This is a genomic window from Atlanticothrix silvestris CENA357 (assembly GCF_016056295.1).
Classification (GTDB): Bacteria; Cyanobacteriota; Cyanobacteriia; order Cyanobacteriales; family Nostocaceae; genus Atlanticothrix; species Atlanticothrix silvestris.
Genome location: NZ_JAECZB010000067.1, coordinates 57,672 through 115,342 on the forward strand (window position 1 = coordinate 57,672; position 57,671 = coordinate 115,342).

Consider the following 57,671-nt stretch of genomic DNA (forward strand, 5'->3'; position numbering starts at 1 on the left):
CATAAGCTCGACGTGTTGCTACCTTTGCACCTTTTTCATAAGTAGGGAGTTGCAGAGGTTGAGCATTGCCTGTAATCGCGGGTTGGTCTTGTGTTTCGGGTTTATTTACTTGAATTTTAATCTGGCGTTCCCCACCTAAAGAGGCGATCGCCTCTTTTTCTTGATCGGGTTTCAGTGCTTTGCCATGCCAACCACCCAAGTCTTCTAGAGAAGCTACACCTTTACCTTTCTTTGTCCGAGCAATAATTACCGTGGGGCGATCATTAACAGCCAAAGCAGCGCTAAATGCTTGATCAATTTCTGTCAAGTCGTGACCATCAATTTCTATGGCCTGCCAGCCAAAAGCTCTAGCACGGTTGGCATAAGCGCGTGTGTTCCAACCTAGTTCAGTTTGACCACGTTGCCCTAATCGATTGACATCGATAATGGCAATCAGATTATCTAGGGTGTAGTGTGCGGCATGATCAAAAGCCTCCCAGACTGAACCTTCCGCTGTTTCACTATCTCCCAGTAATACCCAGACATAGTAGGGCAATTGATCTAAATACTTACCTGCCAAAGCCACACCCACACCAATAGGTAATCCTTGTCCCAAGGAACCAGTAGCCACATCAACCCAAGGCAAAACAGGCGTAGGATGTCCTTCTAAGGGGCTTTTAAAGTGGCGTAACGACAGCAACTCATCATCAGTAATTACCCCCGCCGCTTTATACATGCTGTAAAGCAGTGGTGCAGCGTGTCCTTTTGAGAGAATAAAGCGATCGTTATTAGGGTTATGTGGATTGTCGAAGTCGTAGCGGAGATATTTGGAGAGTAAAACCGCCATCATATCAGCTGGTGACATAGACGAGGTGGGATGACCCGAACCAGCAACGGTTGTAGCACGAATACTATCGACACGAAACTGTTGTGCCAGTTCATGCCATTGCTGTAGTTGCTCCTGTGTGGTCATAGTCTTTTTCCTGCACAAAAATCAAGGTTATTTATAGCGATAAGTCTTTATTTTTTTGGCTAGGCTTTGCTATTTTTTTCGGAAGACATAGCCAAATATGCTCAAAGCCGAACCAAAGATTTTTTACTTATAATTTTTGACTTTTTTCTGTTTGGTAAATTGTTAAACCATACAAAAGATATAAATTTGACTAAGCTTAACTCAGTAATTTTTTCCTATTACCTGGGTTTACTTTAAAAAGTAAAAATTAAAATTGCTTCTTTCTAATGGAGTAATACCCTTTCTTTCTCCAGGTATATAAAATCAGTTAAGTAAGTCGGTGAAATAAAACCAAACTATGTGAATAAAAGTAAATAAGGCTCAAACTCTTTCTCCCCCTGCTCCCTGCCTCCTGCCTTATCCCAACAATAATTATTGACATCGACCTACTTAATTTGTCTTTAAATAAGTCTGGAGGACTAAATATTTTTTAAATAGATTGGTTCTATTTTGCCAACTTATTTATACTGAATGTAATAAAGATATACATTCAAGTTGTCAAATATTTGTGCAAGAGGCTTATTGTTCAGTTAGACCCGCAAGGAGTCACGGAATTGCGGGTCTAGTTGAAAATTTACTTTATAAATCAGATTCAAAATGGCTGCAAATACATTTGGTGGTAACAGGGTGTTCGAGGAAGACTATCTTTACTTTTATGAAACCTTGTTGACACCAGAACGTACTCAACACGAAGTTGATCTCATTTGCCGATTGTTAGATTTACAAGCAGGGATGAGTATTTTACACTTAGCTTGTGGCCATGGACGAATTGCTAATCAACTAGCAGCTCGTGGCTATGATGTAACTGGACTTGATGCAACAGCTTTCTTCTTAGAACAAGCAAAACAAGATGCGGCTAGTAACGGTGTTAAGGTAGAGTATCTCCAAGGCGATATGCGTTCCTTACCCTTTAGCGATCGCTTTAACTGCATCATCAATTGCTTTACAGCGTTTGGTTACTTCGATGACGATGAAAATAGATCGGTTTTAACCCAAGCGCATCGCGCTCTAAAAGCAGGTGGCAAATTGCTTATTGATATTCAGAATTTTAGCCGCGTCTTGCAAGAATTTACGCCTGAGTTAATTACTGAGCGTGAGGGAAATTATATGCTTGCACGTACACGCTACGATGCGCTTACCAAGCGTACCCATACCGAACGGATTATCATTCGTGATGGACAAGTACGGCGCGGTCAATACTTTATTCGCAATTTTACCTTTCCCGAAATCCGCGATTGGCTCCTGCAAGCGGGGTTTAACCAAGTAGAGGGCTATGGTTACGATGGTGAACCGTTCGCGCTTGATAGCCGCCGAATGATTGTGGTAGCAAGCAAATGAAGAGTCCTAGGGCAGAGGAGTCAGGAGACAAGAGACAGTTTTATAGGTGTGAGTGTTCATTAAGGGGACATATTAAAACGACGTAGGGGATAATGTGTGGGAAAAATAAACAGAATTAAAAATCTTAAATCATAACTGAGTAAGAGTTATAAAACTGTGTTGTTAGAAAGATCACAAATCGCTCTTAAGTCAGAGATATATTAGGTACTGTGATAGAGTGTTTTTGAATTTTCTCTTAGTATGATTGCTATAGTCTTTATATAAGTAAAAATTATAAAAAATCATGATTTTTTCGCGATTTACCCAAACTTCATTTCCATTAAATTAGAGATAAATAATTTTTCACTCCATGTTATTAGTAGATAAATAGTCATAAAATAACAGTACAAAACATGAAGAATGCAAACAAAATTGATAACAATACAAATAACTTGGATAAGCATATAATAGCTACCAAAATTGATATTGATTCTGAATCATCATCTAACGAATTGATACAAACAACTAAAACAATTAATATAGATGGTCAGCGCCCAGTTGATCCAAGTAATATTCAAATTACAGAAATAATTGATATAGATGGTCAACGTCCAATTGTAAAGGATGAAGATTATTGCGACAAAACAATGGATATAGATGGTCAACGCCCGATCGTTAAGAGCGATTTTCAAGAGCATGATATGTTAGACATAGACGGCAAACGCCCAATTGACCCTAATGATTTAGAGGTCGAGGGCATTCTTGACATAGACGGTCAACGTCCAATCGCTAAGAGTAATTTTCAAGTTCAAGATACTGTAGAAATAGATGGTAGCCGTCCCATAGTCTCAGGTAACAATGATGATTCGCAAATGTCAACCGATTATATGGATTAAAATTTAATTGTGAAAGATTATTTATAACGAGTTTATCCCCAGGCTGGGTTTTAATCCGGCAACAGATTTGCCTACAATTGTGAATAATTTTGGTCTGTAAAGTTTTTAAATTCAATAGCATCATGACTACAAAACAAGCGTAGCTCATCATTATGTTCGAGTGATCACTCACGTAACTTTTGTTAGTTATCAAGTCGAGCTTTACAGTCTACTTCCATCATCCCTTGGTTTAGTAGACAGGATGATCGCCTTTACTAAGTGTGCAAACAAAGTTGTAGTTTTAGCACCATGAGCGTTGCATAATATTGACGTGAGTTCGACAAGTCTTATTTCACCACCTATGGCTTTACCATCCGTACTTGATTCTGGTTTCATAGCACAAAGATTTGCTCGTTTCCTCAATGTCCTCTTTCCTAATTTCGCTTACGCGATTGGTTCGGTCACAGGACTGTCATCAACTCACCCGCAATTGATCTCACACTCCCCTGCGGATGAGATATGAGATCAATTGCTGTTTCAACTAACAGTTACATTAAGCCTTGATGTGATTGAAAATATTGTAGAGTCAAGAAAAGTCCTAAGTATTGCTCTACGCAACTCATCCTATGACTACCGCACCCTTAAGCTGGCAAGAACTAGAAACCCTCACGGACTATCAAATAGATACCGTTAATGGTCTCACTAACGCTAGAGCCAGGTTGCGCTTATTTGGGAAACCCGAATCTGATGTGCGGGTAACGCTGTACCGCGATAACCACGCCTGGTGTCCTTACTGTCAAAAAGTTTGGTTATGGCTAGAGGAAAAACAGATTCCCTACCGCATCGAAAAAGTGACAATGTTCTGCTATGGAGAAAAAGAAAGTTGGTACAAACGTAAAGTACCATCAGGAATGCTCCCTGCGATCGAGCTAGATGGACGGATTATTAAGGAAAGCGATGATATTTTGATCGCTTTGGAAAAAGTTTTTGCTCCATTGAGCCAAGGGATGGAAGACCGCAGGGTGCTTCCTCTACGTCGATTAGAACGACTTTTATTTAGAGCCTGGTGCGTTTGGCTGTGTTCTAGAGCAGGTTCTTCTCAACAAGAACAACGCAACCGAGAACAATTTATCGCAGTGGTGGCTAAGGTCGAAGAGGCTCTGGGTAGCACCCCAAGCCCTTACTTTCTAGATAGCTTCGGCATCGTCGATGTTATTTTTACACCATATCTCGAACGGATGAATGCGAGTCTTTACTACTACAAGGGCTACTCTCTGCGGGAGGAAAACCCTCGTTTGAACTTATGGTTTGCGGCAATGGAAAGCCGACCTACCTACTGCGGTACCCAGAGCGACTTTCACACTCACGCACATGATTTGCCGCCCCAGATGGGGGGCTGTTGGGAAAATGGCGAACCCCAGATGCTTATCAATAAAGCGCGGGTGGATAATGGCCCCTGGTTCGGGCTACCAGATGTTGCTTATCCAGAACCCGAAAATTCTCGCATGGAAGCTCTTCAACGAACTATTGAACACCGCATTAATATTATCCGAGTCAATCCCTTAAATGATAAATTGTTTGATCAAGCCCTACGCTGTGCTTTAACACACATGATGACCGGTGAAGACTGTGTACCTCCATCGGGATCTGATGTCGCTCTACGATATTTGCGCGATCGCATTAATGTACCACGAGACATGTCCATCTACGCAGCCAAGCGATTGAGGGAATCCCTGGAGAAAACCGCGGCCCTTGCGGGTGATGGGCAGCCAGCCCCTATTCCCACTCAGCATCGACGAGATCAAGACCCATCTAACTTTGTCATCAAGTAGGATTCAGGAACGCCGGATAGAAATTTATTTCCAAAAATATACTCAGCCTGCGTCAGCTGATTTTTCCATCAGCTGACGCAGGCTGAGTGGTCTCATATCAGTCCACACTTGTTTAATGTAATCTAGACACTCTTGTTTTAAGCCACTTTTACCTGCATCTTGCCAACCGAGAGGGTTTATTTGATCAGCAGGCCAGAGGGAATATTGTTCTTCATGGTTGATCACAACTTTGTAGATTGTGTTATTTTCTTGAGCGTCTTTGTTCATTTTTTTATCCTCTTGATTGTGTTTTTTTGATTACGAAATAATTGGTAATTTTCAATGTATTTATTTACGACAAAGAAAATAAACGAGGCGGTTATATTCTGGTTCTACCAAATTACCTTCTTCATCATAAACACCAACTATTTTAAACCCAATATTATTGAAAATAGCTTCGATTTCTCGTCTTGAATAGCTCTTTAATAGCCAAATAAAATCTGAGCGTTGCCAAGCACCTTCTATCATTTCAAAACTGGTACATTGTAGCTCTGATATTTTGGTTGCTGAATGATAATGAGATGTAATTCCCCAAGCATATTCTTGACGAATGTCTCCATCAATAATTGCACCATTCTGATTATAATGAACTTCAGAATGTCCTGTTAAACGCATAAATGTCAGAAACAAACCATCAGGTAAGAGAGCTTGATATACTCTTTTAAAAACATTAGTTAATTCTTCAATGGTCATTATATAGTCAAGACCGTGAGTAACACAATATGCACCGTCATAGATAGATGGTAATGCAAAAGTACGGATATCATCACAAATTAATTTAGCGTTTGGTGCATTCTGATGAGCGATATTTAACATCGCTTGAAATTCATCAATCCCTGTAACTTGATAACCCTTATTAATCAATTTTTGTACTGTTTGTCCGGTGCTACAACAAAGATTGATAAGATGCGCTTTTTGGGGAAGATGAGGTAATAATAACTTGTCTACAGCAGGCAGGCGATCGCAATATTCTTGATCCCATGCTTTGTTATATATTCTGGCAAATGCTTCGTCATTTACATAAGGATGTGGTGCATACATATAAGTTGTTTCTTTGTTTGTATTCATTTGCTATACTTTGGTTAATTTTTGTGAGGGAATTGGTAATATTTTTGCTGCTTGTAAATCTGTGACACTTTCTTTAATAGCTGCTAAAATTCTCTGAATATCATCATCAGTATGCGCCGTAGATAAGAAATTTCCTCCGCCTCGCAGTAAGATGCCTTTATGTAGCAAGTGATAAGTTAACAAGTCTACACCCATAGAACTTTCTGACGCATTTGATGTGGCTGTACCTCCGATAGATGCAGGTGCAAACAGTGAGCCAAAGTTAGCCATTTGAATTGGTAAATCTTCCGCAGCAAAGTAAGCATTGAGGTGTTGAATAAATAGCGATGTACGTTGATTTAGTTGTTCTTGAAGGACAACACCTTGCTCTTTTAAATATTGCAATACAGCTCGCGCTGCCGCTAAAGATAGTGGATGTTTGCAGTGAGTACCAGCAAAAAAAGTTGTCTCTACTGAGGGGTAAGAATCATCGCCATAATTCCACATACCGCCATCAATTTTATCCATGTAAATTGCTGAACCAGCAATAATTCCAATAGGTATTCCACCGCCAACAATTTTGCCATAGGTAGCAATATCTGCTTTGACATCAAACCAAGCTTGCGCTCCCCCTGGATGAATCCGAAAACCTGTCACCATTTCATCAAAAATAAGGGCTATGTCGGCTGCTTGAGTTACTTGTCTGAGTGCTTGTAAAAACTCTTTGGGTTGTAAGTTGGGACGACTGCTTTGTACAGGTTCAACTAAAATGGCTGCTAATTCATGTTGATGAGTTTTGATAATTTCTAGAGATTGAAAGTTGCCGTATTCCAGAACTAATACATCTGCTACAAAATTTGGTAAAACACCAGATGCACTAGGTAAAGCTTGGAAGTTAGCTGCTGTTTTTGCGTCTACAAGAGTGCCATCAAAATGACCATGATAAGAACCAGAGAAGATGACTATTTTTTGTCGTTTGGTTGCAGCCCTCGCAATCCGGATTGCTGTCATGACAGCTTCTGTACCGGTGTTGCTAATAGCTACTCGCTCCATTCCTGTTAGTTCACAAATCAACTGGGCAACTTCACCAGCAAATTCGGCTTGTGGCCCAATAGGAAATCCTTTTTCTAGTTGTTCTTGCAATGCTACTTGAATAAATGAGGGATTATGACCAAAAAGATTGATACCAAAACCCATCATCAAGTCTATATATTCGTTACCATCAATATCCCAAATTTTTGACCCCAAAGCACGCTGACCAACAATGGGGTAGCACATCTCTTTAAATGTGGGATTAAAGTTATTTACGACTCTGGGATCTGCGAAGACAGAGCGATAATTTTGGGCAATTTGTTTTGATGTCTTTGTCTTTTGGATATAGCTCTCAGCAAAGTTTTGTAAATAATTCAGTTGTTCATTCATAGATATTGTTTGATAATTGGAAGCTTTTGGCGGGGTTCAGATTTTTAACTTCTTTGAAAAGTCGGAGATCCAATTTTTTACGTAGATAAGAAAGGTAGGTATGTAATACAGTTTCATCAATTAATGGACAGATAATTTTACTGTCTATTAGTCCATTAAAAGTATTTTGATAATCAAATGTTAATTGATTGTGATTTGATTCTGAATCATCAACTTTATCTGCTGTGAAAAATGATAGTAAGGGAGATAAAGTATGTCCAGGAGAATTTCCAGCTATTTCTCGCAATTTTGTTTGCCATTGCTTATAAGATATTAGTTGTAGAGGAAATCCCATCGTCCGAATCGATTTAATTAAGACATCATATTTTAGTGGTTGAGGATGGAATAAGTGAAAGGTTTTACCAAGTGATTTTTCCTGCTTAGATAAATAAACTAATGCCTGACTCATAAAATCTACAGGAATTAGATTAAGAGTCATATCACTTTCTGGCGCACTTCCTAATTCGATGCAACCAATGATGAGTTTGTACAAAAAATCATTGCGATTAAAAACACCTGTTTGGCTATGACCTGAGATTCTACCAGGGCGATAAATGCAGGTAGGAATGCCGCGATCGCCGGCAATTTTAACTAGTTTTTCTGCTACCCATTTACTCTGAGCGTAGCCGTTAGCTGGGACGACAATATTATCAATACTGTCGTCTTCATAAATAATTAAATTGTCACCATCTGACTCAACAATACCACTTGTAGAAACAAAATGTACTGGCTTAACTTTAACTTGACTAGCTAAGCGTAAAATTTCTTTTGTTCCTAAAACATTGGCTGTTTTTAATTTGGCATAAGGTGAAGTATGGTGAACCCAAGCTCCATTATGATAAATGACATCTATTTTACTAGCTAATATTTGAAACTCTGAAGTAGAAAGTCCTAAAAGTGATTGAGATAAATCACCCACTACAGGAGTAATTCGAGATCTAAATGATTCATCCCAAATTAAATAAGACTCTAAACAAGTCTTAATTTTTTGCCAACCTACTTGAGTATTGTCAGCCCGCACCAAGCAATAAATATTGGCTGATGTTTGTTGCAGCAATTCATCAAGTAAAAATGCTCCTAAAAATCCAGTAGCTCCAGTTAAGAAAATATGACTTGGCTCATTGATATACTCATAGCAAAGTCCCTTGGTATTGATGTCTTCATCGAGAACAGCTTCTGCTTTTAAATCTATGATTGTGCTTGCCTGAACTATAAACGATCCTGTTTGTTGAGCATTTTCAATATTCTCGGCTAAATCTGCTATTGTTGGAGATTCAAACAAAGTGCGTAAAGGCAAATCTACATAAAAATGTTCTCGGACTTGTATTACTAATTGAGCAATTAATAGAGAATTTCCGCCTATTTCAAAAAAGTCATCGTGAATTCCTATCGGCTCAACTCCCAGAATTTCTGTCCAAATTGACGCAAGTTGCTGTTCTAAGGGTGTTTGAGGTGCGACGTAGACAGTATGAAAATCTGATCGCGGTAACTCTGGTGTTGGTAAAGAGCGTCTATCTACCTTGCCATTGGCTGTTAGCGGGAGTTCTTCTAAAATCACAAAAGCCGAAGGTATCATGTACTCTGGTAGCTTTTGGTGCAAATAGTCGCGTAACTGGGGAATTAGTTGACGAGATAATTTACCTTCTAACGGATTGTTAGCGTAAGTATGCCAAGGTTGACGAGTCGATACTAGATGTCGCGCTAGAAATTCTCCTAGTTGTGGTGTGGTTGTAGTGCGGAAAATCGCATCATAGCTACCATCGGACTGGCTATTAAGCCAACTTAACTCTACGTTATAACCGTAACTGCGACCTAAGTTATACAAATCTTCTGGCTCAACCCCGTATTCTGCGATAGTTGGACTGAGTAGTGTTTGTAATTCCCCAACTGTTGCTGGGGTACTATCTTTTGCTAGTAATGCTAAACTTTGAATTTCCTTTGCTAACCGCGCATTGGGAATCCGACATATAGCCAATAATTCCGACTGGCGTGACTGGAGTAACTTCCCAACAGCAGTCAGGTTTAATTTTTGTTTTTGCCAGTCTAGCCATGATTTAATGGGCGCTGTGGCTGATTGTGTGGTTTCATGAACTATATGCAGCACCACATCATAGCGGAACTTAGTGAGTTCGTTATGGTAATTACCGCGTTTTGGCTGAATTTGTACATGAGTAATTTGGGGTAAGTACTGTTGTAAAGCCGTAAAGAATGCTGGTGCGATCGCTAATTCTTCTTCTTGAGCTAGGCGTTTTTGTACTCGCTGCCATAATTGTCCAATTTCTAGGGAAGCATCCGCTTGATGTAACTGCACCGATAGGTGAAAAGCTTTTAATAACGCCAAGTTACGGACATCACCAATAAAAATCTTACCACCAGGACTGACAGCTTTTACTGCTGCTGACAATACCGATAGCAGATAGTCGATATGAGGAAAATATTGGATGACGGAGTTGATGACAATTAAATCAAAGGACTCTGGCGGAATGTTTTGAAAGTCATCAGCTTGTTGATGCAGTAACTTTACTTGCGGTAAATTATGCTGATGTAATTGCTGTTCAATATATTCTAAAGCTGTTGCTGAGAAATCCGTACCCCAATATTCTTCACAGTGGGGCGCGATTTTAAATAAAAGTAATCCAGTGCCACAGCCAATTTCTAGTACACGTCGGGGTTGCAGTGCCGAAATTCGCTCAATGGTATGTTCTACCCATTCACGCATTTCTGACTCTGGTACGGGTAAGCCTGTATAACTGCTGTTCCAACCAATAATATTAAAGGTGGAATCCTCAGAAACAGTCGTTTGACTATAGGTTTCTTCGTAAAGCGATCGCCAGTTATCTATGCGTTCCTCATCTAAGGCTGCATCAGTACCTTGGTATTGAGGATCGGGTACTAAATAAGCAACTAGTCGCTTATCTGCTGGGATATCTTCACGCACAATCACCGCCGTTGTCATCACTCCAGGATGCGATCGCAGTGTTTCTTCAATTTCCCCTAATTCAATACGGAATCCCCGCACTTTCACTTGATTATCGATGCGTCCCAAATATTCAATTTCACCATTGGGCAAATAACGCGCCAAATCCCCAGTTTTATAAAGACGTTCTCCTGATTTTGCATAAAGATTGGGAATAAACTTTTCTGCTGTTAGTTCTGGCCTATGCAAATAGCCCCTAGCTAAACCAGCACCACCAAGATAAAGTTCTCCCGGTACTCCTATAGGTACTGGTTGCAGATAGTTATCTAATATATATGTTTGTGTATGAGCAATAGCACGACCAATCGGCGGTATTCTGTCTGCACCTGGAGGAATTAAAGCAAAAGTAGAATAGGTAGTATCTTCTGAGGGGCCGTAGAGATTGTAAACTTGGCGGATATGGGGCAATTGATAAAGCTTTTGTACTAACGTATTTGGTAGGGGTTCACCGGCAAGATTGATTGTGCAGACAGTAGGAGGGATACCATCAATTCGCAATAATTCAGCGATCGCACTTGGTACAGTGTTGATCAGTTTGACTTGATTGGCGGCTGGTAATGTCGGCAGATACAAGGGATTTTCTGCCAGAATCACTTTACCCCCCCAACTCAAGGGGACAAAAATCTCGAAAATTGACAAGTCAAAGCAAATAGAAGTCGCAGCTAATACGCCACTCAGTTCTGTAGCAGTAAAAACTGTTTCTGCCCAATATAAAAGAGTTACTGCACTACGATGTTCTATGGCTACACCCTTTGGTTTACCAGTAGAACCAGAAGTATAAATTAGATAAGCTAAATTTTGACTATTAACGAGGCTTTGGGAATTTTTCTTGCTGTTTTGACTAATTTTTTCCCAGTCAGCATCTAAGCAAATAACTGTGCAATTATCCTGACTGACAGCATCAACTAAATGCTTTTGAGTCAGTAGCACCTTTACTTGTGAATCTTCCAAAATATAAGCCAAGCGATGCTGGGGATAATTAGGATCTAGAGGCACATAAGCACCGCCAGCTTTGAGAATGCCTAACATGGCGACAATCATATCTAGCGATCGCTCAACACACAATCCCACCAATACTTCTGCATCAACACCCAAACCACGCAAATAATGAGCGATTTGATTGGCTTTGATATTCAATTCTTGATAGGTTAATTGTTGGTCTTCATAGACAAGTGCGATCGCATCCGGTGTTCTTTCGACTTGCGCTTCAAACAGTTGATGAATACATTCATCGGTGGGATAGTTAGCTGGAGGATTCCACTCAACTAATAATTGCTGCTGTTGTTCCTGTGTCAGTAACGGTAAATTTGATATATGCTGTTGGGGGTTAGCAACGATACCTGCCAGCAAAGTCAAAAAATGCTCAACCATTCTGGTAATAGTTGCCGCCTCAAATAAATTCGTGTTGTACTCTAAAGACCCTGTTAATCCTGATTCCCCTTCTTCCATTGAAAGTAGCAAATCGAACTTAGCTGTTTTGTTATCGGCGTTGAGATAATTTACCGTCAAACCCGACAGATGTAATTGTTTTTTCGGGGCATTTTGCAGTGCAAATAGTACCTGAAATATGGGGTTATAGCTCAAATCTCGCTCGATTTGTAGTGAATCTACTAAATACTCAAAGGGTAAGTCTTGGTGAGTGTATGCTCCTAAAGTACATTCTCTGACTTGTCGTAGCAGTTCGAGAAACGTGGGATTGCTAGCCAAATTAGTCCGCAAAACTAAAGTATTGACAAAAAAGCCAATGAGTCCTTCTATTTCTGTGTAATGACGATTGGCGATCGGCGACCCAACTAAAATATCATTGGCAGAAGTGTATCGGTGTAGTAGAGTTTTGAATGCTGCCAACAGCGTCATAAACAGCGTGGCATCTGCTTGGCGACTGAGTATTTTTAGCTTTGCAGTGATTTCTGGCGGGACGGTGAAAGATTGCGTTGCGCCTTGAAAAGTTTCGACTGCTGGCCGGGGATAATCGGTAGGTAGCTGTAATATGGGAGGATCATTGCCGATTTGTTTTTGCCAATAGGAAACCTGTGATTCTAATACCTCTCCTTGCAGCCATTGACGTTGCCAAATCGCAAAATCAGCATACTGAATCGGTAACTCAGGTAGGGGAGAGGGTAAACCTTGGCTAAACGCTTCGTAAAGTGCGGCAACTTCACGGATGAGGATGCCAATAGTCCATCCGTCAGAAACAATGTGGTGAATTGTAAATAACAGCACATTTTCTGTTTCACTCAACCGCAGCACAGTTGTTCTCAACAATGGCCCAGTAGCCAAATCGAAAGGTTTTTGCGCTTCTTCGGTAGCCAATTCCCAAGCCTTGGCTTGCTGTTCTGGTACAGCTTGCAAATCTACGACAACCAAAGGCAAAGTCAGAGACGATGCAATCACTTGCATTGGTTGTCCCTGAACGGTGACAAAAGTTGTGCGGAGGACTTCATGACGGCGGATAATTTCGTTGATACTGCGTTCGAGAGCAATTAAGTCAAGTTCACCGCTTAAGTGCAGAGCAACTGGGGTATTATAAAATGCACTATCTGGTTCTAATTGATACAGAAACCACAAACGCTGTTGAGCAAAAGAAAGAGGGCAAGGGCTAGTTACTGTGCGGCGAGGAATAATTTGTGTGGGTGCAGTTTTAATGCCTTTTTTTAGGAGTAACTGCTGAAAAAATGCCTGTTTTTGTAAATCACTCATTTTAAATTTTGTTGACTGTTGATTGTTGACTGTTGACTGGGAAATTCTCCCCTGCTCTTCTGCTCCCCTGCCTCATCTGGAGAGCATTGCTGCCATTTCTTCAGGTGAGAGTTGTGCTAGTTCCTGCCAAGTTTGGGCGATTTCTTCGACAATTGCTCTTTCGCCTAACATATTTGCTATCAAGTGAACCATCATTTCTGGTGTGGGCGCGTCAAATAAACCCCGTAAGGGCAGTTCTACTTGGAATATTTGCCGCAATCGTGCAATTACTTGGGTGGCTAATAGTGAATGTCCACCTAAATCAAAGAAATTATCATCAATACCTACTTGGGTAATACCTAAAACTTCTGCCCAAATTCCGGTGACGATTTCCTCAGCCGATGTCCGTGGCGCGACATAAATTTGTGTGCGTATCTGTTCTGGTGCTGGCAATGCTTGACGATTCACTTTGCCATTGGTAGTTAAAGGTAGAGCCTCTAAGATGACAAAGACAGAAGGAATCATGTATTCAGGTAACTGAGTTTGCAGAAAGTTGCGTAAGTCTTTGGGGGTGGGTTTTTCTGTATCTGGTACGATATAAGCTACCAAGCGTTGATCCCCTGGTTGGTCTTCACGGACAATCACAGCCTGCGATCGCACATTAGGATATTGACTCAATAAACTCTCAATTTCGCCCAGTTCAACCCGAAAGCCACGAATCTTGACTTGATTATCAATCCTGCCTAAATACTCAATTGTGCCATCTTCCAAATACCTAGCCAAGTCGCCTGTTTTGTACATCCGGCTTCCTGGTTCTTGGCTAAAGAGATTGGAGATAAATTTCTCTGCTGTCAACTCTGGACGGTTGAGGTAGCCTCTAGCAACACCAGCACCACCAATGTATAGTTCCCCTGATACTCCTATGGGAACTGGTTGGAGATGTTGATTTAAAATATAAAGTTGTGTGTTAGCAATAGGGCGACCGATGGGAACTGCTCCTGGTAAGTAAGTTTCTGCTGAGGCTTCGTAAACACAACAACCAACAACAGTTTCTGTCGGGCCATATTCATTAATCAATCGCGTATCTGGTGCATAAGTCTGCCAAAAAGCTAGAGTTTTCCCCAATAATGCTTCACCACCAATAATCAAAGCTCTAGTTTGTTGTGTAGTTCGCTCTTGAGGTAACAACTGACTGAGTATTTCCAAATGTGCAGGGGTGATTTTTACCAAGCTGAAGTTACTTTGGGAACTCAAAATGGTGCTGAGAGCTTCTATTTCTTGTTCTTCCTCTAACAGCACGACCTTTTGACCGACTAATAAGGGAGAGAATAAGCTGGTGATAGTAGCATCAAAACCAATCGAAGAATTTACTGGTGCGCCACTTCCTTGTGCTACAGCGTAGGCTTGAGTAGACCAACTGAGATAATTAACCAATCCTTGATGGGGAATCATTGTTCCCTTGGGTTTACCTGTCGAACCTGATGTATAAATGACATAAGCCAAGTTAGCGGGGTGTACGCTACTCAGAGGATTCTCTTGACTTTCACTTTGTGGCCACTCGGTATCTATGCAGAGGGTATGGGTAGGATATTGGGGAAGGCGAGATAACAATTTTTGTTGAGTCAACAGCACCGACACCTGCGAGTCTTGGAGCATGAAACTCAGGCGTTCTTGGGGATAGGTGGGATCTAAAGGTACGTAAGCACCGCCAGCTTTTAAAATTGCCAAGATACCAATGAGCATATCAAAAGAGCGATCGCAGCACAAACCCACCAAAACTTCTGCTCCCACTCCTAGTTTTTGTAAGTGGTGTGCTAATTGATTCGCACGAGTATTTAATTCTGCATAAGTTAATTGCTGTTCGCCAAACACCACAGCAATGTTATTTGGTGTCTTCTGTACTTGTTCTGCAAATAACTGATGAACACACTTGTCTTGAGGATAATCAGTTTGGGTTTGATTGAAATCTACTAGTAATAAATGCTTTTCCTCTGCACTGAGAATTTCTAACTTACCAATCAAAGTTTGTGGTTGTGCTAAGACACTTTGCAACAAAGTCTGGAACTGACTGACTAACCGTAAAATATATTGTTCTGATAGTAAATTAGCATCGTAGTGAAACTCCATAACTAGAGAATTTTCCCTACGGATACCAGATAATTTCACATGAAAGCGGTTGCTACAAGTGTAGATTTCATCAATAGCAAAAGATACATGATCTGTCTTAAAATTTGTGCAGATTGAATCAAACTCAAAACAGAAGGGTAAAAAATTTGAAGCGGTACTTCCTTGCCAAGTAAAACTTTCTTGCCATTTATAAATTTCGCGAAGAGAATCTTTTACTTGTTGCCAAACATCGCTGAAGGTGTTGGTTTCATTTAACTGCGAAACTATTGGTAGATATTGAGTTAATAGACCAAGAGCAGAATGTAACTCCTCATATTTTCGCCCATCAACAGCAGTAGCGATCGCAATATTATTTTCTTGAGTCAAATGCCATAACAAAATTTGCCAACAAGCTAACAAAAAACTTGCTTTTTCTGACTGCGCTTGCTTGTTAATTTTAGCTAGTAAAGCATCATCTATTTCCCATCGGCAACATTGAGGATGAAAGTCTAAGTTTTTATCAGACTCTTTTGTGTAAGGTAACTTGTGACCCTCTACAATTTTCTGATTACGCCAATATTCTCTGCCTATTTCTGTAGTTGTTTCTGCTAATAATTCATTTTGCCAAGTTGCAATATCTGCATATTGTAGTGGCTCTTGGGCTATACAGCCAGTATAATAACGGCTAATTTCTGCCAGCAAATTTCTAATTGTAGTCGTATCAGCCAGGATTGCAGGTAAGCCTAAAATTAAAATATATTTTTGTGTTGATAATTTAATTAAGGAAGCATATAAAAAATTGCTCTGAGCGAAATCAAAGGGTATTCTTAACAATTCAGTAAAAATTGCTTTGATTGTGTTTTGTTGCTCTGCAAAAGTCTGAGAGCTTAAATCATGTTCAGGTAGCCATAAGATACTACTTTCAGATTGGATAACCTGCATAGGAATATCCATTTCTGGTAAACATTTGAAATTGGTACGAAATAGTTCGTAGTCTTGAATAATATTTTGTAATGCTGCTTTTAAAACATCAATATCGAGATTACCAGTAATTTTAACATTAACCTGAATACGATAAGTTTGTGGCTGCGATCGCTGCAAATTCCACAAATATTTCTGCTGAGGAGAAAGTTGAAATCCTTCAATGGTTGCTGCTGTCATTTTGCGTTTACTTCCTTAGATAATGATAAATAACAAGAATTATCGCCGACGTATATTTAGTAATTTTTGTTTGATGGAATTTTGATATTCTTGTTCTTGACTAATTCGCCATTGTTCATTTCTAGCAGCTAAAATTTCTGTTAGGGCGTTCAGAGAAATTTCAGGTTGCTGAGATACCTGCCGTAAAACTATTTCAAAATATTCTAAAAGCTTGTTAATTCTCACAGCATCAAACAAGTCTGTGTTGTACTCTACAGCTATACTTAATCCTTGATTGGTATCTGTTAAATTTAGCAGCATATCAAACATAGCTGCTCTTCTATCAAATTCAATGGAACTTAATTTTAATCCTACTAGCTCTAAGGGTGGAGTAGGTGCATTTTGCAGTACAAATTTGACTTGAAATAATGGTGTGCGGTTTTGGTCGCGCTTGGGATTAAGTACCTCTACCAACTTATTAAAAGGTAAGTCTTGATGAGCATAGGCTTCCAGAGTTACTTGCCGTACTCTGGTTAGTAATTCGTTAAAACTGGGATTACCTTTTAAGTTAGTACGTAATACTAATTGATTGACAAAAAAACCAATTAAAGATTCAGTATCCGCCCTGTTTCGGTTCGCAACATCTGTACCGACAACGATATCATCTTGACCGGTGTAATAGTGCAGTACGCATTGAAAACTAGCCAGCAGTGTCATAAATAAAGTACACCCAGAATTGATAGTCAAACTCTTAATAGCTTTAGTTAAATCTTGAGGAATAATTACTCTGGCTGTTGCACCATTAAAAGTTTGTATTTCTGGTCTAGGTCTATCTGTAGGTAAGTTGAGAGTAGTTAGGTTGTTACCTAGCTGTTGCTGCCAATACTTCAATTGAGTTTCTAAAATTTCACCCTGCAACCATTGTCGTTGCCAAACAGCAAAATCTGCATATTGAATTAGCAATTCTGATAATGGAGAGGGTTGTTGTTGGCAAAAAGCTGCATAAAGATTGGTGATTTCTTGAATTAGCACCCCCATCGACCAACTATCAGAAATAATGTGATGGGTAGTAAATAGTAATACGTTTTCTGTTGCACTCAGTTGCAGGATGGTGACACGTAATAAAGGGTCTTTGTCTAAAGCAAATGGCTTATTAGCCTCTGTAAATGCTAGTTTTTGGCTAATTTGTGGTTGTTGGTTTTGTGGGTATAGTGTCAGGTCTACTAATGATATAGCTAAAGTTAAAGAAGAAGCGATCGCCTGCACTGGTTGTCCATTAATCTCAATAAAATTGGTGCGTAAAGCTTCGTGTCTTCTCACAACTTCGTTCAAGCTTTTTTCTAGCGCAATTAAATTTAGTTCACCTGTCAAGCGTACAGCCACAGAAATGTTATAACTAGAATTACCTGGGTCTAGCTGGTCAATAAACCATAACCGTTGTTGAGCAAAAGATAAAGGTAGATTTTCTCTTCTGGATACAGGTAAAATTGGTGTTGCTTCCACTACCTGCCCAGATTTCATTTTCATATCAATTTTTTTAGCTAATTCTGCTATGGTTGGCGATTCAAATAAGTAGCTAAGAGGAATTTCCAATTGAAAAGCTAGGCGCAAGCGAGACATAACTTGAGTCGCTAGTAAAGAATGTCCACCTAACTCAAAGAAGTTGTGATGAATATCGATATTTGTCAAACCCAATATTTGACTCCAAATACCCGCTATCACTTCCTCCACAGGATTTAGAAGATTAGTCGATGCTGGCTCTTGGAGTTTTTTTAATTGTTTAATTTGTGGGATTTCTTCAGTAGAAATTTTATGTATCAGTGTTAATAATTTTGTTTCTAAACCATCAATTACACTATTTAATAGTGTGATAAAATGTTCACCAATTTTGCTGACATTCCCATCATCTAAACGGCGTTTGTCATATATAAATTTTAAACGTAGCTGTGAATCAACAGAAGCTAATATAGTTAAGGCATACTTCGTTTGTGCGCCAATAGAACGATAATTATTTAGATTAAGTTTGAAACCACTAGATTGTAGTAAAGTTGAATCTATAGGATAATTCTCAAACACTAAAATACTTTCGTAAAGTGGTAAAGATCCTGTTACTTCACTCCATTCATGAACTTTACCAGCATTACTATGTTCGTAATTACGTAACTCTAAATTTAAATTTTGAATACTTTCCAGCCAAAAAGACAGTTTTTCTTGGGGATAGATTTTAACTCTTAAAGGTAAAGTATTAATAAACAAACCCACTATTGATTCTGCACCTAGTAAGCTTGCTGGACGACCTGAAACAGTGATACCAAAAATAATATCATCTTGATGACTATAGCGGCTTAAAAGTAATGCCCAGACACCTTGAATTACAGTGTTGAATGTTAAATGATTAGCTTTAATTAAAGATTTAATAGTTGTTGTAGCTGAGGCACTTAGTTCTGTACAGTATTCGCCGTAACCTACTTCTAAATCAGAAAAATCACATTCTTTAACCACACCCAATGGAGTTGGTTGAGTAAAATTTTGTAGAGTTTGCCGCCAGAATTTTTCTAATTTGGATGAGCCTTGCTGTTTTAGCCAAGCTAGGTAATCTCTGTAAGGACGAACAGGTGTTAGTTGTACATTTTCACCTTTGCTCAAAGCTTGATAAAAAGATAAAAATTCTTTCAGTAGTAGTGAACTACACCATCCATCCATCAAAATATGATGATGCGTCCAGACAAATTGATAGGTTTCTTCACTCAGTTGAAAGAGTGCAAATCGCATTAATGGTGGTTTAGATAAATTAAAACCCAAACTGCGATCGCTTTGTAAATAAGCTTCTAGTCGTTGTTGCTGTACACTGGGTGAATATTCTCGCCAGTCTTGCTGTTCAAAGGGAATTTCTACCTGATGTAGTACTACTTGTAGTGGTTGTTCTTGTTCTTTCCAGACAAAACCAGTTCTTAATATTGAGTGTCGTTCAATAATTTTTTGCCAACTGTTTTTAAACGCAAAAATATTCAGATTACCCTGCAAACTACAACTGACTTGCTCAATATGTATTCCTGACTTTGGAGCATATATTGTCTCGAACAACATTCCTTGTTGTGGTGCAGAAAGCAAATAAATTCCTTCAACATTTTTTTTATTCACTGTTTATTTTCCTCCAAATTTGCCTAACTAATTTCCATTTCTGTAAACACGTTTTCTAGTGCTTCTAAACTCAAATCAACATCAGGAAAATCCGTAAGAGTATAGCCACCAGCATCGGGAGATTGACAGTGAGTAATCAGTTGTTGGAGCATTTCCTGAAAATGTTTAGCTAAGGACTCTATTGTTGTGTGGTCATAAAGATTGGTACTGTATGTCCAGTCAAGTTTCAATTGTCCATCGCTGACTAAACTGTTAATTTCTAAAAGATGACTGCGTTGGCTTTGTAAACTACGAGGTTGACCGCTAGACTCTGAAGCCAAGCTAAACAAAGATGATTCAGCAAATGTTTGATCAAATTGACCCAAATAGTTAAATAATACTTCTGGTTGGGCGACAGCAATTTCTCGATCATCAGCCAAATACCGTAAAACTCCATAGCCAATACCTCGTTGAGGAATTTGGCGTAATTTTTCTTTGACGGTCTTTAAGGCTTCACCAGGATGAACAACATTTTCTAAACTTAGATGTACTGGAAATACAGTAGTAAACCAGCCTACAGTCCGCGATAAATCTGCATGATCAAAAATTGCCTCTCGTCCATGACCTTCTAAATCTACTAATAGTGATGTCTTACCTGTCCATTGGGCGAAAGTTTGAATTAATGCTGTGAGTAAAACATCATTAATTTGAGTGTTATAAGCTTTTGGAACTTCTTGTAATAAGGCTTGAGTTAGCTCTTTACTAAGGGTAATAGATACTTTGCTAGCAGAAGCTTCTATATTTTCGCCTTGGGTATAGTCTACTGGTAAGCGAGTTTGTGAATGTTCGTTGATAGCTAACCAATAATTTCTCTCTCGCTGCAAGGCATCTGAATTAACATATTCCTGTAACAAATAAGACCAATGCTTAAAGGAAGTAGTTTTAGCTGGTAACTGTATTGTTTGACCTTGGCTCAACTGTTGATAAGCTGTCTGCAAATCTTCTAATAAAATCCGCCAAGACACACCATCGACAGCTAAGTGATGAATAACAAATAACAGGCGTTGAGATTTACCTGCACCTAAGTCAAACAAAGCTATTTGCACCAACCCAGTTGATAAATTCAAGCTAGTTTGTAATTTCGTAGCTGTTGCTTCTATGGCTGTGCGTTGTTCTGTTTCCGACAACTGAGAAAAATCATAACGTGTGAATGGCACATCATCATCAGGATGAGTTATTATCTGCTGCCATCTGGATGTATTTTGCTCAAAACGCAGACGTAGTGCATCGTGATGTCTGAGAATTTCTTGAAGAGCTTGCTGAAGTAATTTAATATCAAGAGTTTGGCGTACTTCCAGCAAAACAGCTTGATTGAAATGGTGGGGGTTAGGTAAGTACTGTGCAAAAAACCAGTGCTGAATGGGTGTGTGTGGTACTGCACCTGTGATAATTCCTTGTTCAGCTTTGATAGTTGGCTCTGTAATGCACACAACTGCCAAATCTGCAATATTTTGATGTTGGAATAGTTGTTTTGGTGTCAGTACCAGACCTGCTTGGTTAGCTTTGGCGATAATTTGCAAAGAGATAATTGAGTCACCGCCTAATTCAAAAAAGTTGTCATAAATACTTACTTGCTCGACGCGCAGCACTTCCGCCCAGATTTGGGCTAACTGCGCTTCTTGGGGAGTGCGGGGAGCGACGTAAGTTTCTTGATCTGCGAGTCTATTTATATCTGCAATTGGCAATGATTTGCGGTCTATCTTACCGTTTGGCAGTAATGGTAAAGCTCTCAGTGGTACAAACACTGATGGAATCATGTAATCAGGTAGTTTTTGTTGGAGAAAGTGGCGTAAGTCTCTGGGTGTGGGCTGTGAGTCCGTCACTATGTAAGCCACTAAGCGTTTGATTCCGCTACTATCTTCTTGCAGCACCACTACACTTGATTTGATTGTGGGATATTGATTGAGTGCGGCCTCAATTTCGCCTAATTCAATGCGGAAACCTCGCAACTTGACTTGATGGTCGATTCTTTCCAAAAATTCGAGATTACCATCAGGAAGATAGCGGACTAAATCTCCTGTTCTATAAAGCCTTTGTCCTTTTTCTAAGCTAAAGGGGTAAATAATAAACTTTTCGGCTGTTAAGTCTGGACGGTTGAGGTAGCTTCGCGCCAACCCATCACCACCTATGTAAAGTTCGCCTGGTACTCCAACAGGGACTAGGCGCAGATATTGATCTAGGACGTAAGTTTGTACATTCCCAATGGGATGTCCGATTGGTAACTTGGTATGAGATTTGTCTAATTTACAAGCGGTGGCAACTACGGTTGTTTCTGTAGGGCCATAGGTGTTGATTAACACGGGATATTCACCTACAAGTTGTTGCCAAGTTTGTACTGATTGTATAGCTGCTGCCTCTCCGCCAATAATTACTAATCGCAGTGACTCAGGCAGCATTAAATTATATGTATCTAAGTCTGATATAAGCTGTTGCCAGTAGGCAGTGGGCAAATCTAGGACTGTAAGTTGCAGTTCACGGCACTTTTGCAGAAATATGGCACTAGAACTCAACATTTCATCGCTACGCAGAATTAATGTTGCACCACACAGCAAACAAGGATAAATTTCTTCGGCGGCTGCATCAAAACTAATTGAGGCAAATTGTAATATACGATCGCTCTCTATGAAACCATATTCCTTAATAGCAGCCTCAGCAAAATTCACTAAAGACTGATGTTGAATCATCACACCTTTGGGTCGGCCTGTAGAGCCTGAAGTGTAAATTACATAAGCTAAATTTTCTGGTGTGGCAGTATGAAGTAGATTTTCTTGACTGTTTTGTGAAATTACTGACCAGTCGGTATCTAAAGTAATGACAGTTGCCTCATGCTCAGGCAGGTTGTTGACTAATTGCTGCTGCGTTAACAACACGGATACTTGTGCATCTGCCAGCATCCAAGCTATGCGTTCTTGGGGGTAAGCTGGATCTAGTGGTACGTAAGCTCCACCAGCTTTGAGGATAGCTAATAAAGCCACCACCATTTCTAAGGAACGTTCCACGCAAACACCCACCAACGTCTCAGGTTTCACACCCAAAGATTGTAAATGGTGCGCCAATTGATTCGCACGCGCATTCAACTGAGCATAGGTTAATTCTTCCCAGTCCTCATTTTCAAAAGATTCTTCAATTTTAAATTTTGAATTTTGAATTTTGAATTTAAGTGCTACAGCATCCGGTGTCTTCTCTACTTGCTCCTCAAATAATTCATGAATACACTTGTGATATGCATAATTAATCTGGGTTTGATTCCACTCGAATAGCACCTGATTTTGTTCTGCCTCGGTGAGAAACTGCAAATTTTTAAGTCGCTGCTGGGGGTTTGCCACTAAATCTGCTAACCAAGTTTGCATATTTGCTAAAAACCGTTTGACAGTTGTAGTGTCAAAGCGGCATGTATCGTAGGCAATATCTAGTTTTAATTGCGTACTTGGCTCTACTGTTAATGTCAGGGGATAATTTGTTTTCTCAAAAGAACGATAATTACTAAAGCCAATACTTTCACCTAGCTGCCATCTGGCAGCATCTACAGGAAAGTTATTAAAAACTAAAATAGTCTCAAATAATGGCAACCCAGGTGCAATGTCACTCCAACGTTGAATTTGTGACAAAGAGGTGTATTCGTACTGCCGGAGTTCTATTTGTTCTGCTTGTAATTGTTTGAGCCAATGTAAAACTAAGGTATCGCCTGTTAGCTGTACCCGTAAAGGTAAGGTACTCAGAAATAATCCGGCGATCGCCTCTACTCCCAATAATGCAGGTGGTCTACCAGAAGATGTAATCCCAAACATGACATCGGTTTCACCACTGTAACGACTCAACAGCACCGACCACACTCCTTGAATTAACACATTCAAGGTGAGCTGATGTTGACGAGCAAAAGACTGTAAAGTGGCTGTGAAATCCTCTGAAAAGATTAGCTGTTGAGTATCGTCATCTTCTTGATTGCTGGGTAAGCTCTGGGGACTTTGATCTACTGCTAAAGTTGTTGGTGCTTGTAAACCTTTGAGTTTTTCTCGCCAAAATACCTCAGCTTTTGACAAGTCTTGTTGCTGTAGCCAAGCAATGTAGTCACGATAAGGACGAACAGGTGCTAACTGATAAATTTTTTCTTGACACAATGCTTGATATATGCAATTAAAGTCTTGCCACAGCAAAGACCAAGACCAGCCATCAAGTAAGATATGGTGATGGCTACGGACAAAATAATAGGTATCGTCAGTCAGTTTGATTAAGGTAATGCGTAGTAACGGTGCTTGAGACAGATTAAAACCTTGTAGGCGATCGCTACCTAAAAAACTCTCTAATTTACTTTGTTGTTCATGTTGAGATATTTCTCGCCAGTCTAATTCTAAAAACGGCACACATACCTGTTGATAGACAACTTGAAACGGCTGCTCTAACCCTTCCCAGTAGAAAGCAGTACGTAAAATTGGGTGACGATCTACAACTTGCTGCCAAGCTTGGACAAATGCGGAAATATTCAGGTTGCCATTTAAGGTACAGCTTAACTGCTCGAAATACACTCCCGAATTGGGTGCAGCTAGGGTGTGAAACAGCAAGCCTTGCTGCATCGGCGAAAGTTCATATATGTCTTGAATATTCTCTGGGTTCATTGCGACTTCCTCCTGTCAGATAGGCTGATTTGAGTTAGCAATTTACTCAAATCTGTTTGGCTGAGTTTTGCTGCTGAAAAGTCTGAGGGTGTATAGCTGACAGCTTTGGGTGATTGGCAGTGAGTGATAAATTGCTGGATGGCTTTGACAAAATTTTGCGCCAAAACCTCTATCGTGGTGCGTTGATGTAGATTCTCGCTATATGTCCACTTCACCTGCATCTGACCACCACTAACAAAGGCTGTAATCTGGAACAAATGCGGACGAATTCCCTGGGGAGAGCGTTCTATTTGTTTGCTGTCTAGCAGCAGCCGGAATAGTGATGATTCCGGTACGCTGTCTGCAAGTTGACCAAGATAAAGAAAAATGACCTCTGGTTGGGGAAAGCTCTGAAGTTTTGACCCTTCCACGCTCAAGTAACGCAGTACACCATAGCTCAAACCTTGATCGGGAAGGCGACGGACTTGTTCTTTGACCGTCTGCAAAATATCCCCAGGATTTTCGGCTTGGTCTAACTTCAAGAGTAGGGGAGCGATGGTTGTAAACCAGCCAACTGTCCGCGACAAGTCAACATCTTCTAAGAGAACATCCCGCCCATTTCCTTCTAAGTCTAAAAGTAAAGAGCGATCGCCTGTCCATTGAGCAAAGGCTTGTAACAATCCTGCTAATAATACTTCTTCTATCTGGAGGCGATAAGTGCTAGAAACCTGTTGCAACGGTTCTGCATCCAGTGTCACCGTTATAATTTGCGCCGATGCAACTGTATTTACACCTTGTGCATAGTCTCTAGGTAAACGGGTTACGGGGTGAGAAAGTTGTTCTAGCCAATAATCCAAATCAGAATTGAACTTTTGTTGTTGTAGTTGTGTTGTCCATTGTTGAAATGAGGTTGTTTTTGGTGGTAATTTTACCCCTAGACCTTGGCTTAATTGCTGATAGACTGTGTGCAAATCCTCAAGGAAAATTCGCCAGGAAGTCACATCAACTGCTAAATGATGAATGACAATCAACAAGCGGCTAGTTACTTTTGCACCTAAGTTAAATAAACCAACCCGCACTATCGGCCCAAACGATAAATTCAAACTGGCTTGTAATTGGGCAGATGCCTTTTCCATTGCCAAATTTTGCTGTTCTGCTGAGAGTTCAGACAAATCCAGACATGTCAATGGCACAGTTTCATCAACAGGCGCATTCACTTGTTGCCAGCCAGATTCCCCAGCCATAAATCGCAGACGTAAGGCATCGTGATGCGCTAGTAAATGCTGTAACGTCTCTTTTAAGAAGCTCACATCTAGTCCTTGCGAGACTTCTAGTGTGATTGACTGATTCCAGTGGTGTGCTTCCGGCTGATTTTGTGTCCAAAACCACTGTTGAATGGGTGATAAAGGTACTAAACCTGTAACACAACCCTGTTCTGCTTGATTATTTTGATGGGTACTAGCAACTGCTGCTAACTCAGCAATTGTTTGATGTTCAAAAACTTGTTTAGTCGCTAACTTTAAACCAGCTTGATTGGCACGAGCAATCAACTGGATACCTAAAACAGAATCTCCTCCTAGTTCAAAGAAGTTATCGTAGATACCGACAACAGCAACACCAAGTAGCTGTTGCCAAATCTCCACCATGATTTGTTCAATCTGATTTGTAGGTGCAGCATAAGCACTTGATAAATTTGGGCGTGTATGCAGTGATAGCAAGTCTACTTTTTTGGTAGCTACCTGTGTTGTCCATTGATTGAGTCTGGCTTGTAAATCAACTGTGGAGACAATAACCTGACTCACTCCTTGTAGAGATAAAATGCGTCGCCAAGCTGCAATAGCTTCCTGTGGTGTCAACCCTTCTGTAGTGGTGGCGGGTTCAGTCAGCCAGCTATCCCAATTGATACTAATCCAAGGTGTAGAACTGGTGCGGTTGCGATCGCAAGCAAAGACATCAAGAAAAATGTGTGCGGCGGGATAAGCAGCTTTCCCTAATAAGCCTAATACCGATGCTAAAGAAGATATTAAAATGCAAAAATCTACTGATATCGTTTGTAATAATTGTTCTAAGACATACAGCCCTTGAATTTTAGGTGCAAATTGCTGTTGGCATTCCTCACGACTGATTTCTTGGACAGTGTTGACTGCTTTGACACCTGCTGCATGAATTACACCGTTGATTTCTCCAAATTGCTCTAGCCCTAGGGAGATAGCCCTTTGCATTTGTGTCAACGAGGTAACATCAGCAGTAATTACCAACACCTCAGCACCTAATGCTTCTAGTGCTTGTACTTGCTGAATTTTGCTGCTAGTAGGATCTGCTGCGTCGTGAGCTGCTAACCATGTTGCCCATGCTGTTTTCTGAGGTAAGGGAGAACGGCTGATGAGTATGAGTTTGGCTTGTAATGTCTCGGCTAGATGTTCTGCTAGCACTTTACCAATACCACCTAGTCCACCAGTGATCAAATAGACTCCTTTTTGCCGTAACCGGGTCTTGGTTTCAGTAGTCGCTTCTAATTTGAATGATTCAAAGGTTTCTACCCAGCGATGGCTACTACGGTAAGCAACGACTAAATCGGGAGATAGGCTCGTGAGTTCGGCTAGCAGTTGGGGTGTGAGTTGGTTAGTTCCAGTTATATCAATTTGACGGCAGGTAATCTGGGGGTATTCTTGGGGAATGACTTTGCACAGTCCCAATACTGTCGCTTTTTCTGGGCAAAGAAGCTCATCGCCGTTAACTTCATGGGTGCTGTTAGTAACAACTATGATTTGTAACTGCTGTGTTGTTTCTTGTTTGCCTAGTGCTTGCACCAAGAAAAGTAGACTGTAAAAACCGTAGTCTTGACAGGTAGCAAAAAATTCAGGGGTGGAACGATCGCACTCTTGAGGAATCAGACTCCAAAAATGAGCGATCGCTTGCGGAATTTTCTCTTGGTTACGCAGTTGTGTAAATAGGCGATCGTAGTCATCTGGAACTTTGGGGTTAATGGCGTAGGCATTATTCCCCAGTTGAGTAAACTGCTCTCCTACAGTCACAGTAATGACTTCTTCCGCCTCTAGTTGTGCTACCACTGGCTCACTGACACCAAAGGTATCTAAAAATACTAGCCATCGTGATTTAGCAGCAGACTTGCTAGGCAAAAAAGAACGTTTCCAAGAAGGCAGATAAAACCAGTCAGCAATGTCAGATTTTTTACCTAGTTGATGCAGATTAGCAACTTTCGCTTGTGGTTCAATCCAATAACGCTGGCGTTCAAAAGGATAGGTAGGCAAAGGGATACGCTGTCTTTGTTCATCTTTATAAAAGCCAGTCCAGTCTATTTGCACTCCAGCCAGCCATAATCTTGAAACAGTATTGAGGATAAACTCTATGTCTGCAAGTTGCTCTTGTGGATGCCGCAGCGAAGTTAACACTACAGCTTGTGGCGCTTGATGCCGCTTAACTAAGGTGCTAAGTGTTCTACCAGGGCCTACTTCTAATAATACTCGCTCTGGTTGTTGCAATAGCTCCGTCATTCCTTCACTAAACCGCACTGTTTGCCGTAGATGTTTCGCCCAGTAGTGAGGATCGGTGGCTTCAGTCGCAGTAATCCAAGTCCCAGTGACGTTAGAGATAAAAGGAATTTGCGGAGAGTTGAGCTTGATTTTTTGTATTTGTTGTGTGAGCGGTGCTACTATCTCATCCATCATCTGGGAATGGAAGGCATGAGAAGTGTGCAGGCGGCGACAATCTACACCTTGGGCTGTGAGGCGATTTTCTAAGGCTGCTACTGCGGTTATCGAGCCGGAAACTACACACAGTGAAGGCGCATTACTCGCAGCTAAAGATAATTCTGCACTCAACCAAGGTTCTACCTCTTGGGCAGACAGGGAAACAGAAAGCATCGCCCCTGGTTCTAGTTGCTGCATTAGCTTCCCACGAGTTGCCACCAATACCAAAGCCTCTGCTAAGGAAAACACACCAGCTAGAGTTGCTGCCACATATTCCCCGATACTGTTACCAATCATGGCTTGTGGTTGTATGCCCCATGCCATCCACAGTTTTGCTAGGGCATATTCAATCACAAATAAGGCAGGCTGAGTTAAGGCAGTCTGTTGTAGTTGGGCTTGTGTAGAACTGGGATAGAGGATTTCTCTTAAATCTAGTTCTAAATGTGGTTTGAGTATTTCACAACAATCATCAACCTGTTGCTTAAAAATTGGCTCATTTTCGTACAGTTCCTGCCCCATGTTAGTATACTGTGCGCCTTGTCCGGGGAACATGAAAGTAACTGAGCGATCGCCTATTTCTTGATAACTAGTCAAAAGTCGCTGCTGGTCTGATTTGAGCGTCTGTACAGCATCATCTAAATTTTGACAAACCAACGTCCGGCGATGGGGGAACCTTCTTCGACCAATTTGCAGGGTATAGGCAACATCCGCTAGGTTGACATCGGGATGACACTCTAAATAATTAGCGAGATTTGCCGTAGCAGTTTCTAAGGCCGACGCAGTTTTGGCAGAAAGTAGCAATACCTGCCAAGGACGAGAAGCACTGGTGGCGGCTTCGACAATTGGGGCTTCTTCTACAATCAGATGGGCATTAGTACCACCAATTCCAAAGGAACTTACACCCGCACGACGAGGATAGTGATTTGTCTGCCAGGGTGTCAGTTGCGTGTTGACGTAAAAAGGACTGTGAGCGAAATCAATTTGGGGATTCGGCTGCTCAAAATGTAAACTCGGTGGTATTTCCTGGTGTTGCAGGGCGAGGACTGTTTTAATGAAACCTGCCATCCCTGCGGCGGCGTTTAAATGTCCAAAGTTGGTTTTGACAGAACCAATGGCACAGAATCTGTGTTTTTCGGTTTTGGACTGGAAAGCTTGGGTAAGTGCGGCGATTTCAATAGGATCACCCAAGGCAGTACCAGTACCGTGTGCTTCTACATAACTGATAGTTTCTGGCTCAATTCCGGCGACAGCTTGCGCCTCAGCAATGACTTTGGCTTGACCGTCAATACTAGGCGCAGTGTAGCCAACTTTTAAAGCACCATCATTATTAACTGCCGAGCCTTTGATGATAGCGTGAATGCGATCGCCATCTCTCAAAGCATCTGCCAGTCTCTTTAATACGACAATTCCTATACCATTACCGCGTACAGTTCCTTGTGCTTGAGCATCAAAAGCACGACAATGACCGTCAGGAGAAGCAATTCCACCCTCTTGATATAGATATCCAGCTTTCTGGGGCAAAGTTACCGAAACTCCACCAGCCAAAGCCATATCACATTCACCACATAACAAGCTTTGACAAGCTAAATGTACTGCGACTAAAGAGGTAGAACAAGCTGTTTGAATAGTAATTCCTGATCCTTGGAGGTTAAGTTTATATGCTACCCGTGTAGTTAGTAAATCTTGTTGATTACTAAACTTTAATTGTTCTAAACCAACAGATTTCACTAAATCAGGGTTAGAAAAAAGATTGAATAAAAAATAAGTATTTACACTAGCGCCAGCATATATACTAATCCGACCGTCATAATTTTCTGAGTCGTAACCAGCACTTTCTAAAACCTCCCAAGCGCACTCTAAAAATAAACGTGCTTGTGGATCGAGAATTTCCGCTTCTCTAGGTGAATATCCAAAAAAATTTGCATCAAATAGTTCTACATCTGCCAAAACACCATTTGCTTTTACATAATTAGGATGATTCAGTAAATCTCGTTCTGAATCAATTAACTCGGCTTCTTCATTAGAAAAAAAAGAAATAGACTCTACACCATTTCGTATATTTTCCCAATATTCCTGTACATTATTCGCCCCAGGAAATCTGCCAACCATACTAATAATAGCTATATTATTTAAGTTATCAGACTCGCTATAATCACTCATTTTTAGCCTACTTGTTGTTTAAATATTTAGGTATATACTTGCTCTTAAAGATTCGTTTTATTTTTCCCTCTCTGCTTCCTCTGTGCCTCTGCGGTTCGTTTGACAAAATTTTGTCGCATCTGCGCCCGTTCATGACTTTGCTCTAAAGACGATGACTGTTGATTATCTGTTTGACTTAAATACTTAGCTAAAGCATTGATAGTAGGATTTTGAAAAATATCATTAGCGGAAATATTTCGATTAAACTTTTGCTGTAGTTTTACAGAAAGCTGAATAATTAGTAAAGAATGCCCACCTAATTCAAAGAAATTATCATAAATTCCTACCTTTTCTACTGCCAACACTTCTTGCCAAATTTCAGCAATAATTCGCTCTGCCTCATTGCGAGGAGGAATGTAAGCTGCGGCTATTTCCGGGCGAACTTTGTCAGGTGCAGGTAACTCTAGACGATTAACTTTGCCATTAGCGGTTAATGGTAAATTCTTGAGTTGTACAAAATGTGCAGGCAACATATATTCAGGTAGTTTCTGCTTTAAGAAACTCCGTAGTTCATGCACATCAATTGCTGTTTGCTGATGGGTAACAATATATGCCACAAGTTGCTTTTGTCCTGGGTTATCTTCCCGTAATACAACGACTACCTCACGCACACTTGGGTGTTGACTCAGGACGGCGGTAATTTCCCCCAATTCCACACGGAAGCCATGCAATTTCACTTGGTCATCAACACGCCCGACAAATTCCAAGTTGCCATCAGGAAGATACCGTGCCTGGTCTCCTGTTTTGTACAGTCTTGCCCCTGGTGTATGATTGAAGGGGTTTTGAATAAAGCGATCGCTAGTCATCTCTGGCTGATTTAGATAACCACGCGCTACACTATCACCGCCAATGTAAATTTCACCTGTGACACCTATGGGTACAGGTTGCTGATATTTATCGAGGAGATAAATTTGTGTATTAGCTAAAGGACGACCCAGAGGCACTTTTCCTGATTTAGCATTAGTGGGTACAGCATAGGTCAGCACTCCAACGGTGGTTTCTGTAGGGCCATAATGGTTGAATATTTGACAATTTGGCGCATATTTGCGTACTAACTCGATTAACTCCCAATTACAAGCTTCGCCACCAAGAATCAAACGCTGACGGGGCAAAATTTGCTGTGCATATTCGGAGGACAGAAGTGCGGATAGATGAGAAGGCACAATCTTTAAACAGTCAATTTGATATCGGCTGCAATAATCAGCCAGTGCTTGAGGATTGGTAGCACGTTCACTAGAGATAATATGCAGGCATCCGCCTGTACACAAAGCTGCAAAAATGGCTGTATTACCTAAGTCAGCTGCAAAGGTGGAAACAGTGGCAAAGTTGGCACTTATTGGTAAGTTGAGTTTTTCTAAAATGCCGTTGAGGTAGTTCAGCAGGTGGCGATGTTCAACAGCAACACCTTTCGGTTTACCCGTAGAACCAGATGTGTAAATTATATATGCTAAGTTTTTGCTACCAACAGGGTGAAGTTGTGGGTTAGATAACTGAATGTCTGCGTCTAGACATAAGACCTGTACTTGATTTTGGTCAATGAGGTGTACAAAATGTCTTTGAGTCAACAATACTGATACTTGGGCATCATGCAATCTCCAGGCTACGGCTGCTGGCGGTAAACTGGGATCTAGAGGTAGGTATGCCCCACCTGCTTTTAAGATACCGAGAATACCAATTGCCAGTTCTAGAGAACGTTCGATATAAAGCGCGACGACTGTTTCGGGTTTAACTCCCAAGGATACCAATTTTTGCGCTACGACATTGGCTTTGGTATCTAGTTGCTGATAAGTTAATTTTTCATCTTCAAAGACAACAGCGATGTTATTTGGCGTGCTGCGTGCTTGGGCTTCAAACCAATGATGAATACACTGGTAGGGAGGAGCAGCAGATTGAGTTTGATTAAATTCAAATAATAATTGCTGACGTTCTAGAGGGCTAAGAATTTCTAATTTACCTACGTTTGTTTCAGGATTTTTGACTGCATTGCTTAATAAAGTTTGCCATTGCTGTGCTAATCGCTCAATATCTCCTTGACTAAACAAATTAGCATCATAGTGCAGTTCTGTTATTAAAGAATTATCTTTTAGCCAACAGGAGAGTTTAACTTTAAAGCGTTCTATACAAGCGTGTTGTTTTTGAACTGTGAATGTAATATTGTCAGCTAAATATTGATGAGGCTGTGAGTTAAAGTCAAAGGCAAAAGGTAAAAATAATTCTTGGCTATCAATATCTTCCCAACTAAAGGTGTCTTGCCATTGCTCAATTTCGCTAATTTTTGTGTTTAGCTGTTGCCAAATTTCAGCAAATGTAGAGTCTTCTTTAAAGGCACAAGATACAGGGATATATTTAGCTAATAATCCCAGTGCGGGCTTTAATTCTGCATAATTTCTGCCATCAAAACAAGTGGCGATCGCTATTTCTATTTCTCCTGTCAGCCGCGATAATAAAATCTGCCAGCTAGACATGAGTAATGTCGCTATCTTCTCAGCATCTTCATTCGCCAATACTGCCAGATTATTTATAAGATCAGGAGATAAATTAATGTTGATTGCTTGTGGATTGAATGCCAGGGGTTTTGTGGACGATTGTTCACTAGGTAACTTACCTGCAATTAAGTGATAAATATTCTGTTTGTGCCAATAATCTTTACCTATTTCTGCTTCTTTGCCTACTAATAATTCATTCTGCCAAGCCGAAATATCAGCATATTGTATAGGCTCATTAGTTAACTCTTTAACAGTATAAGCCGTGAAAATTTCTTGAACCAGATTATGAAGCGATATTATATCTCCACAAATAGCCGATAATGTAATAATTAATATATATTTATTTTGAAAAAAGTTAGTTAAACTAATATCTAAAACACTCCCATTTTCTAGGTTAAAGATGGTTGGTTTTGAATGGTAGTTTTGAATTTTATTAATTTGAAAATCATTATTTTCTGTGATTACTTGTAAAGGCACAGACATTCCTTTAATTGTGGAAAATTTAGTGCGGAGTATTTCATATCTATTAATAACTTTTTGGATAGATGACTCCAAAGAAGATAAGTTGATATCTCCTGTAATTTCTATCATAAGTTTCACAATATATGCTTGGCGATCGCCTGCTTGTTGCAACTGCCATAAACGCTTTTGTTGTGGTGAAATTTGAAACCCTTCTATAGAAATATTTTGCATATTTTTTACACTATATTTAATCCAAAGAATAAGGTTCAGCCATGCCTACCAAAACTTGTCTTGAACCAACAAAAGGCTGACGACCATGAGCAGTTAGCATATTATCTAACATTAAAATATCACCTGCTTGCCAAGGAAACATCACTGCTTCTTGCCAATAGATTTCATTAATTTCTGCTAACACCGAATTTGCAATTTCTGAACCATCTCCATAATAAGCATTACGAGGTAAATCTTCTGTCTTGACTATTGCAAGTAAAGACTCTCGCACCTCTGTTTTTAAACTAGATACATGAAATAGATGAGCTTGATTAAACCAAACCATATCACCTGTTTGAGGATGAATTGCAACTGCTTGACAAACTTGACGAGTTCTTAACTGATTTCCATCTGCTAACCATGCAAATTCAATCCCCACATTCCGGCAATAGTTTTCTACCTCTGATTTTTGATTAGTTTGAAATACAGTTTCCCAATCTAAATCTAAACCTTGGCCATAATTACGGACATACATTACCTTTTTTTCAATAAATTCCTCTTTAATCTTTGGAGGAATACGTTGCCAAATTTTGCGACTATCAGCAATTGGAGTTTCTCCACCTTTCTCTGCAACCTCGACACAAAAGAAACCAATCTTCATTGGCCAACTGCTAGAATAGGCCATTTCATTGTGTAAAGGAATTGATTCTGCTGGTGGATATTCAGTAGATGTATATATCTTACCGCTAACTTGACTGCGAGGAGTTGAGCGATAAGAATATTCAATTAATTCGCTAGAAATCGCTTGAATACAAACTTGAAAATCTTCAGGATTGATTAAATTAAAGTTGCGAAATAAAATCCCACCATACTGGAATAATTGTGTTTCTAACCATTGACGATTGTTAGCAATCCAGGCTGCCAAATCTATACCATCAACAGCAGGTTGAATGACTAACGGAAGTTTCTGCTCATTAATAAACTCCGTTTTGATGAGTTTTTCTGAAGAAACGATAATTGGTTTGCGTTTAATAGATTTTATATTCATCATAAATATGAACCATAAAAAAGACAAAAAGAAAATTATTGACTGATTCCGGTAATAGTTTTACGAGTAATTTGTCCTAATTTTTTACGACTTACTTGTTTAAATTCTTTATTTTTGAGTATTTGTTGTTGTTTTTCAGATTCATCTAAAATTTGTACTAATTGAGCCAGTTTAATTTCTGGTTGTTGTACAACTGTAGCTAGCAGAGTTTCTAGAAGTTCTGCCATTCGAGCAATAGTTGACGCATTGAACAAATCCTTTTTGTACTCAAAAAAACCTTTAATTCCCTCTGGCGTTTCTGATAAATCCAGTTTTAAATCATGCCGCACTGTGCCACTTTCAGTATCTAATAGTTTCAGATCGAGTTCAGGCAATTGAAAAGTTGACATGGGAGCATTTTGCAAAACAAACCACACCTGGAAAAAGGGTGTATGATTTAAGCTGCGTTCTGGCTGTAGTTCTGCGACTAATTTTTCAAACGGCAAATCTTGGTGAGTGTATGCACCTAAAGCAACTTCCCGCACCCGTCGCAATAACTCTTCAAAACTGGGATTATCTACAAGATTTGTCCGTAGTACTAAAGTATTGACAAAGAAACCAATCAAACCTTCAACTTCGCGCCGATTACGGTTGGCGATGGGTGAACCTACAAGGATGTCTTCCTGCGCTGTGTAGTGATGCAGTAGGACGTTGAACGCTGTTAACAAGGTCATAAACAGGGTGACACCAGTTTTCTGACTCAAGAATTTCAAAGATTGGGAAAGTGTGGGAGAAAGGGTCAATGAATGTTTTGCACCAATGGCGGTTTGCAATGCTGAACGAGGTTGGTCTGTGGGCAATTCGAGTATGCTGTTCGCGCCTGCTAGTTGTTGTTTCCAGTAACTAAGTTGAGTATCGAATAATTCTGTTTGTAGTTGCTGCTGTTGCCACACAGCATAGTCTGCATACTGAATCTCTAACTCTGGCAGACATTGCATACTTGCAGGATGATTTTGTTGGTTTTGTGGGATAGGCATCTTGCCCATCCCACAAGAATCATCTTTTGTTTCAGCAACGCCCTCTGGTAATGTCGTAGGCTGGTTATTGACAAAAGCTTCGTAAAGTACGGACATTTCCCGAATTAACACTCCAGCTGACCAGCCATCAGAAATGATGTGGTGCATTGTTACTAGCAAAAGATGCTCTTGGCTACTGAGGCGTAATAAAACCAGTCGTAGCAAAGGGGTGCGTGTGAGGTCAAAGGGTTGCTGGTCATTTTCCAAGGCTAACTGGCGGATTTGTGCCTCACGTTCGATTGCTGGTATATCTTGTAAATCGACTATGGGCAAGCATAAGGTTAGCTGGGGAAGAATTTTTTGCACTGGTTTCCCATCTGAGAGTGCGAAGCATGTCCGCAAAATTTCATGCCGTCGGATAATTTCATTGATGCAATTTTCCAAAGCTGTAATATTGAGCCGCCCTTGCAACAGTAGGGTATTTGAGCCATTGTAGGCAGTGGAACTGGGGTCTAATTGTTGGAGAAACCAGAGCCGCTGCTGGGAAAATGATAGAGGTAAGTCCTTATCTCTAGGAACGCGGGTGATGGGGACAGACTGCCCAAGTTGCTTGCTAGTCATCGCTGCTTCAATATCAATAGCTAGTGCTGCAACCGTGGGGGATTCAAATAAGCGACGTAAGGGAATATCTATCTGAAAAACTTGGCGGACTCGTAACATTAGACGAGTAGCGAGGAGTGAGTGTCCACCTAGTTCAAAGAAATTGTGATGTAAGCCTACTTGCTGAACAGGAGGCAGGGAGAAAGGGGGAACTTCCTCTGCTCCTTTGCTGTGAATACTTAATATTTCTGTCCAGATACTAGCCAGCATTTCCTCTATGGGGGTGGCAAGACGAGTTGGGGTGCTTTCTGGGGTTAAGTCGGGTGCAGGTAGAGCTTTTCTGTCTATTTTGCCATTGGGTGTGAGTGGTAGTTTCTCTAGGAAAACAACAGCCGTTGGCAGCATATAATGAGGCAATTTTGACTGTAAAAATGCCCTTAGCTCTGATGTGGTGACTATTTGCTGTGGCTGAAGGACTGTGTAAGCAATTAAGTTGTCTTCTCGAAGTACGACTACTGCTTGCTGTACGGCTGGATGTGTAGATAAAACTGCTTCAATTTCCCCTAACTCAATGCGGAAGCCTCGCAGTTTGACTTGATTGTCAATCCGACCAATGTATTCTATATTTGCATCTGGGCGATAGCGTGCTAAGTCTCCTGTTTTGTAAAGCCGTTCACCTCCTTGAAAGGGGTGAGGAATAAACTGAGCATCTGTCAATTCTGGACGGTTGAGATAACCAAGGGCTAATCCCGCACCGCCAATATGTAATTCGCCAGGTACGCCCACAGGGGCTAGCTGCTGATGTGCGTCGAGGATGTAAAATTGAGTGTTAGCGATCGCTTTTCCAATAGGAATAATGCTATCTTGTCGTTCGTTGATATCGCTGTTTTCGACTTTGTGAACTGCTGCCCAAATTGTCGCTTCGGTAGGGCCGTATAAATTCCAAACTTCCTCACCCCGTGTTAATAACTGTTGGGCGAGGGAACAATCTAAAGCTTCACCACCACAGAGGATTTTTAATTGGTCGCTACCTTGCCAACCAGCCGCTAACAATAGTCGCCAAGTTGCTGGTGTGGCCTGCATGACTGTAATTTGCTCATGGGTGAGTTTGGCTAACAGTTGCATCCCATCAGCTGCTTCTTCTCGACTAGCCACTATTAAACAAGCGCCAGTAATTAACGGCAGATATATTTCGAGGGCGGCGATATCAAAAGATAATGTGGTGACTCCTAACAGCACATCTTCTGGAGTTAGTCCCAATGTTGGACGCATTGCACCCAGGAAATTTACTAAGGCGCTGTGTGGTATTTGTACGCCTTTGGGTTTACCTGTGGAGCCGGAAGTATAAATGATATATGCTAAATTCTCACCTGTAATCTCACTTCTGGGATTATCTGTATTGTGTTGAGCAATTTCCTGCCAGTCTGTATCTAAGCAAACGACTTGGGCTTGATGTTGGGGCAAGGTGGCGACTAAATTAGACTGAGTTAACAGCACCGGAACTTGAGCATCTTCTAACATGAATGCCAAGCGGGCTGTGGGATATGCCGGGTCAAGGGGTATGTATGCGCCACCTGCTTTGAGTATGCCCAACAGTCCGACGACCATATCTAAGGAACGCTCAACACAGATACCCACAAGTACTTCTGGCTTGACTCCCACCGATTGCAGATAATGGGCTAGTTGATTGGCTCGCTCGTTCAGTTGTTGGTAGGTTAATTTTTGCTCATCAAATACAACAGCTACAGCATCCGGTGTTTTCTCTACTTGCGCCTCAAATAATTGCTGGATGCACTGACAATCACAGAAGTCTGTTTGAGTGCTGTTCCATAGCAATAGTTGCTGTTGCTCATCTGGGGTAAGCAGTGGTAAATCTGATAAGCGTTGTTGGGGATTGGTGACAATACCTGTTAATAGAGTCTGGAAATGCCCTAACATTCGACTAATGGTAGTGGCATCAAACAAATCGCTGTTATATTCCAATATTCCTGTGAGTCCCTGGTCGGTGTCTTCTAGGGACATGGTTAAATCAAATTTGGCTGTGTTGCTATGAATTTGCAAGCGTTTGAGCATTAACCCAGGCAATACCAAAGCCTGCATCGGGTCAGGTAGCAAGACAAACATTACTTGGAATAACGGACTATGGTTAAGATGTCGCTCTGGTTGCAGTTCTTCTACTAGCACCTCAAAAGGTAATTCTTCGTGAGTGTATGCTTCTAAAGCTACCTGTTGTACTCGCACCAGCAATTCCAAAAAACTGGGATTTCCTGATAAATCGGTACGTAGTGCCAAAGCATTGACAAAAAACCCAATTAGTCCTTGCACTTCGGTGCGGTTACGGTTGGCGATGGGAGAGCCGATGGTGATATCTTCTTGCCCAGTGTAGCGATAGAGCAGAGTTTGCCATGCAGCCAGTAAGGTCATGAATAGCGAGACATTTTGCTGCTGACTAAGAAACTTGAGTTTTTGAGTAAGACTGGCTGACAACTTCACAGACTCGATAGCACCCCGAAAGCTTTGTACAGGAGGACGGGGGTGGTCGGTGGGCAAGTCTAAAACTGCGGCTGCACCTATTAATTTTTGTCGCCAATACGTTAGTTGTTTTTCTCGAATTTCTCCTTGTAGCCACTGATGTTGCCAGAGGGCAAAGTCTGCATACTGAATAGGAAGTTCTGGTAATGGCGATGGTTTACCTTGAGAGTAAGCGTCGTAAAGAGCCGCAAATTCGCGAATCATCACACGCATCGACCAACCATCAGAAACAATGTGGTGCATGACAAGCACCAGCACGTGTTCTTGTTCGCCAAGCTGTAATAATATTGCCCGTAGTAATAAGTCTGTAGTTAAATCAAATGGTTTTTGAGATGTTTGCTCTTGCCATCGCTTGACTTCGCGCCATTGCAATTCTGATGGTAAATGGCTGAGGTTAATCAGGGGAATTTCTAAAGTCAAGTTGGGAGCGATAACTTGCACTGGTTGTTCCCCGTGCATAGTAAAGGTGGTGTGTAGAACTTCGTGGCGGTGAATAATTTCATTGATACTACGGTTTAATGCCTCGACATTTAGCCATCCCGTCAACTGCACGGCTACGGGTTGGTTGTATGTGGCACTTTTGGGGTCTAGCTGATGGAGAAACCATAACCGTTGTTGAGCAAAGGAAAGAGGAACAGATTGATTATGCGGACGTTTGGGAATAGTTTGCTCTGAAGAATCAGCAGCAAATTTACCCTGTAGCCGTTTTTCTAATAGCGCACGTTTGGCAAGTGAAAGTTGCGATCGCCGTTCTGTAATTTCCGCTTTTTTTCCGTCCATAATGCCCCCTACTCAACATTATTCCTAATGTAAAATCTCAACTTTCACGTAATCGGGAAAGGATTGAATGCGAGTTAAATCGTTTTCTAAAATTACTAAATCACCGTCTTTTCCAATTTCTTTAAATCCAGCAAATTTGTACGCAACATACATCATGCGATTGCGATTATTGGGTAAAAATTCTGCACATAAACGAGCATGATTTGTTTTAGCCAAATTCATTATATGGTTGAGCATAATTGTGCCGACACCTCTGGACATAACTCGGCATGACATCAGCAACAGTTTAATTGTCCACAGGCTAGCTTGACATTCTATTAGTGCTAACCCGATTTTGCCGTAACTGCCATATTTGTCATCTAAACTGGCAATTAATAATTTGTGTTGTGCTGATTGACGAAAATAATTGAGTTCATCATAAGAATATGTATAACCAGTTGTATTTAATTGATTGGTTCTTTGGGTTAATTCTTCTGCTCTTTGTAAATCTTCTGTTTGGGCTGTGGATATAGTAAAAGACATTTGCAGCGTGGCTAGAAATTCCTCTGATGTGCCGACAAACTCTGTTTCTGCATTTTGACGCTGAATATCGCTTAGGTACATTAACCTTCTCTGGCGAGAATCTGCTGTTATAAAACGCGGATTCATCGCTGGCATATCTAATAATTTTGCCAATTCTGAGGCATTGATACAGGAAATTTCTGGTAGAGAAAATTTGACTTCTTCTAGTTCAAATAACTGGTCATCAATAAAAGCGATCGCATCCAAACCAATATTGATTATTTTAGCGATTTCTTGCAAAGAACTAGATTTAGAATTCCAGTTAATTTGGGGATATAAAAAATAATCTTGTAAGCCCAATTCTACCAGTTTATTCATTGCTATGTCATAATCATTCTTGCTAGCAATGGATTGTAAGATACCTCTGCTATCTAAAGTATGGATAATATCAATGATATTTCCGCGCAAGTCAACTTGCTTATCTTCTAATAACACACCATGCCATAAGGTATTATCTAAATCCCAGACTACGCATTTAATGATTTGTTTTTCTACTGATTGTTGTCGAACTAATTCATTGGGAATATTAATCATTTTTACATCCTTGCCACTAACTTTGGAGCCATCAGAGACTGAACAGGTTGTGACAAATATTCTTGATAGGCGTAGTCGGCGATCGCAATTTGTTGAATTTGCGTACTACCTTCAATAATTTCCATGATTTTGGCATCGCGGAGATATCTTTCTACAGGATATTCACTACTACAACCATTACCACCGTGAATTTGTACCGCATCATTAGCTATTTTCGTAGCCGTGGTGGATGCGAAATATTTAGCTATAGAAGTTTCAGTAATTGAACGAGGATCACCAATATCTTTGAGATAACCAGCTTGATAACATAGCAATCTGGCTGCTTTGAGATTAGTTAGCATCTCTGTAATCATTTGCCGAATTAATTGATGTTCTTTGAGATAAACACCAAATTGCTGGCGTTGATTTGTATATTGAATGCAGGCTTCTAAAGAAGCTTGAGCAATCCCTATACAACCCCAAGCAACACTGTATCTGCCATAATCTAATGCAGTAGCAGCTACATGAGAAAAACCAAAACCGACGCGTCCCACTAAATTTTCTTGGGGAATGCAGCATTCTTCAAAGTGCAATTCAGCTAACATCGAAGCTTTTACGCCTAGCATTCCAGAAATTGGTTTAATCACCAATCCGGGGGTATTTTTTGCAACTAAAAAAGCTGAAGATTGACCAGCATATTGAGCAAATACTAAAAAAATATCAGCAACTTGTCCGTAGGTAATCCATTTTTTTTGCCCATTCAATATAAAAACATTATCTACTAATTTGGCTGTTGTTTCTACACTTTTAGCATCACTGCCAACATTTGGTTCGCTTAAGGCAAAAGCAGCGATAACTTTACCTGATGCTAATTTGGGTAGCCAATTTTCTTTTTGTGATTTGCTTCCCCATTTATACATTGCCTGGGAAACCATACTATGAACTGTTAACAAACTTCGTAAAGAAGAACAACCACGACCGATTTCTTCGTTCAATAGACCGAAGGTAATCATGTCCATTTCTTTGCCGTTGAATTGTCGAGGTAGTATGGCTGATAAAACGCCTTTTTGGGCTAATTTATCAATTAAATGTTTAGGGGTATGTTCCTGGCGATCGCATCCACTGGCATAAGGAATAATTTCTTGCTCAACGAATTTTCTAAACTCAGCTTGAGCGTTTTTTTGTTGGTCATTTAGTTCTAGTTGCATTGTTTAATTAGAGGCGAATAAGGCTGTTTTACGTTCTACGAGTTTGGTAATAGCATTGATAGTGCGGAAATTTTCAAAATCTAAGTCTTCATTATCGATAGAAATTTGAAATTGTTGTTCAACAAACAACACTAATTGCATGGCAAACATCGAGTTGACGAATCCTAGAGAAAAAATATCTTCATCCGGCTGTAAGTCATGATTGCCGAAAAATTTAGAAAGAAATGCTTTGATTTGGGTTTGAATTTCTGCCATATTTTATCAACTTTTGTTGACTGTTGACTGTTGATTAACTTATTTCATTGATATAGCGGTTTCCGACCTAGTGAAGTACATTTTCAAAGCTATTAACCGTGTTAAACAAGATTTTGATTTACCTTATACTAATTCTCTATGAAGATGCATAGAATATTAAACGAACCGCCAAGTACGCCAAGAGCGCCAAGAATAGAGAGTTACTCATTTAGTGCAGCTTCACATTAAATTGGTATTAGTTACTTAAGAAACGCTATAAGCATAAAATCCCTTACCACTTTTTCTCCCATACAATCCTGCATCCACCATTTTTTTGAGCAGGATACAAGGTCGATATTTACTATCATTGAAGCTTTCATATAAAACTTCAATGGAAAATAAAATCGTGTCTAAACCAATTAAATCTGCTGTTTCTAGCGGCCCCATTTTATGACCAAAGCAACTTTTGAAGATCCGATCAACTTCTTCTGCTGTTGCTACTTGGTCTTGCAAAAGAAAGATGGCTTCGTTGATAGTCAGCATCAACACACGATTGGAAACGAATCCAGGTGCATCATTGACAATGATGCAGTCTTTACCCATTTGCGCTAACATTTGCTTCGTTGTTACAATGGTATCATCCGAAGTGTGATAACCACGAATTACTTCTACCATTGGCTTCATTGGCACTGGATTCATAAAATGTGTGCCAATGACTTTAGTAGCCCGTTTAGTTATTGAAGCAATACGGGTAATAGATATTGCTGATGTGTTAGCTGCAAATATACAATCTGGTGAACAAATAGTATCTATTTGCTGATATACCCTATTTTTAATATCCCACTTTTCGGTGACATTTTCTATAATAAATTCTGCATTTTCCAAAAATTTATAATTTGTAGAAAACTTAATTTTACTCAGGATAGTGTCGGGACTTGTGGGATTCTCGGTTTTTTGAAATAGACTTTGAAATCTGATGTTATTTTTAATTTGCTGTGTAGCTTGATTGAGAATATCTTCTGAGATATCTACGAGAATTACTTGATGACCAGTTTGAGCAAGGTTTTGAGCCATTCCGACCCCCATAACTCCTGCTCCAATAACACCAACTACTTGAATTTCCATAATTTGAATTGTTTTTTGGTATATTGATCAAGTTTGCTCCCCTTCTTGATTTAGAGAAGGGGATAAATGTTTAGCTACGGATAGCGTAAACGTTATAGATATTTGAGCCTTGATACAAATCTTCTTGTTCGGCTACAACTTGATACCCTTGTTTTTTTAACAAATTAGTTATCTGTTCGAGCCTTCCTTCTATGTCGTGTACCTCAATCACAATCTGCCGAATTTTTGACCAATCTTGTGCTTGAATGCCTTCTATTACTTCCATTTCACATTTTTGAACGTCAATTTTGAGTAAGTCTATAGATTTGACGTTTTGTTCGCTAATGATGTCAGACAGGGTTTTTAATTGACAGTTATAATGCTGTTCTTTGAATCTTTCTTCTAATAACTCATCAGCATGTTCCATGACTTTATCCATGCCAGTCATGCCAGTTTCTAGCTGATTGAGCATGATAGCTTTTAAGACTTCCTTTTCTTCTTCTTTGTCAGCATAAAAGGAAGACATCCCAGAACTGTTGGGATAAAACGTAAAGGTAGCTGTTTTTGTTTGGTTGGATACCCCAAAGTTGAAAAGTTTAGCATTTACTTCATACAAATTCGTATTCAGGCGGAGGATTTCAAACAAAGGTGGAGCAGGTTCAAAAGCATAAATTGTGGGATTTTGACAGTGTTGAGCCATAAAAAGTGTAAACATGCCGATGTTTGCTCCCACATCAAAAATACAGGCGCGATCGCCTAACGTAATTCCATGTTTGACATACACCTGATTTTGAAAAATATCTTCGTAGAAATAATCAGCTTCTGCTTTGGTTTGATAGGCAATTTCTAAATTGTTGGGTAATTTATAACGTTGTTGAGTATTGGCTGAAAGTGTTTGTTCTGATTTTGGTGCAACTAAAACAAATTGTTGCACAGTATCTTCTGGTAATTCTTCTAGCTCTGCTATGAGCATTTCTTCAATTACTAAAGCTAATTCACTGACTGTAGGTGCTTCAAACAAAGGACGCAGTGACATCTCTACATCAAAATCTTTGCGGAGTTGAGAAATCAGTTGAATACCTAACAGTGAGTGACCACCTAATTCAAAGAAATTGTCATAAATTCCAACTTGTTCAATACCCAATAATTCTTGATAAAGGGTAGCAATGCGGCTCTCAATTTCGTTAGTAGGTGCAACGTAAGGATTACGAAGATTAGAGCGCGATTGCGGAGAGAAAACAGATTCTAGAGTTTTTGTTGTTTCTGTTTCCTCTGCAATTGACTCCGAATTGAGGGCAACAGATGTTTGTTTAGCTGGTGAAATCCAATAACGTTGTCTTTCAAAAGGATAGGTTGGTAAAGGTAGGCGATCGCGTTTTTCTTCTGCATAAAATCCTGACCAGTCTATCTGCACTCCTGAGAGCCACAGTTGACCTAATGTGTTCAGCAAAAAGCCAACGTCTGATTGTTGTTCGTAAGCATAACGCAACGAAGGTAATACAACTCGATCGCTTTCTAAACATTGCATTGCCAAGCTGCTTAAAGACTGTCCCGGCCCTACTTCTAATAAAACTGGGTTATGTCTTGCCGATAAATGATTGATTCCCGCAGCAAACAGCACGGGCTGACACAAATGCTGCACCCAATATTCTGGGTCTATGGCTGCGGCTGGAGTAATCCAAGTACCAGTGACGTTGGAAATATAGGGAATTTGGGGAGGTTGCAGGTTGAAGGTGGCGACTAAATCTCTAAGAGTAGGCGTGATCGCTTCCATCATGGTGGAATGGAAGGCATGAGAAGTAACCAGCCGCCGGCAAGCCACTCCTTGTTTGGTTAATTTCTGTTCTAGTTCCTCTACAGCTTCTATAGGCCCAGCAACTACACACAAAGAATTTCCATTTACAGCTGATAACGATAGTTGCTCACCTAGTAGGGGATAGACTTCTTTTTCTGTTAGTGGAACAGCTAACATGGCACCACTAGGCAACTCTTGGATCATTTGCGCTCTTTTGGCTACCAATGTGAGCGCATCTTCCAGGGAAAGAACTCCGGCGAGAGTTGCGGCTACATATTCACCCAAACTGTAGCCAATCATCGCCATCGGGCGAATTCCCCACGACATCCACAATTGCGCCACAGCATATTCAATTACGAATACAGCCGGCTGGGTAAGAAAGGTTTGATTGAGTTGTTGTGTGGCTGCATCTGCTGGTTCTACATCCCGACCTAACATTTTTCGCAAATCTAAACCTGTAGTCCCAACCGCGCTTTTTTTAGAGGATTGAGGATACAATACATCCCGTAAATCAAGACCCAAAATCGGTTTGAGGAGTTCACAGCAATTATCAACTTGTTGCCTGAATACTAACTCACCTTCGTATAGTTCCCCAGCCATATCCACATAGTGAGTTCCCAAACCCGGAAACATAAAAGCCACAGGATGTTCTTGAGCCTCTTGAAAGCTGGATTTGACTCGTTGGGGATTTTGCAAAGCCGCGATCGCATCTTCGACATCACGACAGACAACCGCTTGTCTATAGTTGAAAGTCCGTCGCCCTACCTGCAATGTGTAAGCTACATCAGCCAAGTTAATGTCTGGATTTTGCTTGAGGTGATCTGCAAGATTAGCCGCAGCCGTTACCAGTGCTGATTCTGTTTTTGCAGACAGAACTAACAGCTGATATTTTTTCCCCTGCTCCTCTGCTCCTCGGTCACTGAGCGCAGTCGTTCGCGTAGCGTCTCGTAGAGAAGTGCTGCTTTTCTGCTCCCCTAAAACTGGTGCTTCTTCTAGAATCACATGAGCGTTAGTTCCCCCAATTCCAAAAGAACTTACACCTGCGCGTCTAGGAGTGCCGTTTCTTTCCCATGTTGATAGTTTATTGTTGACGTAAAAGGGACTGTTAGCGAAATCAATTTCGGGATTAGGCTGCTCAAAATGCAAACTGGGTGGGATTTGTTTATGTTTAAGTGCCAAAACAGTTTTGATCAAGCTGGCAATTCCCGCCGCCGCATCCAAGTGGCCAATGTTAGTTTTTACAGAACCAATGGCGCAAAATCCCTGCTTTTGAGTATTGGCGCGAAAAGCTTTGGTTAAAGCTTTAATCTCAATCGGGTCTCCTAAAGCTGTACCAGTACCGTGAGTTTCGATATAAGTAACGGTTTCGGGATTGATATCACCCAAAGCTAGGGTTTCTGCAATGACTTTTGCTTGTCCTTCTATACTTGGTGCTGTGTAGCCAACTTTAGCTGCACCGTCGTTATTGACAGCCACACTTTTAATCACCGCATGGATGCAATCTCTATCAGCGATCGCATCTTCTAATCGCTTCAACACTACAACGCCTAAACCACTCCCACCTACTGTTCCTTGGGATTTAGCATCAAAGGCACGACATTGACCAGTAGGAGACAAAACACCCCCTTCTTGATATATGTAACCGGCTTTTTGCAGGACGTTGACACTCACGCCACCTGCTAAAGCCATATCACATTGGTAATTGAGTAAACTTTGACAAGCTAAATAAATAGCAACTAAAGATGTAGAACAATTTGTTTGAACTCCAATACTTGGCCCTTTGAGATTTAACTTATAAGCAACCCGTGTGGCAAGGTTATCTTTTTCATTGCCAATCAGTGTTTGATAATCAATAGCTGTGCCTAAAAAACCTCGGTTCTGAGTGAGGTTAAATAATAGATAACTGTTCCAACCTGTACCAGCATAAACTCCTATTTGACCAGGATAATTTTCGGAGTTGTAACCAGCATTTTCTAAAGCAGACCAAGCACATTCTAAAAATAGACGATGCTGTGGATCAGTAATGGCTGCTTCTTTAGGATTAAAACCAAAAAATGCCGCATCAAATAAATCTATATCTTCTAATATAGCCCCTGCTTTAATATGTTTAGGATCATTGATTACGCTAGGTTCAATACCTGTAGAAATTACATCTTCGTCAGTTAATTGAGAAATAGCCTCAACACCATCCCGAAGATTCTGCCAAAATTCATCTAAATCTTTGGCTTTCGGAAAGCGTCCCGCCATCCCGATAATTGCAATACCTTCTATTTCTGAGCTACTCATTAATTCATCCAAACACTTAATAATTCAAAAAAACTTTCTCTTGAAAAGTGATGATGTCTGACGACAAGCCGCTTGCGCGTCTACGGAGGAAGTCGGCGCTCATACTTTTCGCTGCGTACCTTTGGGTTAAAGAAAGATACACTTTTAAACGTTAATTAATAACTCGATCTCAAATAAGGAAAAGCTGAAGTCGTCAATTTTAAACGTAGTTTATTGATAGTTTGAAAATCTGTAGTTTTGACCATACCCTTCTCCTAGTAATTTTTATCGACTTCCGACTTCATTCATCTGCTGCTACGTAATCCTTTTTGACGATTAATAGCAGCTTTTTGTTTTTGCGTCCGGTCGTGAACTAGTTGCAATTCCAATGCGGAATCCTGCTCTTGAGTTAAATATTTTGCTAAAGAATGAATCGTGGGATATTCAAGCAATTCAATCATTGATAAATCAAGCTTTAACAGTTCCCGCAGTTGATTGTGAACTTGAGCCACCAGCAAAGAGTGACCACCAACATCAAAAAAGTTATCGTGAATTCCTACTTTTTCTAAATGGAGTACATCTTGCCAAACAGCAGTAATAGTTTTTTCTATCTCTGTGCTGGGTGCAACATAAGCGACTTCTAAATCTGGTCTGAATTCATCTGGTATTGGAAGTGTTTTTCTATCCACTTTGCCGTTAGTAGTCAAAGGTAAAATCTCAAGTTCTACAAAAGCTGATGGAATCATGTACTCTGGTAGTTTATCTGCTAAAAATTGACCCAATTCAGTAGTAGCAAAAGGTGATTTAGCATCAAAAACTATATATGCAGCTAAACGTTGATTTCCTGGTACATCTTCTCGCAACAATACCACAGCTTCTTTTACATTGGAATGTTCAAGAATAGCTGCTTCAATTTCTGCTAACTCAATCCGAAAACCTCTTAATTTGACTTGATTATCAATTCTTCCTAGAAATTCCAAATCACCATCTTTACGGTGACGTACCAAATCACCCGTTTTATAAAGTCGTGTTCCTGGAGTATGACTAAAAGGATTAGGAATAAATTTTTCAGCCGTCAATTCTGGTCTGTTTAAGTAGCCTCGTGCTACACCATCACCACCAATGTACAGTTCTCCTTCTTCATCCACACCAACGGGTTGTAAGTTCTCATCTAGTACATAAAGCTGTGTATTGGCAATCGGACGACCGATAGGAATTGAGCCAGAATATTGTTGACCTTTGGTTACTTGATAAACGCAACAGCCAACAACGGTTTCTGTGGGGCCGTATTCATTCACCAGCATGGTATCAGGGGCAAAATTTTGCCAAAAACTAACATTTTTGGCTAAAAGATTTTCACCGCCAATAATTAATGCTCTAGTACAACCTGCCGCTGTTTCAGGGGATAATTGTCCTGCGAGTAATTCTAAGTGAGCAGGTGTGATTTTCACCAAACTCAAGTTAGAACTGCGACGTAAAGCAGTAGAAAGTGTTTCAATACCTTTATGTTCTGGTAATAATTCTACGGAACGACCTACCAATAAAGGTGAAAACAGGCTGGTAATTGTCAGGTCAAATCCTAAAGGAGAGTGGACAAGAGTACCATTACCTTGAGCTATCGTATAAGCTTGGGTACACCAGCTAAGATAATTAACCAATCCTCGGTGTGGAATCAATGTGCCTTTGGGTTTGCCGGTGGAACCAGAGGTATAGATAACATAAGCTAAGTTTTGTGGGGTGGTTTGGCTAATTGGGTTGTCTTGTGGCTGTTGAGCTATGTCTTCCCAGTTTGTATCTAGACAAATAGTTTTGATACCTTCTGTAGGTAAGCTGCTTACTAGATGCTGTTGGGTGAGAAGTATTGATATTTGACTATCAGCTAAGATAAAAGCCTGTCTTTCTGGTGGATAGGTTGGCTCGATAGGGACATAAGCACCACCAGCTTTGAGAATTCCTAACACCCCAACTACAGTCGATAAAGAACGCTCAACGCAAATACCTACCAACACCTCTGGCTTCACACCCAATTGTTGTAGGTAGTGAGCTAGTTGATTAGCTTGAGCATTTAATTCTCGGTAAGTGAGTTGTTGACTACCACAGATAACAGCGATATTATCTGGTGTTTGCTCCACTTGTGCAGTCAATAAGTCTTGGATGCACTTATCGCTTTGGTAAGAAGTTTGGGTATTGTTGAACTCAACTAAGAGTTGTTGGCGATCGCGATCGTTTAAAATATTTAAGCTACTAATAACTGCTTGAGGATTAGTAACAACACTAATTAACAAACTCTGAAATTGTCCCGCTAATCGCTCGATAGCATCAGTCGTAAATAGACAAGTGTCGTAGTGCAACTCATAGCCAAGACAATCATCTTGACTCCAACCAGAGAGTTTAATTTTAAATCGGTCAATATAAGCATACTGTTGATCAATAGAAAATTCTAGCTCATCAACAGCATACTTTGCTTCTCTATGTTCAAACTCAAAACAAAATGGCAGGAAAGATGCTCCTATATCTTCTACAGAAAAATATTCCTGCCACTCAGAATTTTTAATAGTCAATTCATGGATTTGCTGCAAAACTTCACTAAATTTCAGGTTATCTTTTAATTCACAAATAAGTGGTAAATACTTGGCAAATAGTCCTAACGCCGACTCTAGACCTTCATAATTGCGACCATCATGAGCAACCCCAACAATCATCTGAGGCTGTTTTGTCAGTCGCCATAGCAAAATTGTAAAGCAAGTCAGTAAAACTTTAGCCGTAGAAGTATTATATTGATAAGCAATTTTTGCAATGTTAACCTTTAAATTATGCTCAAGTTTTGAGACGAGAAACTTGGGTGCAAATTTAGTCTTAACAGTGATTTTATTTTCGCTTTTTAGCTGTAAGTTAGTTAATGCAGCAAAATCTTGTTTCCACCAATACTCTTTACCTAGTTTTGTTTCTTCTGAGAATAGTAAATCATTGAAAATTTCCGATATATCTGCATATTGTATCACCCCATTAGGTAATTTGTGACCACACAAGCAAGCTGAGTAAGTATCAGCAATTTCCTTAACCAAATTTTTTAATGCAATTGTGTCGGCACAAATAGCAGGCAAACTCAAAATCAATTTATGTTTTTCAATAGACAGTTGTACAAGAGCAATATTTACAAGTGGTAATTGTTCAAAATTCAAAGGTAATTTGCTGAACTTGTCAAACAAAATGGCGATATTTTCTGCTTGTAATTGAACAGTTAAATCACCAAAATTATATTCTTGAATTAGAGGAATAGTATCTAATATACTATCATTGATAATTTGAATGGGAATATCCATCCCTTGTAAAAAACGAAAAGAAGTGCGTAAAATTTCTTGATGCTGCCAGACAACTTTTAAAGCTTGATTAAAAATTTGACGATCAAATCTACCATTAATATCAACACTAAACTGCACACGATAAGGCTGCATTGTATCAGTTTTTTGCAACAACCATAAGTGCTTTTGTTGTGGAGATAAACGAAACCCTCTAATATCTTCTTGCATATTTATGCCTTTATTCTTGACCTCTAAATAACTTGATAATATCCAAAATCTAGGGTGCGTCAATTAATGCCGTAAAATCTAACTATTCTAAAAAATTATTCATACTGAGGCACCCTAGCAATTATTTAATTCTGAATTCTTCACCGGGGTTGACATTCCCACTACAATTTTTCTGTCACCTACAAATGGCGCACGTCCATGAGCAACTAGCATATTATCTAGCATGAGGATATCTCCTTGTTGCCAGAGAAACATCACTGTTTCTTGTTGATAAGCGGAACGAATTTCATCTAAAACTGTAGATTCAATAGGTGAACCGTCACCATAATAAGTGTTCTGCGGTAAGTCTGATTCTGAAAATTCTGCTAGTAGGGAATCACGCATTATCGGTTCTAAAGTTGATATGTGAAAAAACGCAGCGTGATTAAACCACAGCATTTCACCTGTTTTGGGGTGCTTAGTTACAGCCTGACGAATTTGTCTGGTTCTCAAGCAATTATTTTCTGTCCATTCAACTTCGATATCATTTTTGCGGCAATATTCTTCTACTTGAAGCGGATCATTTGTTTGAAAAACTGTTTGCCAAGGTAAACCAAATCCTTTGCCGAAGTTGCGAACATACATGACTTGCCTTTGACTAAATTTTTCTCTAACTTGAGGACTGATGCGTTGATATACTTTTCTGACATCAGCAATTGGTGTTTCTCCTCCTTGCTGTGCTGCTGTGACACAGAAAAAGAATATTTTTAAAGGCCAAGTTTGCTGATAGGAATTTTCGTTGTGTAAGAAAATGCTTTGATTAGCAGGATAGTCAGTAGAGGTATAGATATTACCACTAACATGACTGCGTGGTGAAGAACGTTCTTTATACTCTAATAAATTACCTGATACAATTTCGATAAACTGCTCAAATTCTCCTACGCCGTTGACATTAAAGTTGCGAAAAAGTATGCCTCCGTATTTGAGCAATTCTGTTTCTATCAAAGATTGATTACTTCTAATCCAAGCTAAAAGATTAATTCCTTCTACGTTAGGTTTAATGATCAATGGTAAAGTTTTCTCAGACTGAAAAAATTCTGTCTTAATCAGTTGCTCTTGGGAGAGACTAATAGTTTGTCGTTTGATTGTTGGTAATTTTTTGATACCAGTATTATAAGTTTCAGAGTTTTTCATAATGCAAACTCTTCTGTAATAACTTTGCGCTTTAGGTTCTGAAATTTTTGCAGACGAGCTTGTTTTAGTTCTTGTTCTTGTGCAAGTTGGTGTTTTTGGTCAGCTTGAGTCAGTATTTCTTTCAATTCATTAATCCTGAGTTGAGGTTTAACAACGAGAGTTTCTAAAAGATTGACTAAATTTGACAGCAAACGCGTGATAGTTGCTACTGCAAATAAGTCTGTGCTGTATTCTAACCACCCGATTAGACCTTGTTCTGTTTCTGTGAAATTCAAAAGTAAATCATATTTGGCAGTGTGATTATCAACTTCGGTAACGCCTACACTCAAACTAAAAAGTGTTACAGGTGGCATGGGTGTATTTTGCAATACCAGCTTGACTTGAAATAATGGTGTCCGATTTAAAGTTCGTTCTGGATTTAAAACTTCTACTAATTTGTCAAAAGGCACATCTTGATTCGTATAAGCTTCTATAGTTATCTGACGCACTTGTGTGAGTAATTCTATAAAGGTAGGATTATCAGACAGATTTGTACGCAGCACTAATTGGTTGACAAAAAACCCGATTAATCCGTGGGTCTGAACTTGATTACGGTTAGCAATGTCTGTACCGACTACAATGTCATCCTCGTTGGTGTACCAGCACAACAACACATCAAAAGCTGCTAGCAGAGTCATAAATAAAGTGACTCCCTGCTGTTGGCTAAGTAGTTTTAATGCGGCTGTCAGAGATTCAGAAATAACTACAGGTTGTCGTTTGCCTTGAAATGTTTGTACTGTGGGTCGGTGATAATTAGTAGGTAGTTCTAAGGCTGGCAGGTTCTTGAGTTGTTTTTGCCAGTATGCTAGTTGAGTTTCTAGAACTTCCCCGTCTAACCATTGCCGTTGCCAGATAGTATAGTCTGCATACTGAATGGTTAACTCAGGTAAGGGTAAGGGTTGACTCTGAGTAAAAGCTTGGTACAGTACAGTCAGTTCATGAATGAGTACTCCCATTGACCAACCATCAGCAATGATGTGGTGCATGACAAGTAACAATGTGTATTCTTGCTCGCTGCAATGTACTAGAGTAACTCGCAACAATGGTGCTGTGGTTAAATCAAATGGCTGTTGAGCTGCTTCGAGTGTAATTTTTTGTAATTCGGTGGGGCGATCGCTTGCCGCAAAATTCCGCAAATCAACTACAGGTACTTCTATACTTACACTAGGGCAAATCTCTTGTTTTGGTGTCCCGTCCACAGTTTTGAAACTGGTATGCAAAGCTTCGTGACGTTGCACAATTGCATTGAAGCTGCTTTCAAGAGCCTGGATGTTGAGTACACCTTTGAGATCTAAGGCAACGGCAATATTATAAAAAGAGCTATCAGGTTGTAATTTTTGCAAATACCAGAGCCTCTGCTGTGCATAGGATAGAGGTAAATTTTCTGTTCTCGGCTGGGGATGCACAATACCACTACTCTGAGATGCTGTTGCTAATCGTTCCAATATCTGCGTTACCAAATGTTTGATGCTGGAACTTTGAAAAAGGTCTACTACTGAGACATTGATACCACAGATAGCTTCTATATGATTTTTCACCTCAAAGACTTTTAAAGAATCTAACCCCAAACTCGTCAAAGGTTGTTCTAAGTCTATAGAAAATGCTGCACCGCCTAGTATTTGAGCAATTTTTTGTCTGAGATAGGATATAAGTAAGGATTCCTGCTGTTGAGGTGCTGCCGCCAAGATTACCTCACGAGTTAAGCTAGGCTCACTTTCTTCACTATCAACACTGTCTAAAATACTGCTGCCAATAACATTGAGATTGCCTGCTAAATACTCTTTTTTGGTCGCACGGCGTTGAATCTTACCACTAGAAGTTTTGGGAATAGTACCAGCTTTAATTAAAACTACTGCATAAACTTGGATTTCGTGTGCTTCGGCAACTGCTTGACGAATTTTAGCTGTCACTTCGTCAATGTTTGGTTTAGCGCGAAACTCTAATTCTTGGACTACAACAAGTCTTTCTTCATTGTCCACTTCTACTGCAAACGCTGCTCCTGCACCAGCACGTAACAATGGATGACTGCGTTCTGTGGTCAATTCTATATCTTGTGGATACAGGTTGCGACCACGAATGATGATTAAATCTTTCAAACGACCGGTAATAAAGAGTTCACCATTGTCTAAAAAGCCTAAGTCTCCGGTGCGTAGAAAGGGGCCTTGTTTGGTGTCTTGGACATAAGCATGAAAAATTCGGTCTGTCTCTAGACTGCACCTCCAGTAGCCTTGACCAACACTCGGCCCGGAAACCCAAATTTCTCCGACTTCGTGGGGTTGACACTGTTGTAAAGTCTCTGGATGGGCAATGACAATATTTTGTTGTGGTAGGCTGTAACCGCAACCCACAAAGTTCTGGATATCTTCTTGATCTGTACGAGCTTCGATAATCTGGTTTTGGGAGAGAGCCGATTTGTTAACTGTTTTAATCGTTGGTGAGGCGGTTTTTGCAACTCCACTTACCATCAAAGTTGCTTCCGCCATCCCGTAACAGGGATAGAACGACTCTTTACGAAAACCACATTTTGCAAAAGTAGCGGCAAAGCGCTCTAGAGTTTCGTGGCGAATAGGTTCAGCACCGTTAAAAGCTACGCTCCAACTAGTTAAGTCTAAAGTTTTTTTCTGTTCAGGGGTAATCTTTTGTACGCACAATTCATAGGCAAAGTTGGGGCCACCACTGGTTGTGCCTTGATAGTAGGAAATTGTTTGCAACCAACGGTAAGGACTTTGTAGAAATAATGCCGGGGCCATCAAAACACAAGGAAATCCACCATACAAAGGTTGTAAAATGCCGCCAATTAGCCCCATGTCATGATATACAGGCAACCATGAAACAAACTTACTGTCAGGCGAGTGTTCCATGAATTGATAAGTCATGGCTGCATTGTGCAGGAGGTTGCTGTGACTGAGGATTACGCCTTTGGGTGTGCCGGTAGAACCTGATGTATATTGCAGGAAAGCTAGGGAATCTTGATTGATATTAGGCTCTTGCCAAGCAGTTTCAATGTTTTCAGGCAAGTTATCAGTGGCCAGCCACTGTAGGCTTTCTGTAGTTGTTGTCGATAGTAGGGATTGTAATTTTGGGAGTAGTGCTGTTGTTGTCAGTGCCATCTTGGCCTGAGCATCTGCCACGATCGCCTGAACTCTAGGAGTATTACGCTGATTGTGCGGTGGATAAGCAGGAACTGCAACTACTCCTGCATACAAACACCCAAAAAAAGCAGTTAAAAAATCTAGTCCTGGTAAGTAAAGCAGGAGTACGCGCTCACCACTCATCCCCATCGCTTGTAGTTGGGAGGCGATCGCGCGACTACGTTGATCTAACTCTTGGTAAGTGAGTGTTGCTGCTTGTATTTCGCCATCTAGCAGGAAGGTAAAAGCTTCCCTTTGCGGCTGTGTCAAACTTCTGTGACGTAGAACATCAACAACCGTTGAGTAGTTTTGGGCAATTTCTGTTAAGCCCTGAGAAAGTTGAGTCATTGAGATGCACACCTAAGACATGGAAAATGCGCCACTGTCCATGCAACCCTCACCTTGTGAAAGCTGAGTGAGACAGCTTGTATTCAAGCTGATATTTGTTATTTACCAAAGATATGGCTCGTAAATCTGACTTGGCTTGTACCGCAACTAACTTCATACAACACCAGTATCTTAATGCAAATAGTTAGCATTTAGCAATCCCCTTTTTTAAAAAAAATTATCAACTTCTCTAAATGAGTTATTTTCTAATTATTGAGAAAGTTTTTCTTTATGACTAGAGGTATACTTGTCAAGTTGTAGTCATCACAAGCCTTACCGCTTTTATCAAGCTACTAGCCAACTATACAAAATTCTTGCTGAGTATAGGCTGCTAGTGGAGATTTCTACAGAAATATCACATTTTATTGTCAATTCTGGTACGGTTTGTGGTATTTTATGCGTGCTTTGCAACACTTGTAAAATTTGAAAGTAATTTGCAAAACTTTGGGCATTAAACTACTAAAAATTTGGAACAAATTAGTTTATTATTTTAAAATTAATGCCAATAAGTATTAATAAACTCAGAACTATTTGAGTGGTGAGTTGAGTGGTGCAATCCAGTGTGAAACAGATGAAGTTCCAGTACTACCTCTTTCAAAGCCTTTTATTGACAGGTTTTGCCATATTTTTAGCGACTACTCCGGTGGTGGGAAAGCAAGTAGAAGTTATAGATGCAGAATCGAGAAACTCGTCAAGTGATGCAAAAGCGAGTCTACATCAAAAGTCATCCCCAAAAATTTCAACATCTCCATCGGTATCAATCAAACTAGTTCAGTCTCCTGTACCCAGTGCGCCGAGTTCTTCTGAAATCTCAGCCATAACTAGTGTGAGGTTGGAAACAACAGATAAGGGTCTGGAGGTCTTTTTAGGGACAACAGCCGCAGAAACTTTGCAACTTGTCAACCGCAGTCAAGGTAATAGTTACATTGTTGAAATTCCCAACGCCCAACTGCGTCTAGCATCAGGTGAAAATACATTTCGGCAAGAGAATCCAGCAAAGGGAATCACGGAAGTCACAGTTATCAATCAAAATGCCAACACTGTCCAAATAACTGTGACAGGAACTTCCGGGCTACCAACGGCTGAGTTATTCGACTCTGACGAGAGCTTAATTATTGGTTTGACACCAGTAGCAGAGTCAGCACAACAACCAACAACCGAACCAACCACAGAACCAGAACAGCCCACAACTCAAACCGAACCAACCACAGAACCAGAACAGCCCACAACTCAAACCGAGCCAACCACAGAACCAGAACAGCCCACAACTCAAACCGAGCCAGAACAACCGACTGCGGAAGTTGATGATCCGATTGAACTAGTGGTGACAGCAACGCGTACAGAAGAAGACGTTACGAATATACCTCGCTCTGTCACCGTCATTACCCGTGAAGAAATTGAAAAACAATCAGCTACTACGAATGATATAGGAGATATCTTAGGGCGAACAGTTCCAGGATTAGGGCCACCAAACTCACTCAACCGCGCAGGTAACGCTCAGACTTTGCGGGGTCGTCCAGTGTCGATTCTGATTGATGGTGTACCACAGCAAGGTAATTCCTTTGTCAATACTCAGTTGGAGTATATTTCCCCAGATGCGATTGAAAGGATTGAAGTTGTACGAGGCCCTACAGCTGTCTTCGGTCAAGGTGCATCTGGTGGGGTAATTAACATCATTACAAGGAAACCCACCACTCAAGGATTCACTTCTACTGCTCAAATTGGGATCAACGCGGCGGCTGGCGGTGATGCGTTCTTGGGCGAAAATAGCTTTGGTAATTACCTGCAATATGGATTTTCCGGTAAGGATGGCATCTTTGACTATGTGTTTTCCATATCGCGCAATAGCGTTGGCGGCTTCTTTGATGCCAGTGGCGATCGCATTCCCAGCAACAACGCCACATCAGACGACACTGTATCTGCCAATATCTTAGGCAAGATAGGATTAGACATTGGTAAGGATCAACGTCTGCAATTTACCGTCAATCGTGGAAATAACTCGCGCAACATTAATTTCATTGCCGATCCAGTGACGCGCACGATTCCTGGATTGCAAAGGACTCGCGCCCTCAGACAAGAACAGGAATATCAAGGAACAGATACACCCCGAATTACCAGCACATCTGTTAACCTCAGCTATACCAACGATGCCATTTTTGGTAGTAGTAAACTACAAGCTCAAGCCTATTATCGGAGTTCCGAAGAGTTAGGCGTAGCTAGAGATGATCGAGGTCGGTTTGCAGATTCCATCAATCGCTTCCGTTCGGAAGAAGAAGTGTTTGGAGGGAGATTGCAGATTCAAACCCCCCTAAGTTCATCTGTATCCTTGCTGTGGGGATCTGATTACGAGAGACAACAAGAAGGAGCTACCCGCCAAGAGTTATTTGATCCAGTAGCATTTGATGCCGGCAGTGGCGATCGCCGGGTTCTGCGTCAAATTGGGGAACAAGTCTATTACCCAGCCTTTGATTTG

General features: G+C 40.4%; 23 protein-coding genes and 1 pseudogene (2 of these 24 cut by a window edge). 4 read left to right on the top strand and 20 right to left on the bottom strand.

The window, feature by feature from the left end:
* A protein-coding gene (locus I8751_RS17965) for a transketolase (RefSeq protein WP_214440485.1) crosses the window boundary here: on the bottom strand, positions 1 to 952 show its 5' portion. The gene continues 938 nt to the left of window position 1, outside the view; only the first 952 of its 1,890 coding nucleotides appear in the window; its start codon is at positions 950 to 952; its stop codon lies off the left edge, out of view.
* A 636-nt stretch (positions 953 to 1,588) separates the two neighbouring features.
* On the opposite strand from I8751_RS17965, the gene I8751_RS17970 reads away from it, so the two are divergent.
* The 3 genes from I8751_RS17970 to I8751_RS17980 all read left to right on the top strand — a co-directional run bounded on the left by I8751_RS17970 (position 1,589) and on the right by I8751_RS17980 (position 5,015).
* Positions 1,589 to 2,329, top strand: a complete 741-nt coding sequence (locus tag I8751_RS17970; protein WP_214440486.1) for a class I SAM-dependent methyltransferase — start codon at positions 1,589 to 1,591, stop codon at positions 2,327 to 2,329.
* A 392-nt stretch (positions 2,330 to 2,721) separates the two neighbouring features.
* A complete protein-coding gene (locus I8751_RS17975; protein WP_214440487.1) occupies positions 2,722 to 3,204 on the top strand; it encodes a hypothetical protein in 483 nt (160 codons plus the stop codon).
* A 605-nt stretch (positions 3,205 to 3,809) separates the two neighbouring features.
* The gene (locus I8751_RS17980; protein WP_214440488.1) at positions 3,810 to 5,015 is read left to right on the top strand and encodes a glutathione S-transferase family protein; all 1,206 of its coding nucleotides are present in this window, start codon (positions 3,810 to 3,812) and stop codon (positions 5,013 to 5,015) included.
* A gap of 42 nt (positions 5,016 to 5,057) precedes the next feature.
* Here I8751_RS17980 and I8751_RS17985 read toward each other — a convergent pair whose 3' ends face one another.
* The 19 genes and pseudogenes from I8751_RS17985 to I8751_RS18075 all read right to left on the bottom strand — a co-directional run bounded on the left by I8751_RS17985 (position 5,058) and on the right by I8751_RS18075 (position 55,159).
* Positions 5,058 to 5,282 carry an MbtH family protein gene (locus I8751_RS17985; RefSeq protein WP_214440489.1) on the bottom strand — a complete coding sequence of 75 codons (225 nt, stop codon included), beginning with the start codon at positions 5,280 to 5,282 and terminating at the stop codon, positions 5,058 to 5,060.
* 60 nt (positions 5,283 to 5,342) lie between these two features.
* Positions 5,343 to 6,122 (bottom strand): class I SAM-dependent DNA methyltransferase, encoded by a 780-nt coding sequence (locus tag I8751_RS17990; protein ID WP_214440490.1) that lies wholly within the window; start codon positions 6,120 to 6,122, stop codon positions 5,343 to 5,345.
* A 3-nt stretch (positions 6,123 to 6,125) separates the two neighbouring features.
* A complete protein-coding gene (locus tag I8751_RS17995; protein WP_214440491.1) occupies positions 6,126 to 7,523 on the bottom strand; it encodes an aspartate aminotransferase family protein in 1,398 nt (465 codons plus the stop codon).
* Positions 7,516 to 13,239, bottom strand: a pseudogene (locus I8751_RS18000) (non-ribosomal peptide synthetase); the annotation flags it as partial. The gene I8751_RS17995 and the pseudogene I8751_RS18000, both read right to left, overlap by 8 nt.
* 72 nt (positions 13,240 to 13,311) lie before the next feature.
* Positions 13,312 to 16,485 carry a non-ribosomal peptide synthetase gene (locus I8751_RS18005; protein WP_214440493.1) on the bottom strand — a complete coding sequence of 1,058 codons (3,174 nt, stop codon included), beginning with the start codon at positions 16,483 to 16,485 and terminating at the stop codon, positions 13,312 to 13,314.
* Between the two features lie 39 nt (positions 16,486 to 16,524).
* Positions 16,525 to 19,605: a condensation domain-containing protein gene (locus I8751_RS18010; protein WP_214440494.1), complete on the bottom strand. Its 3,081-nt coding sequence runs from the start codon at positions 19,603 to 19,605 to the stop codon at positions 16,525 to 16,527.
* 23 nt (positions 19,606 to 19,628) lie between these two features.
* Positions 19,629 to 24,257 carry a non-ribosomal peptide synthetase gene (locus I8751_RS18015; RefSeq protein ID WP_214440495.1) on the bottom strand — a complete coding sequence of 1,543 codons (4,629 nt, stop codon included), beginning with the start codon at positions 24,255 to 24,257 and terminating at the stop codon, positions 19,629 to 19,631.
* Positions 24,254 to 30,106 carry a type I polyketide synthase gene (locus I8751_RS18020; protein WP_214440496.1) on the bottom strand — a complete coding sequence of 1,951 codons (5,853 nt, stop codon included), beginning with the start codon at positions 30,104 to 30,106 and terminating at the stop codon, positions 24,254 to 24,256. Before I8751_RS18020 ends, I8751_RS18015 begins: the two co-directional genes overlap by 4 nt.
* Positions 30,107 to 30,150: 44 nt before the next feature.
* Positions 30,151 to 33,324 carry a non-ribosomal peptide synthetase gene (locus I8751_RS18025; RefSeq protein WP_214440497.1) on the bottom strand — a complete coding sequence of 1,058 codons (3,174 nt, stop codon included), beginning with the start codon at positions 33,322 to 33,324 and terminating at the stop codon, positions 30,151 to 30,153.
* A gap of 16 nt (positions 33,325 to 33,340) precedes the next feature.
* Positions 33,341 to 34,354, bottom strand: coding sequence for a TauD/TfdA family dioxygenase (locus I8751_RS18030; protein ID WP_214440498.1), 1,014 nt, complete (start codon positions 34,352 to 34,354; stop codon positions 33,341 to 33,343).
* 32 nt (positions 34,355 to 34,386) lie between these two features.
* Complete coding sequence (locus I8751_RS18035; protein WP_214440499.1) at positions 34,387 to 39,258, bottom strand: non-ribosomal peptide synthetase; 4,872 nt, start codon at positions 39,256 to 39,258, stop codon at positions 34,387 to 34,389.
* 24 nt (positions 39,259 to 39,282) lie between these two features.
* Positions 39,283 to 40,353, bottom strand: coding sequence for an HAD-IIIC family phosphatase (locus I8751_RS18040; protein ID WP_214440500.1), 1,071 nt, complete (start codon positions 40,351 to 40,353; stop codon positions 39,283 to 39,285).
* 2 nt (positions 40,354 to 40,355) lie between these two features.
* Entirely contained in the window at positions 40,356 to 41,540 is a 1,185-nt protein-coding gene (locus I8751_RS18045) for an acyl-CoA dehydrogenase family protein (RefSeq protein ID WP_214440501.1), read from the bottom strand.
* 3 nt (positions 41,541 to 41,543) lie between these two features.
* Positions 41,544 to 41,795 carry an acyl carrier protein gene (locus I8751_RS18050; protein WP_214440502.1) on the bottom strand — a complete coding sequence of 84 codons (252 nt, stop codon included), beginning with the start codon at positions 41,793 to 41,795 and terminating at the stop codon, positions 41,544 to 41,546.
* Positions 41,796 to 42,038: 243 nt separating this feature from the next.
* Positions 42,039 to 42,899 (bottom strand): 3-hydroxyacyl-CoA dehydrogenase family protein, encoded by an 861-nt coding sequence (locus I8751_RS18055; protein WP_214440503.1) that lies wholly within the window; start codon positions 42,897 to 42,899, stop codon positions 42,039 to 42,041.
* A 70-nt stretch (positions 42,900 to 42,969) separates the two neighbouring features.
* Entirely contained in the window at positions 42,970 to 46,959 is a 3,990-nt protein-coding gene (locus I8751_RS18060; RefSeq protein ID WP_214440504.1) for a type I polyketide synthase, read from the bottom strand.
* Between the two features lie 284 nt (positions 46,960 to 47,243).
* Complete coding sequence (locus I8751_RS18065) at positions 47,244 to 50,468, bottom strand: non-ribosomal peptide synthetase (protein ID WP_214440505.1); 3,225 nt, start codon at positions 50,466 to 50,468, stop codon at positions 47,244 to 47,246.
* A gap of 114 nt (positions 50,469 to 50,582) precedes the next feature.
* Positions 50,583 to 51,641 carry a TauD/TfdA family dioxygenase gene (locus tag I8751_RS18070; RefSeq protein WP_214440506.1) on the bottom strand — a complete coding sequence of 353 codons (1,059 nt, stop codon included), beginning with the start codon at positions 51,639 to 51,641 and terminating at the stop codon, positions 50,583 to 50,585.
* The gene (locus I8751_RS18075) at positions 51,638 to 55,159 is read right to left on the bottom strand and encodes a condensation domain-containing protein (RefSeq protein WP_214440507.1); all 3,522 of its coding nucleotides are present in this window, start codon (positions 55,157 to 55,159) and stop codon (positions 51,638 to 51,640) included. The genes I8751_RS18070 and I8751_RS18075 overlap by 4 nt, the downstream gene beginning before the upstream one ends.
* 586 nt (positions 55,160 to 55,745) lie before the next feature.
* Between I8751_RS18075 and I8751_RS18080 the strand changes: the two genes are divergently transcribed.
* A protein-coding gene (locus tag I8751_RS18080; protein ID WP_318780344.1) for a TonB-dependent receptor domain-containing protein crosses the window boundary here: on the top strand, positions 55,746 to 57,671 show its 5' portion. Its footprint extends 939 nt past the window's final position; only the first 1,926 of its 2,865 coding nucleotides appear in the window; its start codon is at positions 55,746 to 55,748; the stop codon falls past the right edge of the window.

Coding starts and splice junctions, on each gene's coding strand:
- I8751_RS18015 (WP_214440495.1), bottom strand. CDS start 24,257: ATGAACCCAGAGAATATTCAAGACATATATGAACTTTCGCCGATGCAG.
- I8751_RS17980 (WP_214440488.1), top strand. CDS start 3,810: ATGACTACCGCACCCTTAAGCTGGCAAGAACTAGAAACCCTCACGGAC.
- I8751_RS18075 (WP_214440507.1), bottom strand. CDS start 55,159: ATGACTCAACTTTCTCAGGGCTTAACAGAAATTGCCCAAAACTACTCA.
- I8751_RS18020 (WP_214440496.1), bottom strand. CDS start 30,106: ATGAGTGATTATAGCGAGTCTGATAACTTAAATAATATAGCTATTATT.
- I8751_RS18030 (WP_214440498.1), bottom strand. CDS start 34,354: ATGATGAATATAAAATCTATTAAACGCAAACCAATTATCGTTTCTTCA.
- I8751_RS18065 (WP_214440505.1), bottom strand. CDS start 50,468: ATGCAAGAAGATATTAGAGGGTTTCGTTTATCTCCACAACAAAAGCAC.
- I8751_RS17975 (WP_214440487.1), top strand. CDS start 2,722: ATGAAGAATGCAAACAAAATTGATAACAATACAAATAACTTGGATAAG.
- I8751_RS18055 (WP_214440503.1), bottom strand. CDS start 42,899: ATGGAAATTCAAGTAGTTGGTGTTATTGGAGCAGGAGTTATGGGGGTC.
- I8751_RS17990 (WP_214440490.1), bottom strand. CDS start 6,122: ATGAATACAAACAAAGAAACAACTTATATGTATGCACCACATCCTTAT.
- I8751_RS18025 (WP_214440497.1), bottom strand. CDS start 33,324: ATGCAAAATATTTCTATAGAAGGGTTTCAAATTTCACCACAACAAAAG.
- I8751_RS17985 (WP_214440489.1), bottom strand. CDS start 5,282: ATGAACAAAGACGCTCAAGAAAATAACACAATCTACAAAGTTGTGATC.
- I8751_RS18045 (WP_214440501.1), bottom strand. CDS start 41,540: ATGCAACTAGAACTAAATGACCAACAAAAAAACGCTCAAGCTGAGTTT.
- I8751_RS17970 (WP_214440486.1), top strand. CDS start 1,589: ATGGCTGCAAATACATTTGGTGGTAACAGGGTGTTCGAGGAAGACTAT.
- I8751_RS18005 (WP_214440493.1), bottom strand. CDS start 16,485: ATGACAGCAGCAACCATTGAAGGATTTCAACTTTCTCCTCAGCAGAAA.
- I8751_RS18070 (WP_214440506.1), bottom strand. CDS start 51,641: ATGAAAAACTCTGAAACTTATAATACTGGTATCAAAAAATTACCAACA.
- I8751_RS18060 (WP_214440504.1), bottom strand. CDS start 46,959: ATGAGTAGCTCAGAAATAGAAGGTATTGCAATTATCGGGATGGCGGGA.
- I8751_RS18040 (WP_214440500.1), bottom strand. CDS start 40,353: ATGATTAATATTCCCAATGAATTAGTTCGACAACAATCAGTAGAAAAA.
- I8751_RS17995 (WP_214440491.1), bottom strand. CDS start 7,523: ATGAATGAACAACTGAATTATTTACAAAACTTTGCTGAGAGCTATATC.
- I8751_RS18035 (WP_214440499.1), bottom strand. CDS start 39,258: ATGGACGGAAAAAAAGCGGAAATTACAGAACGGCGATCGCAACTTTCA.
- I8751_RS18050 (WP_214440502.1), bottom strand. CDS start 41,795: ATGGCAGAAATTCAAACCCAAATCAAAGCATTTCTTTCTAAATTTTTC.